The organism is Nonomuraea sp. NPDC050153 (assembly GCF_044460125.1).
Classification (GTDB): Bacteria; Actinomycetota; Actinomycetes; order Streptosporangiales; family Streptosporangiaceae; genus Nonomuraea.
Genome location: NZ_JBITJQ010000007.1, coordinates 1 through 54986, shown reverse-complemented (window position 1 = coordinate 54986; position 54986 = coordinate 1). Strand labels below are relative to the sequence as shown.

Genomic DNA, 54986 nt, shown 5'->3' with positions numbered 1-54986 from the left:
GGCGGTCTTCCCGGTGCCCGTCGCCGCCTGCCCGAGCAGATCACGCCCTTCCACCAACGGCGGGATCGCCTCTCTCTGGATCGGCGTGGGCTCCTCATAACCCAGAGCGGACAGCACATCCAGGATCTCGGCTCGGAGCCCAAGATCGGCGAAGGTGGCCTCGCCGCCGGTTGCATTCATGGTCATAGCCGACTCCTCACGAACTCCCACACCCTGCTGCCGGTCATCTCCTGGGGGAGGCTCCGGTGCACTCAATCCTTGCCCCTGTGAACGCTGTGCGGCGACCGGGTGGCGGGGCGCATCAGGATGCGGACTCGTCTCCCCGACACGGCGGTCGTCGCCGTCCCGCCACACGTAACAGCGCAGCTACCCTTGCCAAGGACCGGGGAACGTCTCCAGCCAGCCTTCGAAGGCGGTCGCCGCGCGATGAGTGCGAGGCTCAATCGCCCCGACCGGCAGGCGACAACCTTCTCACAAACCCACGATCAGCCGCTACTTCACGGTCGCCCGATGGCCGCTCGCGCACGACTCGGAAGCCGCGCAGGCCGGAGATCACGTTCTGGTCCTGGTCAGGATTTGCGCAGTCGATCGCCTCGCGATCCTGGTGACGGGTCTGAGCTGGTCATTTCTCGGAAAGGCGAGCCTCTTCACGAGGGTGCGGGCCGAGGTGCCGCGTTAGCGTCGGCGGCGTGGAGATCGACGTGGTGCTGCCCTGCCTGAACGAGGCGGCGGCCCTTCCGTGGGTGCTGGGGCGGATGCCGGACGGCTTCCGCCCGATCGTGGTCGACAACGGTTCCACCGACGGATCCGCGAAGATCGCGGCCGAGCTCGGCGCGACGGTGGTGTGCGAGCTCCAGCGCGGGTTCGGCGCCGCCTGCCATGCCGGGCTGTTGGCCGCCGCCTCGGACATCGTGTGTTTCATGGACGCCGACGCGTCGCTCGATCCTGCGCAACTGCCCCGGGTGAGCAGGCCCGTCGTGGCCGGCGCCGCCGACCTCGTCCTCGGCCGTCGTGTGCTGCGACCGGGCGCGTCATGGCCGGTGCACGCCCGGCTCGGCAACGCCGTACTGGCCCGGAGGCTGCGCCGCCGTATCGGCGCCTCGCTGCACGACCTGGGACCGATGCGGGCGTGCGGGCGGGTCGAGCTGATCCGGCTCGGGCTCATCGACCGGCGTTTCGGCTATCCGCTGGAGATGGTGCTGCGCGCCGGGGCGGCGGGCTGGCGTATCCACGAGACACGGGTGGACTACCTGCCCCGCGAGGGCAGGTCGAAGGTGACCGGCACCTTGCGCGGCACGCTTCGGGCGATCGGGGACATGCGCCGGGTCTTGGCCGACCAGGACGGGGTCGCGTGAGTCCGGCGGACGAGCGGGATGCCGACCTGCGCCCGCAGATCGTCGTGATCGCGAAGGAGCCCGTGCCCGGAAGGGTGAAGACGCGGCTCGTCCCTCCTCTCACCCCTGGTGAGGCCGCCGCGCTGGCTGCCGCCGCGCTGGAGGACACGCTGCTCACCGTCGCCCGGGTTCCCGGCGTCCATCGCGTGCTCGCCCTCGACGGCGTCCCCGGAGTCTGGCTTCCCGGCGGCTTCACGGTGCTCCCGCAGCGCGGAGGCGGCCTGGACGAACGGCTGGCCGCGGCCTTCGAGGACACCCACCGGTTGCGCCCCACCCCCATCGTGCTCATCGGCATGGACACCCCGCAGGTGTCCGTCGGCCTGCTGGCCCAGGCCGTGTCACTGCTCGCCGGCCACGACGCGGTGTTCGGCCCGGCGGCGGACGGCGGTTTCTGGCTGCTCGGGCTGCGTGCCCCCGACACCGCGCCGCTGCTCGGCGTGCCGATGTCGGAGCCGGCCACCGGCGAGATCCAGCTGCGAAGACTGAAGGAGGCGGGAATGAGCGTCGCCCTGATGCCGTGCCTGACCGATGTGGACACCATCACGGACGCGATCGAGGTGGCGGCGCTGGTTCCGGGGTCGCGCTACGCCGCCGCGCTCGCCGGGATCGAAGTGCCGCGATGACGCGGGTACTGGTGACCGGTGCGGCGGGGTTCATCGGGAGTCATGTGGTCGAGGCGCTGGAGGCGGCCGGCCACGAGGTGACCGGCCTCGATCTCAGGTCCGGCGATGACGTCCGGGACCCGGCCGTGCTCGACCGGCTGCTGCCGGGGGCCGATGCGGTCGTGCACCAGGCGGCCAAGGTCGGGCTCGGCGTGAACGTGGCGGACCTGCCCGGCTACGCCTCGGTCAACGTGTACGGCACGGCCGTGCTGCTGGCGGCGATGGCGCAGCACGGCGTCGGGCGGCTGGTGCTGGCCTCCTCGATGGTGGTCTACGGCGAGGGCGCCTACGACTGTGACCGGCACGGTCGGGTACGGCCCGGCCCGCGCTCCCCCGCGGACCTGGCGCAAGGGTCCTTCGAACCCCGCTGTCCCCGCTGCGGTGAAGCCGTGGCCTTGGCCGCCATCGGCGAGGACGCGCCGACGGACCCGCGCAACGCCTACGCCACCACCAAGCTGGCGCAGGAGCATCTCGCCGCCAACTGGGCGCGGGAGACGGGCGGCACGGCGACCGCCCTTCGCTACCACAACGTCTACGGCCCCAGGATGCCGAGGAACACGCCGTACTCGGGCGTCGCGGCGATCTTCCGGTCCGCGTTGGAAGCCGGTCGTGCCCCGCGCGTGTTCGAGGACGGCGGGCAGACGCGCGACTTCGTCCATGTGCGCGACGTCGCCGACGCCAACGTCGCCGCCCTCACCGCCGGCGAGCCCGGAACGCTGGCCGTCTGCAACATCGCCAGCGGCGAGCCCCACACCGTCGGCGAGATGGCCTCCGCCCTGGCGGCGCAGCGAGGCGGCCCGGAGCCGGTCACCACCGGGGAGTACCGGCTGGGCGACGTGCGCCACATCGTGGCCTCGCCGCACCGGGCAGCCGTCGAGCTCGGCTTCCATGCGCGGATCGGCTTCGCCGAGGGGATGAAGGAGTTCGCCACCGCTCCGCCGGCCTGACCACCCGTCTCGAGGATCGGTTCCAGCACGGCGAGGGAAGATGCACAACCTGATCCGCGGCCGTCTCGCCTGCGTGGCTGTGCTCCTCCTCGCCCTGGTCTGCGTGCTCGCGACGACGATCGGCGCGGGATCCTTGCACGCCGATCGCGCCGGGCTGCTCTGGCGGTACGCGCTCGCGTGGGCGCTCTTCGCCGCGGCGGCGTGGGCCCTGCGCAAGGTGCCAGGACGTCAGGCGGCGTTCCTGGTGATCGCCGGAGGCATCGCGGTGACCGCCACGGGGCTCCTCGCGCCGCCGACCACCAGCACCGATTCCTATCGCTACGCCTGGGACGGCCGCGTGCAGGCGGCGGGTGTCTCGCCCTATGACCATGCCCCGGCCGACCCCGCGCTCGCGCCGCTGCGCGACCGCTGGCTCTTCCCGGAGGGCGCCGGCTGTGAGGGCCCGGACCGCTACCCGATAGGCTTCCACGACGGCGCCCGATCGTGCACGCGGATCAACCGCCCCGCTGTCCGCACGATCTATCCGCCGCTGGCGGAGGCGTACTTCCTGGCCGTGCACCGGCTCTCGCCCGAGGGGTCACGGCACAAGCCGCTCCAGATCGGCGGAGCGCTGCTGGCCTTGGGGACGTCCCTCGTCCTCCTGATCGCCCTCCGTCCCACGGCTCCGGCGCAGGCGGCCTGGTGGGCGTGGTGCCCCGCCGTTCCGATCGAGGCGGTGAACAACGCCCATGTCGACGCGCTCGGCGTCCTGCTCACCGTTTTCGCCCTGACCACCGTGAACAGGCACGAAGTCCGCGGCGGCCTGCTGCTCGGCGCGGCGACCGCCGTCAAGCTCCTGCCCGCCGCGGCCGCTCCCGGGATGCTCTCCGGGCTTCTGGCCAGGGGCGGGCCTTCCGGGTGGCGGCGGGCGCTGGATGCCTTGAAGGTCCTCGGGCCTGCCCTCCTCGTCGTGGCGCTCGCCTATCTGCCGTACGTGCTGGCGTCCCGCGAGTCCGTCCTCGGCTACTTCTTCGGTTACCTGAACGAGGAAGGCTACGGCGACAGCGGCACTGACCGCCGCTACGCGGTGCTGCGCCTGATCCTGCCCGACTCGTGGGCCCTGCCCGCCGCCCTCGCCGTTCTCGCGGCCACGGCCCTGTTCGTGCTGCGCCGGGGCGATGCTCACCGGCCGTGGCGTGGAGCTCTGGTGGTGACCGGCACGGCCTTCCTCGTCTTCACGCCGGGATACTCCTGGTACGCCCTGCTGGTCGTCGCACTCGCCGCTCTTGACGGCCGCTGGGAATGGCTGGGCATCCCGCTGGCCGGTGCGATCGCCTATCTGAGCCCCGGGGCGGCCGTCTACGGTGTCGCAGCGCTGGCGGTCATCATGGGTTTCGTCGCCCGCGTCCCCTTCCCGGCGCACGGCGCCGCATCGCGTACAGCAGCCCTGAGACGCCGAAGAGCACCAAAGTGATCAGCGACCACCGCGCGAGGTAGGGAGAGATGCTCAATCCGACCGCCCAGCGGTAGTTGCGCTCGGCGCCGCGGAGGATGAGCGGGAACCACACCAGCAGCAACAAGCCCGACAGCATGGCCGGCACTCTCAGATGATTGACCGCACCGGCCCGGCGTGGGCGCGCCAGCCGCCTGGTCAGGGCCTGCGTGGCGACGTCGGCCGCGGAGTACAAGGGCAACAGCACCAGATCGTGCAAGATGATCGCACCGGCGAACCACACGGCGAACCCCAGCCAGATGCCGGCGGCGACCACCCGCGTGGCGACATAGCCGGCGACCACGAAGCAGGCCACCAGCGCGAGAAGGTGCCACAGGGGCGCGCCGTACCGCTTCATGACGTCTCCACACGGAAGTCGAGTTCGCGCACCCATTTGGTGTTGTGCACACCCGGGGCGTTCGGCACGATGATCCGCGCCGGATATCCGTGATCGAGTGACAGGTCGGCGCCGTTCACCCGCAGCGCGAGCAGCGAGCGCGGGTCGGCCACCTGCCCGGCGCTGAGCGAGGCCTGGCCGAAGTAGCCCACGCGCTGCAGGGACCTGGCCGTGACTCCCGCCGAGCCGGGGTCCACCCCGGCCAGTCGGGCCAGGTCCGCGAGCCGTACGCCGGTCCAGGTCTGCTCGGTCGACCACCCCTCCACGCAGGCGATCGGCAGCGCGTAGGTGTGCAGCGGCATCGCCAGCAGGTCCGCACGCGACAGGTGAAGCAGGCTCGAACCGACCACCGCCAGCCGCCACTGCGGGCCCGTCTCGGCCGCGGTGATGCCGAGGCTGGCCGCTGTCTTGTTGACCTGGAAGTCGTTGGGCCCGGTGCCGTACTCGCGTCCATGCGGTGCCAGCAACGCCGTACGGCGCAGCGGCCCGTCCACCGTCTGCCCCGCGGACAGGGCGAACATCATCGCCGAACCACCGCCGACGAACGCCAGCAGCCCGCGCCGGGACATGGTGGGCGGCGCCGGATCCGCGGCCACCAGGCCGTCGGGGTCGGGAGGCTCCGGCCGGGTCTCGGCCACACCCGTGCGCAGCTCACGGCGCAGGTCCCGCGACCGCACGGCGCGGATCGCCTTCGGCATCCGTACGACGACGTGGACGACGAGCGCGGCCAGGAAGATCCACGCGCCGTACAGATGCGCCGGGTAGAAGGAGAACGGGAAGACGTAGAAGAGCTGGATGTTGAAGATCCCGGTGACGAACTGGAACACCGCGCCGCCCACCAGGAGCACCAGGCTGGCCCGCTCGGCGGCTTCGGCGATCGAGCGCGCGGGCGGCCAGGCGAACAGCTTGGGGATCACCGACCACAGCTTGGCCAGCAGCACCGGCACCAGCGTCAGCCCGACGATGACGTGAGCGCCCTGGGTGAGCCGATACATCCAGACCGGGTTCGTCGGCCAGTCGAAGAGATAGAAGCCCAGCAGGCCCTTGGTGGGGGTGGTGTCGTTCCCCGGCAGTCGCGGCGCGTAGGCGGCGTACGACAACAGCCCGGTGACCGCGACGACGACCAGCCCGACCAGCAGGACCAGGCCGAGCACCGACGTGAGCCACGGGCCGCGCAGCGGGCTCCGCCAGAACCCGGGCCGGAACGGCCCGGGAGGCCCGCCACGCGACCACGTCTTCATGCGATCTCTGGCCCTGGTCGCACCCCGCTCACGAGCGCGTTTGGGCGGTCTATCCGGCATTGATCCCCCCGAAGCCGATGTCGGATGCTGCTGTCCTTACCGGTCACGCCGCCTTCTAAGCCCCTATGCTTCGCGATGGTTCATCCCAGTTCAGCCATGACGCGCCGCATGTCGGCGACGGCCCGCAGCGTGCCGCGTACGGTTCCGGTCACCTTGGAGCGTCCCGCCCGGGGCAGGTAGTCCACGTCCACCTCGGCGATCCGCCAGCCGCCGGCGGCGGCGCGCAGGACCATCTCCAGCGGGTAGCCGAACCGGCGGTCGGTCAGCCCGAGGTCCAGCAGTCGGCCGCGCTCGGCCGCCCGCATCGGCCCGAGGTCGTGCAGCCGCACCCCGGCGCGGCGGCGCAGGGTGCGCGCGAGGGCGGCGTTGCCGAGCCGGGCATGCCAGGGCCACACGCCCGCCGCTCGCGGCCGGCGGGCACCGAGGACCAGATCGGCCTGGCCGGCGATGACGGGCGTGGCCACGGCGGGCAGCCGCCTGGGGTCGAGCGAGGCGTCGGCGTCCATGAAGCAGACGACGTCGGCGGTCGAGGCCAGCAGCCCGGCGTGGCAGGCGGCGCCGAAGCCGCGCCGGGGTTCGTGGACGACGCGGGCGCCGAGCTCGCGGGCGATCTCGGCCGAGCGGTCGGTGGAGCCGTTGTCGACCACGACCGGGCGGTAGCCGTCCGGCATGCGCCCGAGCACCCAGCCGAGCGCGGCCTCCTCGTTCAGGCAGGGCAGGATCACGTCGATCGTCATGACCGGGCGAACTCCTTCATGCCGTCCTCGAAGCCGATCTCGGCGCGGAAGCCGAGGCCGAGCGCGGCCCGTTCGGGGGAGGCGACGATGTGGCGGACGTCCCCCAGCCGGTAGCCGCCGGTGACGCGCGGCGTCGGCCCGCCCCGCTCGGCGGCCAGCGCGGACGCCATGTCGCCCACGGTGTGCGGGGTGCCGCTGGCGATGTTGTAGGCCGTCAGCTCGCCGGGGCGAGCGGGCGCCAGGACGGCGGCCAGGTTCGCGCGGGCGACGTCGCGCACGTGCACGAAGTCGCGCAGTTGGCGGCCGTCCTCGAACACCTTCGGCGCCCGCCCCGCCTCCAGTTCGGAACGGAAGATCGCGGCCACTCCCGCGTAGGGGGTGTCGCGGGGCATGCGCGGCCCGTACACGTTGTGGTACCTGAGCGCCACGGCGCTCCCGCCGGTCTCCCTGGCCCAGTTGGCGGCCAGGTGTTCCTGAGCGAGCTTGCTGGTGGCGTAGGCGTTGCGCGGATCGGGCGGCGCTTCCTCTCCGACGGCGGTCCAGCGCACCGGCCGGCCGCACTGCGGGCAGAGCGGGTCGAACCGGCCCTGCTCCAGATCCGGTACGGCACGCGGGCCCGGCCGGACCCGGCCGTGCTCGGCGCACTCGTAGCCGCCCTCGCCGTAGATCACCATCGAGGAGGCGAGCACCAGCCGTCCCACCCGGTGCCGCGCCATCGCCGCCAGCAGCACGGCCGTGCCGTACATGTTGACCGAGGCGTAATCCGGCAGGTCCGAGACGTCCACCCCCAGGCCGACCTTGGCCGCCTGGTGCGCCACCAGGTCCACGCCCGGCAGCAGCCGGTCCAGCGCGGCGGCGTCGCGCACGTCCGCGCCGGAGCGCAGGTCGAGGCCGGCGGCCTCGTGCCCCGCGGCCTCCAGGACCTCGACCACATGACTTCCGATGAAACCGGCCGCGCCGGTGACCAGCACTCTCACCCGGCCGACGCTAACGCGCAACGGGATCGCGCCGAACCCCACGTTCGCACTCCGTAAGAACTCGCCGGCCGAGGTTCTTACGGAGTGCGTACGACCGGCGCCGCAGCAGCCCCGGACCGGGCTCCGGGTGCGACGCTGCCCGGTGTGAGCCGTGAGATGGTGTTCGTGGGCGGGGCGCTGCTGGCGCTGACCGCCGTCGTGGTCAAGATGGTGTCCGGGCCGCCCGGCCTGGGCTGGTACCTCCTGGCGTGGGCGCTGTTCGCCGCAGCGCTGTGGCTGGCCCGGCGGGTGCCGGAAAGGCGGCTGACCGTCCTGGTCGTCGCGGGCGGCGTCGTGCTGGCCGCGATCGGGCTGGTGGCGCCGCCGAGCAGCAGCACCGACTCCTACCGGTACGCGTGGGACGGCCGCGTGCAGGCGGCGGGCATCTCGCCCTACGACCACCCGCCGGCCGATCCCGCGCTCGTCCCGCTGCGCGACGAGTGGCTGTTCCCCTCCCAGTGTGCGGCCCCGGAGTTGTGGCCGCTGCCCGGCGGCGGCTGCACCCGGATCAACCGCCCCACGGTGCCCACGATCTACCCGCCGGTCGCGCAGGGCTACTTCCTGCTGGTCCACTGGCTCTCGCCGGACGGTGTCCGGCACAAGGTCCTCCAACTCGGCGGCTGGCTGATGGCCGCCCTGGTGCTGCTCGCCCTGCGCCGCCGCTCCGGCGCCCGGACGGCCGCGTACTGGGCGTGGTGCCCCGCCGTGCCCGTCGAGGCCGTGAACAACGCGCACGTGGACATGCTGGCCGTGCTGATGGTGGTGCTCGCCTTCGGCCCTGGCCGACGGCACGTGCGCGCTCGCGGCGTGCTGCTGGGCGCGGCCGTGGCGGCCAAGCTGCTACCCGTCACGGCGCTGCTCGGCGCGCTGTCGGGGACGTTGGCGAACGGGGTGGCGTGGCGGCGCCTCCTCGGGCTCTGCGTGCCCGCCGCGCTCGCCGTAGGTCTGGCGTACCTGCCGTACGTGCTGGCGTCGCGCGCTCCGGTGGTGGGCTACCTGCTGGGTTACGTCCAGGAGGAGCGGTACGAATCACCCGCCGACGGGAACCGCTATGCGGTGCTGCGGCTGGTGATGCCCGACTCGTGGGCTCCGTACGCCGCGATCCTGCTGCTCGCCCTGGTCGTCCTCCACGTCCTGCGCCGCGGCGACCCGGAACGGCCCTGGCACGGGGCGCTGGTGGTCAGCGGCTCCCTCCTGCTGCTGTTCACGCCGGGATACTCCTGGTACGCGCTCCTGGTCGTCGCGCTGGCCGCCATGGACGGCCGATGGGAATGGCTGGGCGTGGCCCTGGCCGGCGCGGTCGCCTACGTCGCCGGCCCGGCGGCGCACCCCAGCCCGGCCATGGCCTGCTACGCCGCGGCCACGCTGGCCGTGCTGATCGGCTGGGCCGTCCGCCGATCCCACGAAGCGGGTGCCACCTCGGCCGGACGGCTGTCGTCGCGGACTCGGCGACATCAAGAGTCGTCGCGGACTCGGCGACATCAGGATTCGTCGCGGACTCGGCAACATTGGGAGTCGTCAGCAGGTCGTAAGGATTGAGCACGTTGCGTCGCCCTAATGTCGATCACATGGCCCAGATCATGATCATCGCCAAGGAGCCGGTAGCCGGGAGGGTCAAGACCCGGCTGACCCCGCCCTTCCGCCCGGAGCAGGCCGCCGCCCTCGCCGGGGCCGCCCTCCGCGACAGCCTGCTCGCCGTCTCCGCGACGCCCGCCACCCAGCGGGTGCTCGCCCTGGACGGGCTGCCGGGCAGCTGGCTGCCGCCGGGATTCGTGGTGATCCCGCAGCGCGGGGCGGGCCTGGACGAGCGTCTGGCGGCGGCGTTCTCGGACGCCTACCGCCTGCGGCCCGAGCCCGTCGTACTGATCGGCATGGACACCCCGCAGGTGACGCCCGCGCTGCTCGGCGCGGCGGCGGAGGCCCTGACGGGTCACGACGCCGTGTTCGGCCCGGCCGCGGACGGCGGCTTCTGGCTGCTCGGCCTGCGGCGGCCGGATTCTTCGCTGTTCCTGGGGGTGCCGATGTCGCACCCGGAGACGGGCAAGCTCCAACTCGACCGGCTGGACCGGGCCGGGCTGTCCGTCCATCTGCTGCCCGAGCTGACCGATGTCGACACCGCGGCGGACGCCCTCGCGGTGGCCGCGCAGGTGCCCGATTCCCACTTCGCCACCACGCTGCGGGAGCTGGGCGAATGATCGGGGAGATCTACGCCGACGCGCTCGCCGGAGCGACCGCCGAGATCGAGTACGTCGACGGCACCCGCGCCGCGCTGGAGACCGCGCACTGGTTCGAGCCGGTGGACGGCGACGAGGCGTTCCTGAGCAGGTGCGCCGGCCCGACCCTGGACATCGGGTCGGGCCCGGGCCGGCTCACCGTGGCACTGACCCGCCGTGGCATTCAGACGCTCGGCATCGACATCACACCTCGCGCCGTCGCCCTCACCCGCAGGGCCGGAGGCTTCGCCCTGCTCCGCGACGTCTTCGACGAGGTCCCGGGCAGCGGCCGGTGGGCGACGGCGCTGCTGGCCGACGGCAACATCGGCATCGGCGGCAACCCCGAACTGCTGCTCCGCCGGGTCAGGCAGTTGGTCCGGCCTGGCGGCGAGGTCCTGGTGGAGCTCGCGTCGCCCGAGGCGAGGAGCCGCGTCGACCGGGTACGGCTGCGCCGGGGCCCGCTCATCGGGGACTGGTTCGGCTGGGCGACCGTGTCGGTGAGCGACATCCAGCGCGTGGCCCGCGCCGGCGGCTTCCCGTCCGTGGACCGCTGGACGACCCACGGCCGCTGGATGGCCCGTCTGAGCTAGACGGCGCGGTGGACGAGTGCGACCGGCTGCCGCGACACGGCGAGCCTGCTGGCCGAGGGCAGGTGATGGCCCGAAGCTTGCCTGGGGAGGCGCCTGGAACGCGTCGAAGGGAGCCGTCACGATGACAGTCAACGGAGCACCTGCCCGGTACGACGATCTGCGGGCGCTGTTCATCAACTGCACCCTCAAGAGGAGTCCCGAACGCAGCCACACCCAGGGCCTGATCGATCTCAGCGCGCGCATCATGGACAGGCAGGGCGTACACGTCGAGCAGTTGCGGGCGATCGACCACGACATCGCCACCGGCGTGTGGCCGGACATGACCGAGCACGGCTGGGAGAGCGACGAGTGGCCCGCCCTCTACCGGCGGGTGCTGGTCGCCGACATCCTGGTCATCGCCGGGCCGATCTGGCTCGGCGACAACAGCTCGGTGACCAAGAAGGTCATCGAGCGGCTGTACGCCTGCTCCAGCCTGCTCAACCCGGCCGACCAGTACGCCTACTACGGACGAGTGGGCGGCTGCCTGATCACCGGCAACGAGGACGGCATCAAGCACTGCGCCATGAACGTGCTCTACAGCCTCCAGCACCTGGGCTACACCATCCCGCCCCAGGCCGACGCCGGCTGGATCGGCGAGGCCGGGCCCGGTCCCTCCTACCTCGACCCGGGCTCGGGCGGGCCGGAGAACGACTTCACCAACCGCAACACCACCTTCATGACCTGGAACTTGCTGCACCTGGCACGCATGCTCAAGGACGCCGGCGGCATCCCGGCCCACGGCAACCAGCGATCGGAATGGGACGCGGGATGCCGGTTCGACTTCGACAACCCCGAGCACCGGTAGAGGCATGGGGAGCGGCTGCCCGAAGAGGTTCCGCCATGCGCGACCAGGTCGTCATCGGGGAAGAACCGTTTCGGCGATCTTGACGGGCTTTGATACGTTGTCTACAGGTGAGCCGGGAAGTCTGGTCGGCACGATCTGTCGCCTTTGAGAGAAGGATGTGCCGGTGCGCGCCCGAGATCTGCTTGCCGACGTCCCCACGGTCCGGCTCGACTCCCCCGTGATCGACGCGGCCAGGCTGCTGGCCGAACAGGATCTGCCCGGTCTCGTCGTGGTCGACGACACCGGCTCGCCGTTCACGATCCTGCCCGGCACGCAGGTGCTGCGCCTGGCCGTGCCCGGCTACTGCCAGGACGACCCGGCGCTGGCCCGGGTCGTGGACGAGGCGCACGCCGACGCCTTCCTGCGCGAGTTGCACGGCCGTACGGTGCGTGAGGCCCTGCCGCGGCAGCCGCGCGAGCTGCCGGTCACCGACCCCGAGGCGACCGTGCTCGAACTGGCCGCGCTGATGGCCCGCACCCACAGCCCGCTGGTCGCCGTCGTCGACGACGATCGGCGGCTGGCCGGGGCGGTGACGCTGCAGGCGCTGCTGGACCGGGTGGTGCCGGCATGAGCGTGCTCGCCTGGGTGAGCGTTGCGGTCTTCCTGGCCGCCTACACGCTGATCGCCACGGAGAAGATCCACCGGGTCGCGGCGGCGCTGGGCGGTGCCGGGATCATGCTGCTCATTCACGCCACCGGCGCGGAGGCGGCGTTCTTCTCCCCGCATGCCGGGATCGACTGGAACGTCATCTTCCTGCTGCTCGGCATGATGGTCATCGTCGGCGTGCTGAAGAAGACCGGGGTCTTCGAGTATCTGGCGATCTGGGCCGCCAAGCGGGCCCGTGGCCGGCCGTTCCGGCTGATGGTGCTGCTGGTGCTGATCACCGCGATGGCCTCGGCGCTGCTGGACAACGTCACCACCGTGCTGCTGATCGCGCCGGTGACCTTCCTGGTGTGCGAACGGCTCGCCGTGAGCGCGGCGCCGTTCCTGATCGCCGAGGCGCTGGCCTCCAACATCGGCGGCGCCGCCACCCTGGTCGGCGACCCGCCCAACATCATCATCGCCAGCCGGGCCGGGCTGACCTTCAACGACTTCCTCGTCCACATGGCGCCGATGATCGTCGTGCTGATGGCGGTGTTCGTCGGGCTGTGCTGGCTGATGTTCGGCCGCTCGATGCGCTACGACCCCGAACGCGCCGCTTCGGTCATGGCCCTGAACGAGCGGGAGGCCATCGCCGACCGGCGGCTGCTGTGGCAGTCACTGGCCGTGCTCGCCCTGGTGATGACGGCGTTCGTGCTGCACCCGGTGCTGCACTACGCCCCGTCGGTGGTGGCGCTGCTGGGCGCGGGCGTGCTGGTGGCGGCCACCTCGGTGCGCACCGAGGAGGCCATCGCCGAGGTGGAGTGGCCCACGCTGGTGTTCTTCGCCGGGCTGTTCGTCATGGTCGGCGCTCTCGTCGAGACCGGCGTCATCGGCGAGTTGTCGAAGGCCGCCGTCGCCGCGACCAGCGGGCGACCGGAGCTGACCACCATGGGGCTGCTGGGCGCCTCGGCCGGGCTGTCGGCCATCGTCGACAACATCCCCTACGTCGCCACGATGAGCCCGATCGTCGAGCAACTCGTCCAGGCCGGCGATGGCTCCGGGCAAGTGCTGTGGTGGGCGCTCGCCTTCGGCGCCGACCTCGGCGGCAACGCCACCGCCGTCGGCGCCGCCGCCAACGTCGTCACACTCGGCATCGCCGCCCGCAACGGCACCCCGATCAGCTTCTGGCAGTTCACCCGGTACGGCCTGATCGTCGCGGCCGTCACCGTGGTTCTCGTCGCCCCCTACCTGTGGCTGCGCTACCTCCTCTGACAAGGCCGCATGAGCCACGAGGTCCATCCGGGCCGGCAGCTTCATCGGCCTGATCTTGCACCACAACCGGCAAGCGCGAACGCGATGCCTCTGGACTTGGCGGCCCGGCTCCATCATTATTTGTTTACGATACCGTTCCGTTAATAAAAAGGAGGGCCCATGATGGAGACCGACGTTCTCGTGGTCGGTGCCGGGCCGGTCGGCCTGGCGCTGGCGTGTGCGTTGCTGCAGCACGGCGTCTCCGCCCGCGTGATCGACAAGGCCCCCGGCCCGGCCACCACGTCCCGGGCGAACTTCGTGCACGCCCGCGGCTCGGAGGTGCTCGACCGGCTGGGCGCCCTCGATGGGCTGCCGGAGGAGTCGGTACGGGCGATGACCATCACCACGTACGCAGGAGAGCGCCCGATGATGCGGATCCGGTTCGGCGATCCCGGACTGGGCACCGCGGCCCCGCCGATGGTGATCTCCCAGGCCAGGGTCGAGGAGAGGCTGCGGGATCGGCTGGCCGAGCTGGGCGGGCGGCCGGAATGGGGCGCGGGCCTGTCGGGGTTCCAGCAGGACGCGGCGGGGGTCACCGCGGTGCTGGGCGACGGCCGTACCGTCAGGGCGGGCTGGCTGGTGGGCTGCGACGGGAGCTCCAGCACGGTGCGCAAGCTGTCGGGGATCGGATTTCCCGGCGTCAAGGTCAGCGAGCGGTTCCTGCTGGTCGACGCCCACCTCGACGGCGTCCTCGACCGGGAAGGCACCAGTGGCTGGACCCACCCCGACGGCGTGCTGGGCGCCATGCCGATGCCGGGAGATCAGTGGCGGCTGCTCGCCTACGACGCCGACTTCCGCGACGAAAAGCCCGGCGAGGAACAGATCGTCGAACGCATGCGGCGCATCCTGCCCGTGCGCACCGGTCTGACCGGCCTCCGCCTGCGCGACGTCACCTGGGCGTCGCTGTTCAGCGTGCACCGGCGCCTGGCCGACGCCTACCGCGACGGGCGCGTCCTGCTGGCCGGCGATGCCGCCCACGTGCATGCCCCGTTCGGCGGGCAGGGCATGCTCACCGGCCTCGGCGACGCCGAGAACCTCGCCTGGAAGCTCGCCCTGGTCGCGCGGGGGCTCGCTGCCGATCGGCTGCTCGACACGTACCAGGCCGAACGCCGCCCGCTGGCCTCCCAGGTCCTGCGCGGCAGCACCGCCGCCACCAAGGTGAACATCGCCGGCAGCCCGCTCGGCCGGCTGCTGCGCGACCGGGTGCTGGTGCCGGTGTTCAACCTGGCGTGGATCCAGCGCTGGACCACGTACACGACCTCGCAGTTGTGGGTGAGCTACCGGCGCGGCCCGCTCGGCGGAGGCGGCCGCAAGCCCCGCCCCGGCGACCGGATCCCCGACCTGGCCTGCCTGCGCCTCGACGGCACCCGCACCAGACTGCACGCCGAGCTGCGCGGCCGCTGGGCCGCGCTCGGCCCCTTTGAGGACGAGGCGTTCGAGGCGGTACGGCGGCGGCTGGGCGATCAGGTGATCAGGCTCCGCGCCGCCGGGCCCGCTATGCTCGTACGCCCGGACGCCCACCTGGCCTGCAAGGGCGGCCCCACCGAGCTTGCCCGCTGGCTGGACGGAGCCCTGCGATGAATGCCACCCGAGGTCGCGGGCGGCCCCGTGCCCCTGAGACCGACACCGCCATCCTGCGCGCCGCTCTGGAGCTGTTCGTCGAACGCGGCGTGGAGGCCGCCAGCATCGAGCAGATCGCCAAACGGGCCGGAGTCGGCAAACTGACCGTCTACCGCCGCTGGAGCACCAAGGAAGACCTGATCGCCCAGGCCATCGAGCAGTCGGTCAGCACCGAGGTCACCCCCTCCCCCGACGACCTCCACGCCCTCACCCCGCGCGAGATCATCGACCGCACTCTCCCCGCCGCCGCGCAGATGGCCGCCAGCCCCGGCTTCCGCGCCCTGGTGGCCAGGATCATGGGCTCGGCCGTCAGCCATCCCTCACTGATGGCCGCCTACTGGACGCACTACATCCTGCCCCGCCGCAAGCTGGCCGCGCTGCTGCTCGAACGCGCCCAGCAGGAGGGCACCGTGGCTCCGGACGCCGACCTGGACGTGCTCATCGACATGATGGCCGGCGCCGTGACCTACCGCGTGCTCCAGCCCGACCCGCCGGACGCCGACGGCATGCTCCGCTACCTCACATCCGTCTACCGCCAGGTCGGCCTGTACCCCCGTTGATCGCGGCCCCAGGCCGGCGGAAGCCTCCGGCACATCCCAGGCCGAGAACCGCCGAGAGTCCTCAGAGGCCGTGGATGCGGCGGCCGGTGATCCGGTGCGGCACGATGCGGATGTAGAGGTGACGCTCCCCGCCTGCCCATGGAGTGACGCCGGCCTGGGTGACCTTCTCCGCCTCGTCCTCGGACACGTGGTGAGCGGGACCCTGGATGAGGACGCTCCAGCCCTCCCGCTGGGCTTCGTCGATCCGGTCGACCTGGAAGCCGATCTTGATTTCCACCCCGGCCACGCCGGTGCGCAGGTCCTGGTCCATGGGGCCGCCGTGACTGGTGCGGAAAACGATGGCGCCGTCGTGGAGCTTGTAGTTCACGGGCAGCACCGTGGGTCCGTCCGGCCCGTTGAACGCCACCCGGCCGATGCCGCCGGGGGCGAGCAGCCGCAGGCACTCCCCGGGCTCGAGGACCTCCAAGGTCGGGCCGGCCGCGGCGGGGCCGGGGCCGGGGCCGGGCGGTTTCGCCCGGTCGGCGACCTGCTCAAGGCTGAGGCCGAGCCGGCCGCGATGGTAGCTGATGCGACGTCCGAAGTCGCCGTTGCCTGTCATGAGCGTGCCCTCCCTGGTCATGGGCATGAAGCTAGCCATCGGTCACGTCGGCCGACAGGGTCCTTCGGTCCTTGGCCGACCGACCTCCGGCCCTGCTGCGGACGAGGACGAGCGAGGTCCGATGGAATTGACGAAGGAGGCACATCATGATCGTCGTAGGAGTGGACGGCTCCGTGACCTCGCGGGCCGCGGTCGAATGGGCGGCCGACGACGCGTTCCGCATGCGGATGCCGCTGCGGATCGTGCACGCGGTGGACCGCTCGCCGTACCAGATCGGGAGGTACCCCGACGCCGCCGTGCCGGACATGCTGCTGCGTGCGGGACGCCGGATCCTGCGCGAGGCCGAGGCGCTCGTCCACGAGCGCCGGCCCACGGTCGAGGTCACGAGCCAGGACGTGGAGGGTTCGCCCGCCGCGGTTCTGCGCGAGCAGGCCGAGGGCGCCGTCGAGATCGTGGTCGGCACCCGCGGGCTGGGCGGGTTCGCCGGCGCCCTGCTCGGCTCCGTCAGCATGCACGTGGCGGGCCACGTGCACTGCCCCGTCGTGGTGGTGCCCGGGGAACACCGGCCGGTGCGCGGCGAGGTCGTGGTCGGGGTCGACGACTCGGCGGAATGCGAGCCCGCGCTGGCCTACGCCTTCGAACAGGCGAAGCTCCGCGCCGGCACGCTGCGGGTGGTGCATGCCTGGCAGCTGCCGGTGCACGCCTTCGCCCCGGAGATCAGCAGCTACGACATGGACGAGGTCCGTACGGCGCAGCACCAGGTCGTCCGCGATCGGGTGGCGATCTTCAGCGAGGACTACCCCGAGGTGAAGGTCCTGGAGGACGTCCAGTCCGCGCATCCTGTCAACGCCCTCACCGACGCCTCCGAACGCGCGGACCTGCTCGTGGTGGGTTCGCATGGGCGAGGAGCCCTGGGCTCGATGCTGCTCGGCTCGGTCAGCCGGGCCGTCCTGCACCACACCCGCTGCCCGGTGGCCGTCGTCCGGGCCTGAACGCCAGGACCTTGGGCCCAGGTGCACGGTGGACCTGCCGGATCAGGCGGGGATCCGGCGGCCGGACACCTGCTCGGCGTCGATCACGATGTAGTGGTCCCGGCTGCCCGGTGCCCAGATGGGCAGAGGTAACGCCGCCAGCCGGTCCATCTCGTCCGGGTCGGTCACGGCCCGCGCGTGCCCCACCGCGGTGACGGACCAGCCGGTACGCAGCTCTGGATCGAACTCGTCGGCCTCGAAGGCCACCACGGCACGGCGGGTGGCGGCGGCCAGCTTGGACCCGGTCGAGGTCCGGATCACGATGGAATGGCCGTCGAGGTGGAAGTTGACCGGCTGCACGGCCGGCAGAGCGTGATCGGTGAACACGATCCGACCGATCGGAGTGGTGGACAACAAGCCGAGACACTCCTCGCGGGAGAGCACCTGAAGTCCGGACGAGTCGAGCTGCATCCCCTCAACATCGCCGCGGGTGGCGGCTCCGCGTTAGAGGCGAAAGTCCTTCATCTTCGCCGATCCGCCTGTGGCGGCGCAGGGCGAGGTCCGGCGCGCGAACTCGGCGGGCATGACGTCATGGGTGCTCCGCCGCAGGTCGTTGGGCCCGTCCGCGAGGGACCTACGGCCCTTGGGCGGTACGGGCGCGCGGGGTGCGATGGGAGGAGAGGAGGCTTGAGGTGGAAACATGCGGCAGCTCAGCGCGCTGGACGCGCAGTTCCTCAACTTCGAGACCGCCACCAACGTGGCCAACGTCGGCGGGCTCAGCGTGCTGGCCAGGGACCTGCCGAAGGAGAAGGTCCTGGACAGGCTGGCGGAGCGGATGGCAGGGGTGCCGCAGCTACGGCAACGGCTGGTCTGCGTGCCTTTCGGTCTCGACCATCCGTACTGGGCCGACAGCGACGAGGTCGACCTGGACCAGCACGTCCGGGAGCTCACGCTCACGCCTCCCGGCGACGACAGGCAGCTGGCCGGGCGGGTGGCCCGGCTGCACGAGCGGCGGCTGGACCGGACCCGCCCGCTGTGGGAGATGTACGTGATCCACGGCCTGGCCGGCGGCCGGTGCGCCCTTTACACCAAGGTCCACCACGCCGCCGTCGACGGGCTGACCGGGGCAGAGGTGCTGGCCGCGCTCATGGACCCCACCCCCGGGACGGTCACGGGCGAGCCGGAGGCCGCTCCAGGGCTGTGGCGCATGCTGGCCAGGAGCGCCTGGCACCTCGCCGCCAACCCCGCGCACCTGCTGAGGTTCGCGGGTGAGGCACTGCCGGTGCTGGACCAGCTCCCCTTCTTCTCACGGCTGCCCGGCGCGAGAGGCCTGTCGCGGCTGATGCGCCGCGAGCCCCTGCCCGAGCTGCCGGACTTCTCCGCTCCGCATACCCCGCTGAGCGGTCCGGTCTCGTCCCGTCGCCGCTATGCCTTCGTCGAGCTGTCGTTGACGGACGTCAAGCGTGTGAAGAACGCCTTCGGCGTCACGGTGAACGACGTCGTGATGGCGCTGGCGGCCTCCGCGTTGCGGCGCTGGCTGATGGAGCACAAGGCGTTGCCGGAGGTTCCCCTTGTCGCGGGTGTGCCGTTCTCCGTGCGCAGACAGGTGGGCACGGATGAGGGCAACCAGGTCAGCATCATGATCACGCAGCTGCCCACGCACGTGGCGGATGCCCGTCAGCGGCTCGAAGCCGTGAGCGAGGCGATGCGGCAGATCAAGGAACGGTTCGCCCTGACGCCGGCCCGCTTGCTGCGGGACCTGAGCGAGAGCCTGCCCGCCGCGCTGAACGGCCTGGCCGACCGCGCCGCGCTCGATCTGGTGGGCCGGACCGCGCCACCCATCAACGTGATCGTTTCCAACGTTCCCGGGCCGCAGTTCCCGTTGCGGATCGCCGGGGTCAGGCTGCTGTCGCACTACCCGGTGTCCGGGGTCACCGATGTGAGCGGCGGCCTGAACATCACGGCCTTCTCCTACAACGGCCGCCTCGACGTCGGGATCACCGCATGCCGGGAGCTGGTGCCCGATGCAGGGGCGTTCTCCGGCTACCTTCGCGAGGCCCTCGACGAGCTCAAACGCCGAAGGCGGGACACGGCCGGAAGCCGCGGCCACGCCGCCGGGTAGCCGCGCCGTCCCGGCATCAGAGCGGTGGCACCGGCGCGGGAAGTCGCCGGTGCCGGTCCCGGCCTCACGACGCGAACGCTTCCAGCGCCAGGCAGGCGCCCGGCGGGCTTCGGCCCGCCGGGCGCGACCGTCCGAGCTGCGGGCCGGGTCGCCCGTGGCCGGCACGCGGTGGAGCGCTAGACGCTGGGTACCTGGCCGGCCGCGGTCCGGAGAAGCTTCTCCACGGCCAGTACGAGCGCCAGGTTCGCCGCGGTCAGAGAGCAGACCTGCTCTTCCAGATCAGAGACTCGCTTCTTCAAGGCCACCAGCTCGGCGTCGAGCGCCGACGACTCCATGAGCCTCCGCCCACCCATCATGATGCCTTCCCCTCCTTGAGAACGGACGCGCTCATCGTGGCCGCCGGTGCGCGTCGCCGTGCAGCGGCGAACGTCCCCGGACGGCGGGACCAATGTCACTGCCCGCCTCCGGTGACCGGAGGCGGGCGTGTGACGGTCGGCGCTACTTCAGCCAGGGGGTGCGCTGGACGATCGGCAGGTTGCCGAGTCCGAACGTGGTGCCCGTGCCGGCGAGGGCGAGCCCGATGAGCACGATCGAGTAGACGATGTGCTCGTCCATGAACGGGTTGTTGGCCGGCGGCAGCTCGGCCGCCCACATGAGGACCAGCGTCAGCGTGCCGGCGCCGGCGGCGACGCGGGTGCCGATGCCCAGGACCAGCGCCAGGCCGATGCCCAGCAGGCCGGCCATGAACAGCCAGTCCACCCAGGCCTGTCCGGCGAGGGAGCCGAAGAAGCCGCCGAGCGCGTTCTCGCCGGTGCCCTTGAGGAAGCCGGTCGTGGGGCTGCCGCCCTCGATCCAGGCGCGGTCGGCGGGAGTGGCGAAGCCCCAGCCGAAGGCCTTGTCCAGGAACGCCCACAGGAAGATCCAGCCGATCGAGATCCGGGCGACCGCCCAGACGTGGTCGACCGGATGCTTGCCGGCGGGGGCGGCGGCGGTCTGCCTGGCGGGCGTGTTGACGGTGGCGGCCATGACGGCCCCTTTCGCTGCGGATGCGTCGTCCCTTTCGCACCTCAAGCACACCGTCTGCGGCTGTTGAGAAGCAGTGCCGTACGGCCCTTCAGCGTCAGGACCTTCGTCCCGTCCGGGCGCGGGGAGGCGGTCGTCGGTCTGCTCGGTGGCGGCGTTCCAGGCCCGGATGGTGGTGTCGAAGGCGGCCTGCAGCCCGTCGCCACGGACAGGTGCCGGGCCCGATCTCACAGCGGGATCTGCCAGCGCAGCCGTGTGCCCCCCTTGTCGGGCGTCTCCAGCTTCGCGGCCCCGCCCAGCCGGGTGGCACGTTCCTCGATGTTGCGCAGGCCGCTGCGGCGTCCCGTCTCTCCCAGGCCGATGCCGTTGTCCGTGACCACCAGCACGAGCTCGCGGCCCGCGACCTCGACCAGGACGTCGGCGCGGGTCGAGCGGGAGTGGCGGACCACGTTGGACAGGGCCTCGCGTAACACGGCCAGCAGGTGCTCGGCGAGCGGTTCGGGCACCAGGGTGTCGATCTGCCCTTCCATGCGCAGGCCCGGCATGAAGCCCAGATGGCCGCCGGCGCCCTCCACCAGCTCCACGATCTGCCCACGCAGACTGGGCGCGGCCTGCCCGCTCGAACCTTGCAGCGCGAAGATGGACGAGCGGATCTGCCGGATCGTCTCGTCCAGCTCGTCGATCGCGTACTGGACCCGTTTGGCCGCCTCCGGCCGCTCGACCAGCCGCATCGTGCTCATCAACGTCATCGCCGTCGCGAACAGCCGCTGGATGACCACATCATGCAGATCCTTGGCGATGCGGTCCCGGTCCTCCAGCAGGCCCAGCCGCTCGGCGTCTTTGCGTGCCTCGGCCAGCTCCAGCGCGATCGCCGCCTGACCCGCGAACGCCTGCAGCATCTGCTGATCCGCCCCGCTGAACGGCAGCCGCCCGCTCCGCTTGGCCAGCACCAGCACCCCGCGTACCTCCGGAGCCGTCCCCAGGGGCACCATCATCCCGGACCCGTACTCCGGCCGGCGCAGCGGCGAGTCAGGGTACGGTGCGCTCTGCATGTCCACATCGGAAAGCGGATCACCCTTGGCGAACACGTCTCCCGCGAGCGTGGCCGACACCTCGAAAGCCGTGCCCAGCAGTTCGTGGGCCCCCTCCCCCTCCACGACCTCGGCGATCAGCAGCTGTCCCGACGGGTTCGGCAGCAGCACTTGGACCAGGTCCGCGTCGCTCATCTCGCGGGCGCGAGCCGCCACCACGCTCAGCACCTGCTGCGGGTCGGCACCCGAGAGCAGGTTCGTGGTGACCTCCGAGGAGGCTTGCAGCCAGGTCTCACGCCGCCGCGACATCTCATACAGCCGGGCGTTCTCCACGGCGACGCCGGCTGCGGTGGCCAGCGCTATCACGACGGCCTCGTCCTCCTCGTCGAACTCGCCGCCGCCACGTTTCTCGGTCAGGTAGAGGTTGCCGAAAACCTCGTCCCGCACCCGTACCGGGACGCCGAGAAACGTCCCCATCGGCGGGTGGCCCGGCGGGAAGCCGTACGACTCGGGATGGTCGGAGATGCGGCCCAGCCTGAGCGGCCGCGCGTCCTTGATCAGCAGGCCGAGCAGGCCCAGGCCGTGCGGCCAGTGCTCGATCCTGGCGATCTCCTCCTCGGTCAGTCCCACCGGGATGAACTGGAGAAGCGTGTCCTCGTGGCCCACCACGCCCAGTGCGCCGTAGCTGGCGTCCACCAGCTTGGTCGCGGTCTCCACGATGCGGCGCAGCACCGTCTCCAGGTCGAGGTCACTGCCCACCGACACCACGGCTTCGAGCAGCGCGTGCACCCGGTCCCGGGTGGCCAGCACGGCGCTGAGCCGTACCTGCAGCTCGGCCAGCAGATCATCGAGCCGCATCTGCGGTATCAACGGGCGGTGCTCGCTTTCCATATCGATCAGTCTCGCACCGCGTGACAACGCCGCCTACCCTCCGTCGGCGAGTGCGGGCGGGCGCCTCCCGGAGAGTTGCCGCGTTCCAGAAGTCAGGGTCTCCGAGGCCTTTCGTCCCTGCGAATCCGCCTTCGGGAGAAGCGGGCAGCTTGGGACTTTGGCCTCTTTGTGCTCCTGGATCGTGTGGCTAACGTCGGGGCATGATTCGTGTGTTCCTCCTTGACGACCATGAGGTCGTACGGCGCGGGGTCGCCGCGCTGCTGGACTCCGAGGACGACTTAGAGGTCATCGGAGAGGCGGGAACCGCCGAGTCGGCCATCGCCCGCATCCCCGCGCTGAAGCCGGATGTGGCGGTGCTGGACGTGCGGCTGCAGGACGGCAGCGGCGTGGACGTCTGCCGGGAGGTGCGCTCGCGGCTGCCGGAGCTGGCGTGCCTGATGCTGACGTCGTTCGCCGATGACGACGCGCTGTTCGACGCGGTGATGGCGGGGGCCTCCGGCTACGTGCTCAAGCAGATCCACGGCTCCGACCTGGTCGGCGCGGTCCGCACCGTCGCCTCCGGGCAGTCGCTGCTCGACCCGCGGACCACCGCCGCCATGCTGCAACGGCTGCGCGAGCAGGCCGCCCGCAAGGACCCCCTCGCCGCGCTGACGGAGCAGGAGCGGCACATCCTCGACCTGATCGGCGAGGGGCTGACCAACCGGCAGATCGGCGAACGGATGTTCCTGGCGGAGAAGACGGTCAAGAACTACGTCTCCAACCTGCTGGCCAAGCTCAGCATGCAGCGCCGCACCCAGGCCGCCGCCCTCTCCGCCCGGCTCCGTGACGACCGGCGCGGCTGACCCGGGCAGACGGGCCGCCGTGTGGAGTCAGTCTCCGTGCAGGCCGTCCGGTCCTCGGACCTGTCGGCCGGGCGACGGAGGGGCGCCGGGCACGCGGAACCCGAGCGGCCGAGGCGATCCTCGGCCTCGCGGGCTCTCAGTACGCGCCCAGGATGTCGATGACGAAGACCACGGTGTCGTCGTCCTTGACCCCCGCCGCCTCCGGGGCCTTCTTGCCGTACCCGTCCTTGGGCGGGATGACCAGCAGCACCCGGCTGCCGACCTTCTTGCCGGTGAGCCCTTCGAGGATGCCGGGAATCGTGCCGGTCAGTGACGACAGCGGCGCCACCTCTCCCCTGTTCCAGGAGGAGTCGAAGACCTTTCCGCCCCGCCAGATCTGCCCCTGATAGTGGGTGATCAGCATCTGGTCCGCGCGGATGGCCGGACCGTCTCCCTCGATCAAGGTCTCCGCCCGCAGTTCGCCAGGAGGATCCGACGCCGGGATCGCCACCGCCGGAGCCCCTCCCGCGGTCCCTGCCGTAACCTGCGGGAGGGACGGGTCCGCCGGGCGAGCACGGCCGGTCGCGGAGGCGGTCTTCGGGTAGGTGGCGAGCAGGTCGACGACATAGACGAGCGTGTCGGCGCCGGTCACCCCGGTCTCCGCGTTACCGGCGGCACCGTAGCCGTCCTTGGGGGGAATCGTCATCACCACCCGGCTGCCGATCTTCTTGCCGAGGAGGCTCCTGTCCAGGCCGGGGATGAGCTCTCCGATCCGCATCACCGCGGGCTTGCCTCGATCATGGCTGTTGTCGAGCTCTTTGTGAGAGGCGCCGGCCCAGGTGTAGCTTGCGAACTGGACGACGGCCAGGTCTCCCTGGCCCACGGCCGCGCCGTTGCCCGCGATCACGGTCACGGCTTTGAGGTCCTCGCCCGGCTGGCCTCCTTCGGCGAAGGTCACCTGCGGCCGCTCGCCGAAAGCCCCGGTGACCGTCAAAGGGTCCTTTCCGGGGAGCAGGTAGAGCGTGGCCCCTGCGACGAGCGCCAGAAGGGCCACCACCCCGCCCGCCAGGACGATCAGTCTTCTCGAACGCCTGCCTTCCGGGTGGCCGACCACCGCCCTCGGCCGCCCGGCGCTCCCCCGCACGCCGGAGGAAGATGTGACTTCAGCGAGGTGCCCCATCAGGCCCGATCCCCTCCCACGGTTGGCCGATCATCGAGAGCTACGCATCGTCGCCACCGGTGGTTCAACCAGGCACCCTCGGCTCTGGAGGCCAGGCGCCCTCGGCGCTGGAGGATCGCCCGAGCGCGACCGGGTCTCAGGCACCGGACGGAGTGGCGCTGCTGCCTATCTGCAGTTCGCCGCCCAAGGTCTTGCGCAACGTCTCCAGGACGGCGGGCGCGGCCGAGACGACCCAGCGGCGTCCGACGAGGTGGGAGCCGCCGTACATCTGCGCGTAATCCAGCCAGTCGCGCCTGCCCTGTTCCGTCGTGAAGCTCGTGACCACGTAGTTGCCGTCAGCCGTCCTGCACACCCCCTCGCGCAGCTCGGCCGCCTTGGTCCGCATGGCGGGCTTGCACCCGACCTTCGCGGCGAGTTCCTCGGCGCTCAGGACGGCCTCCTGGTAGCGGCCGGCCGCAGGGCTTGCCATGGCCACGGGCCGGGCCTCCGAACCGCACCCGGCGACCAGGACGAGCGCGGCCAGAGCGCCGATGACACCTTGCGATGGACCTGACATGGCGAACCCTCCCACAAGCGATCGATGGGAGGTACGCCCGGCACCATGCCCGCAGTTCAGTCAGGAACGAGGATTGTCTACACGGCATAGAAGCTCCTTCCGGTTTTCGCGAAATCCTCTTCCTCCGGGGCCTTCCTCGCCGACCGGCGATCCGGCATAGGTAAAGGTCAACGGCGATTCTTTTGCGAATCCTCGCTCCGGGTAGGTGTCACGGAGAGTGACACGGGGGATCGAATGGCGGCACGGCTGTTTCCGCGCTCGATCCGAGCGCGCGTGACCACGCTCGCGATCTTGATAGCAGCGTTGGTCTTCACCGTCACGTCCACCATCGCTCTGGCCACTGTGCCGGCCAACCTGCGCGGACTCGTGCATACCAGGGTGGAACTGGCCGTACACAAGGTCGCCGACCAATCCCATGTCAGCCGCCTTCCGGCGAAGCTGGAAACGCCGTCGCACGTGCATCTGCTGCAGGTGGTCTCCGAGAACGGCAAGGTGCTTGCCGCCTCCCCCGATCCGCACGGGGCCTCGCCCGTGATGACCCTCCAGGCGGACGAGCGCGAGAGAATCCACATCGCCGAGCGCCGGCTGCCGCCCGTCCGGGGGGAGAACGGGGGCGAGTACCTCGTGATGGCCAGGCCTGTGCACACGCCGCAGGGCCGTGCCACGGTGTACGGTGTGGCCTCGCTCGCCGAGGTCAACCGGGCGCTGGCGTGGCTCCACGTGCTGGTGTTCCTCGGCGGCCCGCTGATGCTGGTGATGGTCGGCGCGACGACGCGGGCGGTGGTCGGGCTCGCCCTGCGCCCGGTCGAGCGCATCCGCGCGGAGCTGGCCGAGATCACCGGCCAGGACTTCGGCAGGCGCGTACGCGTACCCGACACCGGCGACGAGATCGCCGACCTGGCTGCCACCACGAACCAAACGCTCGACCGTCTCGAACGCTCCGCCGAGTCCCAGCGCCGCTTCGTCGCCGACGCCTCCCACGAGCTGCGCAGCCCCCTCTCAGCCCTGCACGCCCAGCTGGAGGTCGCCAACGCCTACCCGGACGAAACAGACTGGCGGGCCACGGGCGCGCAGGCGCTGGCCGCCGCCGACCGCCTCACCGGCATCATCGACGAGCTCATGATGCTGGCCCGGCTGGACGCCGGCGCGGTCGTGCAGCGCCGCGTGGTGGACATGTGCCGGGTGGCCCAGGAGCAGGTGCGTCGCCGAGAAGGCTCCAGGGCCCGCATCGTCATCAAGCCGTGCACGCCTGCCCCGGTGTACGGCTCGCCGATCCAGCTCGACCGCATGCTGACGAACCTCCTCGACAACGCCACCCGACACGCCGCCACCAGGATCGACCTCTCGGTCGAGGTGGCGGGCGACAAGGTGATCGTGACCGTGGCGGACGACGGTGACGGCATCCCGCCACAGGACAGGGAACGAATCTTCGAACGCTTCACCCGCCTGGACGACGCACGGACCAAGGACAAGGAGGGCAGCGGTCTCGGCCTGTCCCTGTCGCGCGAGATCGCCACCGCCCATGGCGGCACCCTCACCGTCGCCGGCCACCGGCCCGGCACCCAGTTCGTCGCCGTCCTGCCGCTGTACGAGGGAGAGCCGTAGCCTCCCTCGCGGCACCGGCCCACCGCGACAAGGCGTGTCCCCTCTTCGCGGTGCCCGCATACCCGAGTGGCGGGTTCTCACAGCAGGGCTGTTTTACCTCTACAGATGAACATCTGGTCAGATGTTTGAACTCTATGCAATCAGTCAACTACTCTCAGTGTCAATTCTTGATGGTCAGAAAGGGGCTGTCCATGAGAACCGTCCACGCACAAGCATCGCCTCTGCTACGACCCCGACCATGGGATGACGTCTCATGAGCGTCTCACCCCGTCCCCGCCGGCACCGTTCGGCCGGAGACGGCACCCCCGATGCGCCTCCTTGGCGGCACCCGCGGCCGGCCCGCGCGTGGTGGCGGCCCGCCGCGGCAGCCGTGCTCACCGTGTTCACGTTGATCCCCGTCACGGCCGTCCCCGCCGGCGCCGTCCGGGCGGGCGGCCGGTGCCGCACGCCCGGCCTGATCGCCCATCGCGGCTATCCCCTCCCGGGGTCGGAGAACACGCTCACCTCGCTGCGCCGGGCGCTGGCCGCGGGTGCCCGGCAGGTGGAGATCGACATCCGGTTCACCAAAGATCATCAACCGGTGCTCATGCATGACGCCACGCTGAATCGCTCCACGAACGGCAGCGGCCTGGTGGCCACCTCGACCCTGGCCCGGATGCGCACGTTGCGTGGCGGTGACGGACTCGCGCCGCCCACCTTGGCGCAGGCGCTGGGCGTGCTGCGCGGCCGCGCCGACCTGGTGCTGATCGAGCTGAAAAGCGTCCCGGACGAGGCCGACAGCCAAGCTCTCGCCGCCGTCTATCACCGTTATCGCCCCTATCGCTGGACGGCGCTGACCTCGTTTCTCCCCGCTGCGCTGGCGCGAGTGTCCTTCCTGCCGGTCGCCCGGGGGCTGGTGGCCCGCACCCCGCCCTCCCCCGCCCAGGCCCGGCGCTACGCCTTCGTCGCCGTCCGCCACGACCGGCTCTCCCGCTCACAAGTGCGCCGGTACCACTCCGCCGGAGTGCCCGTCTACGCCTGGACCCCCAACACGCCCGCGACCTGGCGGCGCCTGGCCGGATATGGCGTCGACCGCATCATCACCGATCGAAGCGCCCAGTATTCGAGCTGGGCAAGCAGCAAATGCCCCAAAACCCGGCAACCCTCCGCCACCCCGCCCGGCGAAAACGTAGCGCACGGCCACGCGGCGGCCGTCGGCGACCCCGTCCCGCTTCCGGGCCGAACGTCCGGCCGCGGCCGGACGTTCGGCCTGCTGACGGCCGCCATCAGCGCTGTCCCCGCACCGCCGGGCCCGCACCGATGGCCGCCGCGGCGAGGTCAATCCGCCAGTTCCTCAAGGAGCCGGTCCATCTCCTCCTCGGTGTTGTAGTAGTGGACGGAAGCCCTCACCACCGAGGCCAGCCCGCGATCGGTCATGTCCAGGAGCGTCGAAGGCGCGCGTGAGACGCTGACGTTGATCGATCGACCGGCCAACCGGTCTTTGACCTCATCGGCGGGTATTCCGTCGAAAGTGAAGGTGACGATGCCGCACTGCTCAATCCCTTGATCACGGATCCGGCAGCCGGGGATCGCCGCCAGCCGTGCGCGCAGCAGGCCGGCAAGGGCGTAGACGCGATCACGGATATGGGCCAGGCCCCAGCCGAGAGCCTCGTCGATGGCCGCGCCGAGGCCGAGCCGGGCGGCCACGCCGTACTCCCAGTTCTCGAACCTGCGCGCCCCCGGCCGCACCTCATAGCGACCCGAGGCGACCCAGCGAGCCCCGTGCAGGTCGAGGAAGGGCGGGTCGAGCCGGTCCAGCGCGGATTGCCGTACGTAGAGCAGGCCCGTGCCGCGCGGGGCCCGCAGATACTTGCGGCCGGTGGTGGACAGCAGGTCGCAGCCGAGCTCGGCGACGTCGACCGGGAACTGGCCCACCGACTGGCAGGCGTCCAGCAGGAACAGCGCCCCGGACTCCGCCGCGACCTTGCCCACCTCGGCGGCGGGGTTGACCAGGCCGCCGTTGGTCGGGACGTGCGTGATCGAGATGAGCCGGACACGATCGTCGATCATCTCGCGCAGGGCCTCGACGGAGATCTGGCCGAGCCCGTCGTTGGGCACCACGTCCACCTGAACCCCGAAGCGCTCGGCGACCTGGAGGTAGGCGATGAAGTTGCTGGCGTACTCCGCCTTGCTGGTGAGGATGCGGTCGCCGGCCCGCCACGGCAGGGCGTAGAAGGCCAGGTCCCACGCCCGAGTGGCACTGTCGACCAGCGCGATCTCGTGCGGCGCGCAGTTGAGCAGCCGTGCCGCGGAGTCATGGACGGCGGCGAGCCGGTCCGCCGCCCGCGCCGCCGCCTCGTAGCCGCCCATCTCGCCTTCCAGGCGCAGATGGCCGACGACGGTGTCGAGCACTCCGCTGGACGGCAGGGCGGAGCCGGCGTTGTTGAAGTGAGCGACATGCCCGGTTCCAGGGGTCTGGGCGCGGGCGAGCGCGACGTCGATCACGAGGCCACCAGCCGCAGGAACGCCCTCACCCGGGGATGATCCGGCGCGGTGAAGAAGCTCGTCGGCGGCCCCTGCTCGATCACCGTCCCGCCGTCCACGAACACGACCCGGTCGGCCACCTCCCGGGCGAAGGCGGTCTCGTGCGTCACCACCACCATCGTCATCCCCTCCCGCGCGAGCTCGCGCATCACCTGGAGCACCTCCGCGTGCAGTTCGGGATCGAGCGCCGAGGTGGGCTCGTCGAACAGGATCACCTCGGGCTCCATCGCCAGCGCCCTGGCGATGGCGACCCGCTGTTTCTGCCCGCCCGACAGCTTGGCCGGGTAGCAGTCGCACTTGTCCGCCAGCCCCACCCGGGCCAGCAGCTCCCGCCCGCGAGCCGCCGCCTCACCCCGCGGGACCCGTCGTACGGAGACCGGGCCCTCCATGACGTTCTGCAGGGCAGTCAGGTGCGGGAACAGGTTGAACTGCTGGAAGACCATCGCGGTGCGGCGGCGCAGCTCCCTGACCTGCCTGGCCGGAAGACGGGCCCCGCAGCTCACCTCGGTGCCGCACACGCCGATCGTGCCCCGCTCCGGCTCCTCCAGCAGGTTCAGGCAGCGGATCAGGGTGGTCTTGCCCGAGCCCGACGGGCCCATGATCACCACCACCTCGCCCCGCTCGACGTCCAGATCGACGCCCTTGAGCACTTCCAGGTCGCCGAATCGTTTGTGCAGTCCGCGAACGCTGATCATGCGTAGGCCCTTCGCATCCGCCGCTCCAGTGCCTGCTGCCCGATCTGCAGCAGGGTGTTGACCATCCAGTACAGGGCTCCGACCAGCAGCAGGGCCTCCATGTAGCGGAAGGTCGAGGTGCCGATCCCCTCGGCCACCCGGGTCAGCTCGACCACGGTCACCGCGGACGCGAGCGAGGTGTCCTTCATCAGCGCCACGAACCTGCCGCCGACGGCCGGAGTGGCGATCCTGATCGCCTGCGGGAAGATGATCCTGCGCAGGGTCCTCCAGTACGGCATGGCCATCGAGGCCGCCGCCTCCCACTGCCCCTTGTCGACGCCGAGCACCCCTGCGCGGAAGTTCTCGCTCAGGTAGGCAGCACTGAACAGGGTGAACGCCACGATCGCCGACGGGATGGGCGGGATCTCCAACCCGATCTGCGGCAACCCGAAGTAGATGATCATGATCTGGATGAGCAGCGGCGTGCCCCTGAAGACCGACACGTAGGCCGCGGCGAGGGCGCGCAGCAGGCGGCTGTCGGAGATGCGGGCGAGCATCACGAGTGCGCCCAGCGCGCTGCCGAGGACGAACGAGACCACACCCAGCACGATCGTGAGCGCGAGCCCGGTGAGGAGGTCGGGCAGGAAGTCGACGAGGAGGTCCATCAGATCTTCCCCAGCTCGGCCGCCATGTCCAGGCCGCCGAGCCACTTCTTCGAGATCGCGCTCAGCGTCCCGTCGGAGATCATGTCACTCAGGGCCTTGTCCACGGCCTGCTTGAAGCCGGTCGCCCCCTTGGCGAAGGAGATCCCGTTGACCTCCGACTCCAGCAACGGGCCCGCCGGCCTGACCGCCAGACCGTTCTTCTGCGCCAGGAACGCGCCCTGGAAGCGGGAGACCAGGACGGCGTCCGCCCGGCCCCTGCCGACCTCGGTCAGGCCCAGCGTGGCGTTGTCGTACGTCTTGACGTCGGCGTCCGGGATCGACTTCTTCGCGAACGCGGCCTGGGTGGTGCCCGCGGTGACCGCGAGCTTCTTGCCCTTGAGGTCCGCCACGCCGTTGATGGACGTGTCGGCATTGGCCACGAAGATCGAGATCCCGTTCACCTGGTACGGGCGGGAGAAGTCGACCTGCTTCTTGCGCTCGTCGGTGATGGTCTGACCGGCGATCACCGCGTCGAACCTGCCGGCCTGAACCCCGGCGATGAAACTCTGGAAGTTCGACGCGACGAACTCCACCTTGGCGATCCCGAGCCGCTTGGCCAGCTCGTTGGCCACGTCCACGTCGTAGCCGGCGGGCTTGCCGTTCTCCAGGAAGTTCCACGGCGGGTTCGCCTGGGTCTGCGCCACCCGGATGACACCCGCGGCCTTGACTCTCTCCAGGAGATCGCCGCTCTTGGCCTGCGCGCCGCAGGCGGTCAGGGCTGTCGCCGTGGCGGCGATCACCACCAGCCGAAGGATCGAATTACAGTCAGCCACCGCCGGTGCCTCCTTCTCGCGCATGATGCGCGGCTTGCCGGTCGGTCGTGAGCCCCCGATGCCCAAAAGGACACCTCAAGACCTACATAGTCACATCTGTTCATATGACTAGTTGTTAGCAAGAGAGTGCATCGGCGGAACCGTATCCGTCAAGAGGCATTTTGACAGTAACAGCGCAGGATTCGCCACCGTGCGGCCGCTCCTCCTCCACCCGATCAGGCGGCCCGCAACAGCGCGGCCAGATCCTCGGGGATGGGCATGGGCTGGGTGAGGCCGACGGTGGCGCGGCCGGTGTTGCCCTCGGGGTAGCGGCCCAGGGCGGAGCCGGGTGCGGCCACGATGATCCGTACGACCTGGCCGAGCGCCTCGCGCCGGTCGCGCTGGGCGACGGCCAGGGCGAACATGGCGATGTGGTTGCGAGTGTGCGGCCACGGCCAGGGCTGGGAGATGATGTGCGCCCGCTCCAGGTGCCGCCAGCGGGCATCGTCGCTGCCGGCGGTACGGGCGGCGCGCATCTCAGCGCGGTAGGCGGCCCGCACGCGGACGGGCATCCGACGGCCGATCATCGAGGGTCCTCCTTGGCGGTCGAGCAGCAGCCGTCCGCGCAGCCGCCGGGCTCGGCGGTCGAGGCGGTGGGGACGGTCGAGGCGGTGGGTACGGCGCAGCAGGCGTCTCCGCGCCAGGCCTCGCGGCCCTCCTTGACCGCGACGGCGGCGATGACCAGGGCGGCGATCGGGTCGGCCCAGGACCAGCCGAACAGGCTGTTGAGCGCCAGCCCGACGAGCAGGACCGCCGACAGGTAGGTGCACAGCAGCGTCTGCTTGGAGTCGGCGACCGCGCTGGCGGAGCCGAGTTCGCGGCCCGCGCGGCGCTGGGCCCGCGACAGGAACGGCATGACCACCAGCGACAGCGCGGCCAGGATCAGGCCGGGCGTGGAGTGCTCGGCCCCGCCCACGCCGAGCAGGGCGCGTACGGCGTCGAAGGTGACGTAGGCGGCCAGGGCGAAGAAGGAGATCGCGATGACGCGCAGCGCGGCCTGCTCGCGGCGTTCGTGGTCGGCGGTGGAGAACTGCCAGGCCACCGCGGCGGCCGAGGCGACCTCGACGATCGAGTCGAGACCGAAGCCGATCAGCGCCGCGGAGGAGGCGACTGTGCCGGCGGTGATGGCGACGGCGGCCTCGATCACGTTGTAGGTGATGGTCGCGGCGACCAGCAGCCGGACCCGGCGCTGGAGCACGGCGCGACGGGCCGGTGCCGGGACCAGGTTCAGCGCTGTCACGACATCGCCTCCTCCACCTGGCCGGGGGCGGGGCAGAGGGTGACCGCGTGGCCGGTGGCGGCCAGCAGCTGCTCGGCCGAGGCGAGCAGGTCCATCAGCTCGGGCCGGGTCAGGGAGTAGAAGGACTGGCGGCCTTCGGCCCGATAGTCGATCAGGTGACAGTCCCGCAGGCAGGCCAGGTGCTTGGACACGGTGGACTGGGCCAGCCCCAGCTCGGCGGTCAGGTCCACCACCCGCGCCTCACCACGCGCGAGCCGCTGCACGATGCGCAGCCGCGTCTCATCCGCCAGGGAGTGGAACAACGCCGCCGCCGGGGGGATCCCGGCGGCGATGTCGGCGCTCACACAGCGCCCGCCGCCATCATCACTATTGATTGCCATACGGCGATGATAGCTCGATTTCGGCATAATGAAAGCTTCTACGTGATGTCGAACTTGTTGGGTCAGGCTCGCGTACCTCCGAAGGAACCGCAAGCGTCAAGTGGAGGTACGCCGACGATGACGAACATCACTACCCTCGTGGGAGCCTGAACATGGCCCGAGAAACCGGCATGCCGAAGACCATGAAGAGGCTGCTCCGCGGTGAGCTGTTCATGCTCGCCGGCTTCGTCGTGGCCGCCGCGGCGACGATCGTGCTGGTCATGCCGCCCTCGATCGATCCGGCCGCCATCGCGGCGACGCAGACGTCATCAGGCCCCCTCACGGCGGCCGACCGTGACCTGCTCATCAAGGTGCGGCAGGCGGGCCTGTGGGAGATGCCCGTAGGCGAGTACGCCGCGACCCGCGCCGAGTCCCAGCGCGTCAAGGAGGTCGGCAGGCAGATCATGAACGAACACGCGAGGCTGGACCTGATGACCCGCCAGACCGCGAAGAAGCTGGGCGTCGCGCTGCCCGACGAACCCAATGCCGACCAGCAGAGCTGGATGGCCCAATTGGCGGCGGAGAGAGGCCCCGCCTTCGACAGGGACTACGCGAACCTGCTGCGCGCCGCCCACGGCAAGGTCTTCAGCACCTTGGCCGCGGTACGAGCCGGTACGCGTAACTCCGAGATCAGGAAGTTCGCCGGAGAAGGCATGAACTTCGTCATGCGCCACATGTCTTACCTGGAATCCACCGGCCTGGTCGACCATGAACAACTGCCGGAACCCCCGACGCCCTCACCCGCCACGTCGGCCAGGCCCGCGGCGGGGTCGCCCAGCTGATTTCCCGCCACAGGGCCCGGCCGACCCGCTGACATCAGTCGTCTCCACAGAGGCGATCCGGGACAGCGTCGCCCATCGTCAGGGCTGGTGGACGGTCGTGAAGTCCTTGCCGCCGTTCGTTGACTCGTAGACCGTGCCGTCCATGGCGGCGGCCAGGAGCCGCTCGGCGGATACGGCGGTGAAGGCGACGGCCTGCATGGGCAGGCGCCCGGCCGGCTGCCAGGTCGCTCCCCGGTCGGCGCTGGCCTGCACCTGGCCGTCCGGGGCAACACCGACCAGCCGATCCTTGCCGACCACGTCCAGGAACGACAGCAGCGGGGCTCCCTTCAGCGGTTCGAAGGACTTGCCGGAGTCGGTGCTGACCTGCACGCCGTCGGGCGTCGTGGCGTAGAGGCGGTCGGGCGCGTCGGCGCCGGCGGCGAGGTCGAGCAGGTCAAGCCGGGCGGCCGGCTCAAGGTCGGCCCCCTGCCCGCGCCAGATCTGGCCGGTCTGGCTGTCGTACCCGTAGGCCGTCTTCCCCGCGATCTGAAGGGCGTGGAAGTCGGCCTTGCCCGCCAGCGCCACCTGCTCCCAGGTGAGGCCGGAGTCGGTGGAGCGGATCAGCCCGAGGTGCGGCGGCTCGCCGGCGCTGACGTCATCGGCGGCGGGGTGCCCGCTGGCGTAGAAGGTCTTCGGGCCGGCGACCGTGAACCCCATGTGGTCGGCGTCCCGGTCCCCCACCCTGACCAGCTTCCCGTTCTCCAGGGTGAACAGGCCGAAGTGGCCCGCGACGTAGGTCTTGCCGGTCGCGGGGTCCACCCCCAGGCCGTGAACGTGCCCGACCCCCACGCCGGAGGGCCGGGCGGAAGGAGTGGCGGCCGGTTCGCCGGCGCCGCACGCCGTCAGGCCGATGGCCAGGGCAAGCGCCGGTCCCAGTTTCTTGATCATCGCGCGTGTCCTTTCAGGCCTGGTAGCCGAGCAGGCTCATCATCCCGGCCTCGGCGTGGTAGACGTTGTGGCAGTGGATCATCCACAGGCCGGGGTTGTCGGCGTCGAAGTCGACGTCGAGGGTCGCGCCCGGGAGCACGATCGCGGTGTCCTTCCTGAGGCCGGTCCGCGCCAGGGCGAAGGTGTGGCCGTGCAGGTGCATGGGGTGCCACATCAGGCTCTGGTTGACGAACGACAGCCTGACCCGCTCCCCGGACCTGATCGGCTCGATGACCTTCGGGTCGTATTTCCTGCCGTTGATGGCCCAGTCGTACTTGGCCATGGTTCCGGTGAGGTTCAGGGTGATCGTCCGGTCTGCGGCCCGCTGCGGCAGCCGTACGTCCTGCGCGGGTTTCAGCTGGTCGTAGCCGACGATGCGGCTGTTCAGCTCGTCGGGCCGAGCATCGGCCCGCGGGGTTGCGGCGCTCTTGGCGGTGCGGACCAGCGCACGGGCCAGCCCCCGCTTGCCTTCCGCCAGCGCGACCAGGGGAAAGGCGCCGTCCTTGAGGGTGACCAGCACGTCGTAGCGTTCGCCCATGCCGAGCAGCAGCGCGTCGGTCTCCACCGGCTCCACCGGGAAGCCGTCAGTGTGGGTGACGGTCAGCCGGTGGCCGCCCAGCGCCACCCGGAACGCGGTGTCGCCACCGGCGTTGATCAGCCTGATGCGCACCCGGGCACCCGGCTTGGCGGTGAACGTCTCCGGCGCGGCGGCCACCCGCCCATTGATCAGGAAATGCGGGTAGTAGACGTCGCCGGCGTCTCCGCCGAGCAGGTCGCTCTCGGCGTTCATCATCATGTGCGGCCACTTCGCCGACGCGGTCGGCGTGGGCGTGGGCATTTGCGTGGGCATTTGCGTGGGCATTTGCGTGGACATGGTCATGCCGCCGTGGCCGTCGTGTCCGCCGCCACCGGCCGTCATGCCCGCCATCGCGGTCAGCTCCGCCAGCACGTCGTCAGGGGTGCCGGTCACGCCGTCCATCCAGTCGTCCAGGACGACGACCCATTCCTCGTCGTAGCCGAGCGGCTCGGCCGGGTCCTCGACGATCAGCGGCGCGTAGAGGCCGCGGTCGAGCTGCGTGCCATGGTGCGGATGGAACCAGTAGGTCCCCGGATGCGCGGCGGTGAACTCGTAGAGGTGCTCGCCACCGGACGGAACGGGCTGCTGGGTCACGCCCGGCACGCCGTCGGCGTCGTTGCGCAGCGCCAGGCCGTGCCAGTGCACGGTCGTCTCCTTCGGCAGCCGGTTGACGAGCCTGGCCCGGACCACCTCCCCCTTGGCGACGCGGATCGCCTGGCCAGGCAGGCGATCGCCGTACAGCCAGGTCCGCACGGTCGGCCCGCCGAGGTCGGCCCGCCCCTCATGGGCGAGAAGCCGGAACTCCCGTACGGGGCCAGGGCGCCGGGCGGCTTCGGCGGCCCGGACCTGCGCCCCACCGGGTTGGACGAAAGCGGTGCTCTCGCTAGTCGAGCACGCTGACAACACGGCTCCTCCTACCGCGGCCACGCCGGCACGCAGGAAGAACCGTCGATCGATGGATGTCATGAATCACTCACGGTTCGAAACGGACGGGAATCCTTGGCGCCGGGCTCAGCCCGGCGCGCAGGACTCCTATGTCCGCAGAACCGCCACACGTTGGAGGGAGAGCGCGTACGGCAGGGGCGACCCGCGCACCGCGGGCAGCTTTCCCGGGCGATGCGTGCCCGAACCGCTGACGGCATTCGGCCGGCCGAGGCCGAACAGGGCCAGTACGAACACGGCGACCACCGCGACCAGCGCGGCCAGGCACAACACAGCAGGACCGTGATCGGCGCCGACGGACGATTCGTGACCCGCGCTCATGCCAGGGTGATCGTCACTCCCCATGGAGGCGCAGGCGCCGACCGCGGTGTGGGAGGCCGCGCAGAAATGCGCGGTGGCGTAACTGAGCCCGACGCCCAGCAGGACGGCGGCCATGAGCACGAGCTTCGGCAGCACCGCGGCGAACGCGTTCCTCCGGCTCATGACTCATCCCCCCAGACAGGCACGGCTTCACCTTACCGGCACGGGGTATCGCCCTACGTCCGGCCTCAGGTGGAGAGGCGACCCGCGCCAAGTGGACCGGGCTTGGCCCGGTGCCGCGCCCGGTCAACGGCTACCCGGATCGTGGCCGGGTGACGAGGTGGCGGGCCAGGGTGTGCGCGCCGTGGGGAAGAGTGGCGCCAGAGGGGCGACCGCGGCCACCAGCCCGAGACCGATCGGTTCTCCTGGCGTGAACCCTTCATGTGCGCGCGGCCGTACGGGGTTACGGGAACCCGGTACGGCACAGGCCGGACCCTGACCGCCCAGCCCGCAACTTCTACGCAATGCGGTTGACTCATTACAGTCTGCTTAAACATCTGATCAGATATTCATGAGTTGAGGCAGTGGGTCTTGACCCGGCCCGCCACAACAGAGAGCATCTGTATATATGAACATCCCATCAGGTGTTGAGGCCGATGACGGTCCGGCCGCCGATCATCTCGAGGCGACCCGCCGCGAGACGCGGGGCACCTGCTGGGACTGCCGGCTTGCTACCGGCTGACCGACACCCACGTACGCGACCTGCCGCAAGTGGCCATCACCCACGTCACCCACGTCACCCACCCCCGAGGAGCTCTGCAGATGTCTGAACATCACTCTCACGACCACGGTCATGGGCACGGTCATGGCCACGGGCATGGGCATGGGGTCAGCGCGGATGCCGATCGCCGGTATCTGGGCGGCGCGCTGGCACTGATCGTCGGCTTCATGGCCGTCGAAGTGGTGATCGGGGTGATCGCCCAATCGCTGGCACTGATCTCCGACGCCGGCCACATGCTCACCGACGCGATGGCGATCGTCCTCGCGCTCATCGCCATGCGCATCGCGGCCCGCCCGCCCCGCGGCGGCTACACCTACGGCCTCAAACGCGCCGAGATCATCTCCGCCCAGGTCAACGGCATCACCCTGCTCCTGCTCGCCGTCTACTTCACCTACGAGGGCATCCACCGCCTGATCAACCCACCCCAGGTCGAAGGCCTGTACGTGGTCATCACCGGACTGGCCGGCATCGCCATCAACCTCGTCGCCACCTGGTTGCTGTCCAAGGCCAACCGCTCCAGCCTCAACGTCGAAGGCGCCTTCCAGCACGTCCTCAACGACCTGTACGCCTTCATCGCCACCACCCTGGCCGGCGTGGTCGTCTGGCTCACCGGCTGGGGCCGCGCCGACGCCATCGCCGCACTGATCGTCGCCGCCCTCATGCTCAAAGCCGGATGGGGCCTGGTCCGCGACGCCGGACGAGTGTTCATGGAAGCCGCCCCGGCCGAGGTCAACCCCGCCGAAGTCGGCCGCCAGATCGCCACCCTGAACACCGTCGTCGAAGTTCACGACCTGCACATCTGGGAAGTCACCTCCGGATACGCCGCCCTGTCGGCACACGTCCTGGTCACCCCCGGCGCCGACTGCCATGCCGCCCGCCTGGCCATCGAAGAGCTCCTCCGCGACAGCCACAACATCATCCACACCACCCTGCAGGTCGACCACGCCACACCCGACAGCCACACCCTGGACAACAACGGCACCCCGCAACACTGCGCCGACCCCCACGGCCCCACCCACCACGCCCGCCGCCCTGAAGAGATGGCGGCCAGCGACGGCCACACCGGCCACTGAAGGCCGGGCGAAGTGCCCTGCTGCGAGAACTCTCCAGAGGGAGGTGGCGAAGTCCTTGCGCGCGGCGATTCTCCTGCGAGGACTTCGGCGCCGTCGGGCCGGTAGGCGAGCAAGGGCTCAGGTGTGGCCGGGCTTCGCCTCGGAGGCCGGAAAGTGATCGCAGTGGCGGATCTCGCCCGCGGCCACCGCCGCACTCCACGACATCAGCCAACAAAACGGGCGCTTGACACGACCTCCAGGCAACGCCCTATCTTCATTATATGAATGAGTCTTCAGATGAGCGCGTGTTGATGCTGGACGGGTGCGCGGTCAAGGTGGTGGACGCGGAGCGGGTGGCCGCCGTGTGCGAGCGCATGCCCGCCGCCGAGGACCTGACCGACACGGCCGACGTCTTCGGCCTGCTGTCCGACCCGAACCGGCTGCGGCTGCTGGTCGCCCTCCTGGACGGCGAGCTGTGCGTGTGCGACCTGGCCGCGGTGACCGGCCAGAGCGAATCGGCGGTCTCCCACGCGCTGCGGCTGCTGCGCGCCCACCGCATCGTCGCCGCACGCCGCGCCGGCCGGATGGCCTACTACCGCCTGGAAGACCCGCACGTACGGATGCTCCTCGACCTGGCGCTCGCCCACACCGAGCACACCGACGCCATCCACCCCGAACGAGACGGAAACACCTGATGGGCGCCGGGCACGGACACGGACACGCGGGCAGCCGCCACCGCCGGCGCCTGGCGGTCTCCTTCGCGCTCATCGGCTCCTTCTTCGTCGTCGAACTCGCCTACGGCCTGATCTCCGGCTCGCTGGCGCTCATGTCGGACGCCGGGCACATGGCCGCCGACGTCGTCACCCTCGGTGCCGCGCTGGTCGCCACCAGGATCGCCACCCGTCCGGACACCACGGGAAAGCGCAGCTACGGCTCGTACCGGGCCGAGGTGTTCGCGTCCCTGCTGGCCGTCGTGCTGATGCTGGGCGTCGCCCTGTACGTGGTCGCCGAGGCCGTCGGGCGCATCGGCGAACCCGCCGAGGTCTCCTCCGGCCCCATGCTCGTCGTCGGCGCCATCGGCCTGGCCATCAACGTCGTGGCCCTGTTGCTGCTGCGCTCGGGCGCGAGCGAGAGTCTCAACGTCAAGGGCGCCTACCTGGAGGTCGTCGCCGACACGGCCGGGTCCGTCGGCGTCATCGTCGCGGGCTGGCTGGTCTCCGCCACCGGGCAGACGTTCTGGGACACCGTCGTCGCCCTGGCCATCGGCGTCTTCGTCGCCGTACGCGCGATCTCGCTCGGCCGCCAGGTCTTCTCCGTGCTCGGCCAGCACGTGCCCGAAGGCATGGACGCGACCACGGTCGCGCGGGACCTGGCCGCGATCGAGGGCGTGCGTGACGTGCACGACCTGCACCTGTGGACCCTCACCTCCGGCATGAACGTCGCCACCGCCCACCTCGTCACCGCCGACCAGAACGACAACCACGCCGTGCTGGACCAGGCCCGCGACGTGCTGCTGCGCCGCCACGGCGTGGCCCACGCCACCCTGCAGGTCGAGCCCGCCAACCACGAAGGCTGCGACGAACTCGGCTGGTAACCGGCCGCCCGTGGATGGTTTTCCCGTGGAGCCCTGTCCCCACCTCGATCGATAAGGCCGCCATCAGGCTTGGCCGCTCATCCGGATCATCGGCTTAGCCGCCCCTTACGCGACTCCTGACACCCTTCGAGAGCATCGGCACTTCAGGGAGATGACGGATGAACGCGAGCGAGCCCCCTCAGCGGGGACCCGGCGGGTGGAGTCAGCTCAGCAGCGCACCGCCGGTGACCGAGGGCTTTCCTCGATATGACACGATCGCCATGGAGCCACCGCCGCCGCCACCGCCTCCCGCCAATGGCCGAAGGGCTCTCGCCGTGCTGGCCTTGGCCGCCATGGCCATCGGCGGCGGCGTCGTGGGCGCCGTCGTCGCCAACACGTTCCGGCCCGAGCCGGTGGCCACCGCAAGCGCGCCGAGGCCCGTCTCCCGGTCGGCCACCGGCCAGCTCTCCGTGGCCGAGGTCGCGGCCAAGGTCCAGCCGACCGTCGTGATGATCCAGGGCCAGAGCGGCGAGGGCTCCGGCGTGGTGCTGTCGCCGGACGGGCTCATCCTCACCAACAACCACGTGGTCGAGGGGGCCGGCCAGGGCGGCGGCCAGATGACCGTCAAGTTCAACGACGGCAAGACCGCCAAGGCCGGCGTCGTCGGGACCGACCCGGCCACCGACCTGGCCGTCATCCGGGCGGAAGGCGTCTCCGGGCTGGCCGAGGCCACCCTCGGCGACAGCGACGCGCTCAAGGTCGGCGACTCCGTACTGGCCATCGGAAGCCCGCTCGGGCTGGACGGATCGGTTACGGCGGGCATCGTCAGCGCGCTCGACCGTACCCTCACCACCGGGCCTGACCAGCGGCAGCAGATCCCGCCAGGCTTGGGCCAGGAGCAGCAGCAGCAGAGCGCCGGGACCACGATCGGCGGCGCCATCCAGACCGACGCCGCCATCAATCCCGGCAACTCCGGCGGCGCGCTGGTGAACGCCGCCGGCGAGCTGATCGGCATCAACACCGCCATCGCCTCGAACGCCGCGGGCGGCGGCGTCGGCTTCGCCATCCCGGTCAACACCGCCAAGCAGGTCTCCGAGCAGCTCATCAGCAACGGCAAGGTCACCCATGCCTTCCTCGGCGTCAGCGTCACCGACGCGACAGGCGACGTTCCCGGCGCGCTGATCGGGCAGATCACCGCGGGGAGCCCGGCGGACAAGGCGGGCCTGAAGCAGGGGGACCTGATCACCAAGATCGGCGACACGGCGGTTGACGCGGGAGACACGGTGGTGGGGCAGGTCAGAGGCTTCAAGCCGGGCCAACAGGTCACGATCACGTACATGAGGGACGGCAAGCTCAACGAGGTCACCGTCACCCTCCAAGAGAAGAAGTAACAGGACACCTCAGGGCTCGGCGGCACACCACCGCCCATCGGGACAGGCGCCGCCCCCGTCGCGGCGAGCCGACGCCTGCCGCGCACGCCACCATTCGACGCCGAATCGACAGCCGCTCCGGCATGGGGACAAACCATCGCGGTCGCGTGACTTATGCCGAGAGTATCCCCGCATCTTCTACACTGCGTAGAAATTCGGCCGCCCCGGCCGATCAGATGTGGTTGGGAGGAGTCGCGGGTGTCGCGAGAGCAAGAGCGGACCGAGAGCCGGCGCGCCAAGGTGGAGGCGGCCCGGGAGGAGGGTAGACGGCAGGACGCCCGCCGCCGCAATCTCAAGGTATCGCTGACGGTGATCGGGGTGTTCGTCCTGGTCGCGGCCGCGTTCGTGTTGATCAACCGGCTGGACGCCGCCGGCGAGCGGGCGGGTCAACTGGCGGCGGGCGAGACGCAGTTCGTCCGCAAGGACAGCCACAGGCTGCAGACCGCTCCCGATGGCAAGGTCACCCTCGTCGAGTTCCTCGATTTCGAGTGCGAGGCGTGCAAGGCGTACTTCCCGACCGTTGAGGAGATCCGGAAGCAGTACGCCGGGAAGGTCACCTTCGTGGCGCGGTACTTCCCGATCGCCAGCCACTTCAACGCCGAACGGGCCGCCCGCGCGGTCGAGGCGGCCGCTCAGCAGGGCAAGTTCGAGCCGATGTACCAGCAGATGTACCAGACCCAGAGCCAGTGGGCCGAGAAGAAGGTGGCGGCCGATCCGTTCTTCCGTCAGCTCGCCCAGGGCCTGGGACTGGACATGGCAGCGTGGGACAAGGCCTACGACGACCCCGCCACCCTGGCCCGGGTGAAGAAGGACGCAGCCGACGGGCAGGCTCTGGGAGTCCAGGGCACCCCCACGTTCTTCCTGAACGAGCAGAAGATCGAACCGCGCTCATCCGACGAGTTCAAGGCGGCCATCGATGCTGCGCTCGCCAAGTAAGCTCGACGAGCCGCAGGCGGCCACCGATCCGTTCCCCCGGCTCCTGCCCCGGCTCCTGCTGGTCGGCGGCTTGATCGGGCTCGTGGCGTCGTTCGTGCTGACGGTCGAGAAGATCGCGCTGTTGAAGAACCCGGCCTACGTGCCCAGCTGCAGCATCAACCCGGTCCTGTCCTGCGGCTCGATCATGCGCACGCCGCAGGCGGAGCTGTTCGGCTTTCCCAACCCGCTGCTGGGCATAGCCGGGTTCGCCATTGTCACCACTGTTGGGGCGGCGCTGCTGGCGGGTGCGCGTCCACGCCGCTGGTTCTGGCTCGGGTTGCAGGCGGGCGTGACCGCCGGGGCGGTTCTCATCCACTGGTTGATCTTCCAGAGCCTCTACGTCATCGGCGCGCTCTGCCCGTACTGCATGGTTGTCTGGGCGGTGACCATGCCGATCTTCTGGTACGTCAGCCTGCACAACCTCAGTGGCACGTCGAGCGGGCCGAAGCGCAGGCTGACGGAGTACCACACGGTGACGCTCACGGTCTGGTACCTGGTCGTCCTCACGTTGATCGGGATCCGGTTCTGGTCGTACTGGAGCAGTCTGCTGTAGTCATCCCGGGCGACGGCACAAGGTCGCGGCAGCGGCCGAGCCGCGGTGGCCGGAGAGATCCGGCCACCGCGGACGGGTGGCGGGCGAGGAGCTCCAGGGCGACGGTGTGACCCCCGCCCAGCCTTGCACTCCTCACGCGATTCGCATTTTGCGAGACATAGTGTATATATCAAATACAGTTTGATTGCCTGGGGCATCGGGCCGGCGTCGTCCGGGGCCGGGTGCTCGACGTCGGCTGCGGCACAACGGTCATCCGCGAAGGCGTCCTGGCCCGGCTCGCCGCAGTCACCAGAACCTGACCCCGCGCGAAACCCCCGAAAGGAATGCGATGCCAACCGCCGAAGCCCACGTCACGACCGACCGCGCCGGCCGCTACCTCGTCCAGCTCTGCCGGCACGCCACCCAGATGGGCCACGGGTTGCCCGCCCATCCCGGTCGCCGTCCCCACCCGGGCGGCGAAAGACCCAAGGACATCAAGGCCGAGTATTCGGAGACCGAGGGGACCATCACCGTCGACGGGGCGACCTGCTTCCTGCGGGCCACCCCCACTGCGCTGACCGTGCGCGTCGAGGCCGGGGACCAGGACGGGTTGCAGCGTGTCCAGACGCTCGTCACCAGGAACATCACCAGAATGGGCAGGCGCGACAACCTGACCGTGGACTGGAGCGGACCCGGCGCGACCGTCGGCGCGGCCATCGTGAACCCCGCGCCGCGTCGGCGACGGCACGCCGTGCTCGGCCTCACGCTGGCCGCGGTCCTGGCCGTGGCCGTACACGTTGGCCTGGCCGCGGGCCTACTGGCGATCCCGCGATGGGCGGGCCTGGGCGCGGACGTCGTCCTGGTGGCCGTCCTGGTGAAGGCCGCCCTCGTGGCGACCCACCTCTGGCGCCGCCGCCGCTCGGCCGCCAAGGCCGGCTGAGACCGGAAGGCCAGGCCGCCGCGACCGGCTCAGCGAGCCCGCAAGCCGTCCACGGTGACGGCGACGAGCCGCCGGACGGCGGCCTTCGAGGGGAGGGCGGTGGCCGCCTGCAGCGCGTGCAGGCAGAACGCGGCGAGCTCCGCCGCCGCCACATCGTCACGTACGGCACCGGCCCGCACGGCTTCGGCCAGCGCGTCGCGCAGCAAGGCGTGCAGCTGGTGCTGGGCGTGACCGACGTCCCGCGACCGGTGCAGGAGCGCGACCAGGTCTGGGCCGAACCCGTGGCCGGCCATCTGCTGATGCATGAGCGCGTACGTCTCCAGGATGGCCTCGAGCCGCTTCCCGGCGTCGCCCTCACGCTCCCCCGCTCGGGAGAGGTGCTCCAGATGCCCCGCGACCTGGCGGCTGTGCCAGGCCACCAGGATCGTCTCGACGTCGGGGAAGTACTTGTAGAGCGTCGCCCGGCCGATGCCGGCCTTCTCGGCGATCTGCGACATCGTCACCGCCAGCAGCCCCCGCTCGGCCACCAGCTCGACGGCGGCGTCCAGGATCGCGTCATGCACGGTACGGCGATGCGCCTCGATCGTCTCGTTCCACAGTTTCGGCACCCGGCCAGTGTACGAGGCGACATAAGGCATACATATTGTCGGAATCCGCACACTCTGTCTTAGGCCATGTGGCGCCGGGGACGCGATGCCGGTCGCTCCCCGACCCAACGTTCATCACCCAGGCGACGACACATGCCGCCACGCCGCCCACGTAACCCGCATGCCCGGCAGCGCCTCGGCGATTCAGACGGCGACCACTTCGTAACCGACCTCTTCCACAACGTTCATGATCTCGGCGTCGTCGAGCGGGCCGTCCGAGGTGACGGTGACCTGCCCGGTCGCCAGCTCGACGGACACCGAGGAGACGCCGGCGACCTTGCCGATCTCCGTCTTCACCTTGCCGGCGCACCCGTTGCAGGTCATCCCCGACACCTTGTACGTGCTCGTGCTCATCGCCACATCTCCTTCTTCATACCCCCATTGGGTATTCGCAGGAGACGGTACGCTGCGATCACCTTCAACGCAAGACATACGGGTCAGGGGTATATGAGACTCAAGTCACATTGCCACACCAATACCCCCTATAGGTATGGTCGACGGCATGAGCAGACTCAACAGGATCGTCGTTGTCGGTGCTTCGCTGGCGGGGTTGCGGGCCGTGCAGGCGCTGCGCCGGGAGGGCTTCGACGGCGAGGTGACGCTGGTCGGGGCCGAGACGCACGTGCCGTACAACCGCCCGCCGCTCTCGAAGAGCGTGCTGCACGGCGACGACGACGTCACGCTCCCCGGCGCGGAGGAGCTCGGCGACCAGTGGCTGCGGGGCCGGCAGGCCGTACGCCTCGACGCACGGGACCGGACGGTCACCCTCGACGACGGCACCGGGATCGGCTATGACGGCCTCGTCATAGCCAGCGGTGCGCGCCCGCGGCGGCTCGACGGCGTGCACGCCCTGCGCACCCTTGAGGACGCGCTGGCACTGCGCGCGGAGCTCGAATCGGGACACGAGCACGTGCTGGTCATCGGCGGCGGCTTCATCGGGGGCGAGGTGGCCTCCACGGCACGGCAGCTCGGCAGGAAGGTCACCCTGGTCGACTCGGCGCCGTACCCCATGTACTCCGGGCTGGGCGAGGAGGCGTCCCGCTGGCTGGCCGGGCACCACGAGCGCAACGGCGTCGAGCTCATCACGAACGTCCGGGTCACCGCCGTGGACGGCGGCCAGGTACGGCTCGGCGACGGCCGGACCATCGCCGCGGACCTGGTCGTCGGCGGCATGGGCGTGCTGCCGAACACCGAATGGCTGGACGGCAGCGGTCTGGCCGTGGACGACGGCGTGCTGTGCGAGCCGACGCTGTTCGCGGCGAAGTCGGCCGACATCGTGGCCGCGGGAGATGTCGCGCGCTGGCCGCACGGCCTCTTCGGCGGGGAGATGGTCCGCGTCGAGCACTGGTCCAACGCCAACGAGCAGGGCGCGGTCGCCGCCCGTAACCTGCTGGCCGGACCGGAGGACGCTCAGCCATTCGTGGACGTGCCGAACTTCGCCACCCATGTGCACGGCGCCCGCGTCCAGACGGCCGGGCTGCCGCACCTCGCGGACGCGGCGAGCATCGCCACCGGCTCCCCGGAAGAAGATCGCTTCGCCGTGGCCTTCAGCCGGCACGGTGTGCTGGTGGGCGCCGTCGTGGTCAACTCCCCCAAGGACCTGATCAAGCTCAAGCGGGCGATCACGGCACGCGAAAGCGTCTGACCACGATCGCCGGCACGATGCGCGGCACCGGGTCCTGGCTCCCGGTGAGCGTGAGGAAGGTCGAGATGGCCGCCAGCGGGTCGAGATGCCACGCCGCTGCCGGTTCATGCCCGCGTGAACCGGCAGCGGCGTGCGCTATTCCTCCGGTCGCGACGCGGAGGCCACGAAGATGGGCAGCGCCAGGAACATGCGCCCCGCCTGGGCCCGCTCCGTCTGCTCGGTCGCCCAGGCCGTTTCCTGTTCGGCGGTGATGGCGCCGGCGACGCGGGCACCCTCCGCGATGCCGGTCAGCATGGGCAGCATGGCGGCGTCGGTGAAAACGCCGGCATGCGCCTCCGCCCGGACGTCCTGGAAGCCCATGTCGAGCAGCAGGTTGCGGTAGCGGCGAGCCGCACGTGGATTCGCGATCATATCGGCGCGCGCGTGCACGATGGTCCGCGTGAGCGCGGGGTCGTCGGAGTCGATGACGAAGGTGTCCCAATCCTGCCCGATGAGCACGATGCGCCCGCCGGGAGCGAGCACCCGCCTGGCCTCCCCCAGCGCCTTGGCCGCGTCGGCGAGCTCGTGGTAGACCTTGTCGGCCCGGTATCCGGCGACCTCCCCGTCCTCGAGCGGCAGGTCGAAGGCGTCGCCGATCCTGAAGTCGAGCTGCGGCCGGCGATGGCGGGCCACCGCGATCATCTTCTCGCTGACGTCCACGCCGATCGCTCGCATCCCGCGCTCGCCGAGCTCGTCGACCGCCCGCCCGGCGCCGCAGCCCACGTCCACCACTGCCGCGCCGTCGGCAAGGGTGAGCAGGTCGTACGACCGAGCGCGCAACGCGACGGCCCCGGGCAAGGCGTCGGCGACGTCGAGCATCCGGATGAGCGATTCCATGTTGTTTTTGGACATGCAAGCCAGCATGCGACTTAATGTCGACATGAAGTCAAATGCGACCATGAGCATCGGGGCGATCGCGCAACGCCGCCGAGGTTCAGGCCTCGCTCGAACTCATCGACTGCGCGCTGGACTGCGATCACGAGGACTTCACCAGCTGCCCCCATTTCCAGTCCATGGTCGCGGAGCGGATCTCTCTGTGCCCCGCGCCACACGTACGCGTGTGAATCGGACCCTTCAAGGTCGGCATGCCCGATTACTACTATGACCAGTGGTAGATCTACGCTTCCTGCGAGCACGCCACCGGCGGGTGTGGAGGACGACCATGACGACCGGGGATAGCAGTACAGCGGTTCTCGACGTGAGCGGGCTGCAGTGGGCCTCGGAGCAGAACGTCGTGCGCACCGTCCTGAGCCGCCGCCCTGGCGTGATCGAGGTCGAGGTGAACCCGGTCGGGCAGACCGCCACGGTGGTCTTCGACCCCGCGGTGACGTCGCTGGCCGAGCTGCGTCGCTGGGTACAGGAGTGCGGCTATCACTGCGCGGGCCAATCCGTGCCGTCGCACGTCTGCGACCCCATGGCGGAGCCCGACCCACCAGGCGGCGAGCACACCCATACCATTTCGGCCGTTCTGCACGCAGAACCCGGGGGCCACGAGGCCGGTCCGTCGCCTCACGAGACGATGGGCCACGGAGGCCACGGGGGCCATGGCGCCGGGCCGATGGAGGCCATGGTGGCCGACATGCGCAACCGGTTCCTGGTGGCGGCCGTGATGTCGGTCCCGATCCTGATCTGGTCGCCGATCGGGCGCGAGGTGCTGGGGCTGGACGTGCCGGTGCCGTTCGGGCTGCGCGAGGATGTGTGGGCGCTGCTGCTCAGCCTGCCGGTGATCTTCTACTCGTCGTGGATCTTCTTCGACGGGGCCGTACGGGCTCTGCGGGCCCGCACGCTGGACATGATGGTGCTGGTCGCGGTGGCGATCGGGGCGGGCTGGCTGTACTCGCTGTACATCACGCTGACCGGCGGCGGCGAGGTGTTCTACGAGGCGGCGACCGTGCTGGCGGCGTTCGTCCTGCTGGGGCACTGGTTCGAGATGCGGGCCAGGGGCGGGGCCAACGACGCGATCCGCGCGCTGCTCGACCTGGCCCCGCCCAGGGCCGTGGTGATCCGCGACGGCGAGGAGGTGGAGATCCCCACCGCCGAGGTCGTGGCCGGGGACATCCTGCTGGTCCGTCCCGGATCGAAGATCGCCGTGGACGGCGCGGTCCTGGAGGGCGAGAGCGAGGTCGACGAGTCGATGGTCACCGGCGAGAGCCTGCCGGTGCACAAGTCCCCCGGCTCCGCGGTCGTCGGCGCCACCATCAACAAGAACGGCACGCTGCGGGTACGGGCCACCAAGGTCGGCGCCGACACCGCGCTGGCCCAGATCGTCAAGCTCGTCCAGCAGGCCCAGAACTCCAAGGCCCCCGGGCAGCGCCTGGCCGACCGGGCGGCGTTCTGGCTGGTCTTCGTCGCGCTCATCGGCGGCGGGCTGACGCTGGCGCTCTGGCTGCTGGCGGGCGCGGCGGCGGGCACGGCGATGCTGTTCGCCATCACGGTGGTCGTGATCACCTGTCCCGACGCGCTGGGCCTGGCCACTCCCACCGCGATCATGGTGGGCACCGGCCTGGGCGCCAAGCGTGGCGTGCTGTTCAAGAACGCGATGGCGCTGGAGACCTCCGCCCGCGTCCAGACCGTGGTGATGGACAAGACCGGCACCCTGACCAAGGGCGAACCCGAGGTCACCGACGTGATCGCCGAGGGGCTGGAGCGGGCCGAGCTGCTGCGGCTGGCCGCCGCCGTCGAGCGCGAGTCCGAGCACCCGCTGGCCGAGGCCGTGGTCCGGTACGCCGGCCCGGACGTCCCGCGGGCCGTCGCGTTCGAGAACGTCCCTGGCCACGGCGCCACGGCCCAGGTGGACGGGCACCGGGTCGCGGTGGGCAACACGAAACTCATGCGGGCGGAAGGCGTCGACCTGGGCCCGCTGGCGGCCCGGCGCGAGGAGCTCGCCGCGGGCGGGCGTACCGCGGTCGTCGTCGCGGTGGACGGGCGCGCGGCCGGGGTGATCGGCCTGGCCGACGCGCCCCGCGACAGCTCCGCGGCCGCGGTCGCGGAGCTGCGCGCGGCCGGTGTCGAGGTGGTCATGCTGACCGGTGACAACGAGGCCACCGCCCGGCGGATCGCCGACCGGCTCGGCATCGACACGGTGATCGCCGAGGTGCTGCCGGGCGACAAAGCCGCCACGATCGCCGAGCTGCAGCGCGGCGGGCGCCGGGTCGCGATGGTCGGCGACGGCGTCAACGACGCCCCCGCGCTCGCCCGGGCCGACCTCGGCATCGCGATCGGCGCCGGGACCGACGTCGCCATCGAGACCGCCGACGTGGTGCTCATGCGCTCCGACCCGCTCGACGTGCCGACCGCGCTGGCCATCGGCCGCGGCACGCTGCGCAAGATGCGGCAGAACCTGGGCTGGGCGATCGGCTACAACACGATCGCGCTGCCGATCGCGGCCGGCGTCTTCGAACCCGCCCTCGGCCTGGTGCTGCGACCGGAGATCGCCGCGCTGTCGATGTCCGGATCGAGCCTCATCGTCGCGGTCAACGCCCTCGCCCTCAAACGGCTCCGCCTCCCCCGCCCTGCCGCCGCCGGAGACTGAGCGCCGGCTTACGCCGGTGACAAGAGCATGTTCCCGGCGGTGTCGAGCCGCTGCGTCAGTGCCACCATCGCGAGGCGGCCCGGTCGTTCAGCCAGGCGCGCGCAAACCGTACAAACGCCCTGTGGCCGAAGGCGTTGATCGCCTTCGGCCACAGGGAGCGGATTCTTACTTGAAGCGGCGCAGCCGCAGGCTGTTGCTGACCACGAACACGCTGGAGAACGCCATCGCGGCTCCGGCGATCATCGGGTTGAGCAGCCCGAGTGCGGCCAGCGGCAGGGCGGCCACGTTGTAGGCGAAGGCCCAGAACAGGTTGCCCTTGATGGTCGACAGCGTGCGGCGCGACAGCCGGAGCGCGTCGGCCGCGACCCTGAGGTCACCGCGGACCAGGGTGAGGTCGGAGGCCTCGATGGCCGCGTCGGTGCCGGTGCCCATCGCCAGGCCCAGGTCGGCCTGGGCCAGTGCGGCGGCGTCGTTGACCCCGTCGCCGACCATGGCCACGACCTTGCCCTCGGCCTGCAGCTTCTTGACCGCTTCGACCTTGTCGGCGGGCAGCACCTCGGCGATCACCTCGTCGATGCCCACCTCGGCCGCCACGGTCCTGGCGACGGCTTCGTTGTCGCCGGTCAGCAGGACCGGGGTCAGGCCGAGCGCCCGCAGCTCGGTGATCGCCCGCTTGCTGGTGGGCTTGACCACGTCGGAGACCACCAGCACCGCACGCGCCTGGCCGTCCCAGCCGACCGCCACCGCGGTGCGGCCCGCCGCCTGCTCCTCGGCCAGCGTGCGTTCGAGGTCGACGGGCAGGTGCTGGGACCACTCCGCCAGCAGCCGTGGCCGGCCGACCAGCACCGCGTGGCCGTCCACGATGCCCTGTACGCCGAGCCCTTCGACGTTGGCGAAGTCCTCCACGGTGGCGTCGGACCGGGCCTCACGGGCGATGGCCTGGGCGATGGGGTGCTCGGAGGCGTGCTCCAGCGCGCCCGCCAGCCTGAGCACCTGCTCGCGGCTCTCCCCTTCGGCCAGGTGCACGGCGACCAGGGTCATCCTGCCTTCAGTGACGGTGCCGGTCTTGTCCAGCACGATCGTGTCGACCTTGCGGGTGGACTCCAGCACCTCCGGGCCCTTGATCAGGATGCCCAGCTGGGCGCCGCGGCCGGTGCCGACCAGCAGGGCGGTCGGGGTGGCCAGGCCCAGTGCGCACGGGCAGGCGATGATCAGCACCGCCACCGCGGCGGTGAACGCGGCGCCCATGCCGTTTCCGGTGCCGAGCCAGAACCCGAGCGTACCGACGGCCAGCGCGATCACGATCGGCACGAACACCCCGGAGATGCGGTCGGCCAGTCGCTGCACCGCCGCCTTGCCGGTCTGCGCCTCTTCCACCAGTTTCGCCATCTGGGCGAGCTGGGTGTCGGCGCCGACCCGCGTGGCCTTGACGATGAGGCGGCCGCCCGCGTTCACCGTGGCCCCGGTCACCGCGTCGCCCGGTCGCACCTCGACCGGTACGGACTCGCCGGTCAGCATCGAGGCGTCCACCGCGGAGGAGCCCTCGGTGATCACGCCGTCCGTGGCGATCTTCTCTCCCGGCCGGACCACGAAGGTGTCACCGACCTGCAGCCGCTCGACCGGGACGCGGCGGCCGTCGGACAGCTCCACCTCCTTGGCGCCCAGCTCCAGCAGCGTCCGCAGCGCCGCTCCCGCCCGTCGCTTCGCGCGGGACTCGAAATAGCGCCCGGCCAGGATGAACGCGGTCACCGCCGCCGCGGTCTCCAGGTAGATGTTGCCCGAGCCGTCGGTGCGCTCGATGGAGAACTCGAACGGGTGCGTCATCCCGGGCGTGCCCGCGGTGCCGAAGAACAGCGCCCACAACGACCACCCGAGCGCGGCCAGCGTACCGACCGAGATCAGCGTGTCCATCGTGGCGGCGCCGTGCCGCAGGTTCGTCCAGGCCGCCTTGTGGAACGGCCACCCCGCGTACACCACCACCGGCGCCGCCAGCGCCAGCGACAACCACTGCCAGTTCGTGAACTGCAGCGCCGGAACCATCGCCATCGCGACCACCGGCACGCTCAGCACGACGGCGGTGGTCAACCGCTGGCGCAGCGGCCGCAGCTCGTCAGCCGGCTCCTGCTCGGCCTCGGTCCCCGGCTCGGGGGGCGGGGCGGGCAGCGCGGCGGTGTAGCCGGCCTTCTCCACCTCGGCGATCAACTGCTGCGGATCGACGCCTTCGGGGAAGGTGACCTTCGCCTTCTCCGTCGCGTAGTTGACGGTCGCGCTCACGCCTTCGAGCTTGTTCAGCTTGCGTTCGATCCGGTTGGCGCAGGACGCGCAGGTCATGCCGCCGATCGACAGCTCGACAGCCCTGCCTTCAGTCAGGGACGACATCACGTCTCCTTTCTTTCGTGTCCTGCGATCAGTGCGGGTGTTCGCCGTGAGACGGGCCGGCGCTCGGCTCCGACGTGGGCTTGGGCTGTCCGAGCCCGGCCTGTGCGGTGAAGTCCGCGGTGCGGACCTTGCCGTCGTGCTGGAAGTCCAGGAACAGACGATAGTCGCCGCCGCTGGGCACTTCGGCGTAGAAGGTGATCTCGGGTCCGGCCGCCGTCTTGCCGTCGCCCGGCTCGCCGTCCGGGTGCACGTGCAGGTAGGCGAGGTCACTGGCCCGCAAGGCGACCAGATGCCCGTACGCCCCCAGGTACGGCTGCAGATCCGTGACCGGCTTGCCGTCCTTGCTGACGCTCAGCGTCAGCTTGCTGGCCTGGCCGGGCACGAGATCACCCGTCAGGGAGACCGTGTAGCCGTCCACCTCTGCCGTACGAGCCACCTGGGACAGGGGCTTCGGCTTGTAGTCACCCGCGACCAGCAGATCCGCGCCGAGGGTCAGGCCGCTCCCGCCGGTGGGGGCGAAGTCGGCGAAGGCCCGGTAGGCGCCGGGGTCGTCCAGCGTCAGCTTCACCGACCACACGCCGTCGGCGGCCATGTCCGGATGTACGTGCTGGAATGTCGCCAGATCCCGCGAGACCACGATGAAGTGGAGCTTCTTGTCGTGCTGGACCTGGTAGTCGGTTACCGGCTTGCCGTCGGACCCGGTCACGGTGAAGCGGAAGTCCGTGGACTCGCCGGCCTTGATCGTGGTTAACGGGTTGAGGGTGTAGCCGTTCTGGGACACTTGGAGCCCCCCAGGGGTATTGTCCTGCGCTGTCGCGGTGGTCTCCTCATGGCCGCCATGACTTTCGGCGGCGGGGGTCGCATGGGTCGCGCCATGCTCCGGTTTGGCCGGGGCCGGGCCGACCTCTCCCACCGCGTTCCCGACGCCCAGAGCGCCGCCGAAGACGACGGCCAGCCCCAGCGCGTAGGCACCCAGTTTCGTTGCCGCGTTCATGCCGGATTCGCCACCTCGTAGCCCGCTTCCTCCACGGCCGAAACGATCTTCGCCGTGTCCACGGGGCTGTCGCTCTCGACGGTCAGCAAGCCGCTGGCCAGATCCACCTCGACCGAGGTGATCCCGGCAACCTCACCGACCTCTTCCTTCACCGAGCTCACACAGTGGCCACAGGTCATGCCCTTGACGGTGTAGGTAGCAGTAGCCATATCGATCAACCTTCCAATGTGTTGGTGTTGTCAGGAGCGGACGAGCCGCGCGATGGCGTCGGAAGCCTCTTTGACCTTGGCCTGCGCCTCGGGCCCGCCCTTGGCGGCCGCCTCGGCGACACAGTGGGCCAGGTGATCCTCGAGCAGGGAGATGGCGACCGACTGCAGGGCACTGGTGGCCGCCGACACCTGCGTCAGGATGTCGATGCAGTACTTCTCGTCCTCGACCATCCGCTGCAGCCCCCGCACCTGACCCTCGATCCGGCGCAGCCGACGCAGCTGGTCCTGCTTGTTGCCGCTGTATCCGACCATGTCTCCTCCTTCCGACTTCTCCAAAGTACTATACCCCCCTACCGTATTTCAACTCGCGAATATTCCCAGTTGACGGACGGGTGGGGCCGTCGCGGGGATCGTCGTCTCGCGCGGCGCGCGCCAGGCCAAGGTCGCGGCCGAGGTCAGCCAGGTGACGCCGGTCGATCCGGCGCGCACCACGCAAAGGTTTCACCAAGCCGGCCACCGGCGGCGCGCAGGCCGTGATCTCAGATGGCGCAACGCCCAGGCGAGCGCTCACAGCAGCCACGCCGAGCACGACCGACTGCCTGATCTATGGAGTCACCTGCAACGCACGCCCTTCCAATGGGGCATTTGCACCTCATATACCCCCCGGAGGTTTTGTTGTACCACCGGCCCGCCGCTGCGCTGCTCCCCCTCGCGCTCCTCCCGGCATACGGATCCAGCACCGGCACGACAGGCCCCCCACCGAGGCCGAAGAACCGGCGGCCCTCGACCTGGGCACGGTCGACCAAGTGCGAAAACACCAGCCATGGTCACATGGTTCCCCGGCTTGTGATTCCATGATCACCCATGAACGCAGCAGCAACGGTCCCGCGGAGAAGATGGCTCAAGCTTCTCGCGGCCCTTCTCGCCATCCTCCTCCTCGGAGCGATAGGCCTGTATCAGCTGATGAACTCGCGGACCTTCCAACTGGCGGGAGAGCTGATCGACCGCGTCGAGACCGACGAGAAGGTCGTGGCCCTCACCTTCGATGACGGCCCTGACGAGCACTCCCCCGAGATCATGGACGTTCTCGCCCAGCAGCGCGTCCGCGCGACGTTCTTCGTCATCGGATCCCAGGTCGAAGCCCGGCCGCAGGCCGCGCAGGCGCTGGTCGCCGCAGGCCATCAGCTGGCCAACCACACCTACACCCATCGGCGGATGGTCTTCGTTTCACCCGCCACCGTGGCGAGCGAGGTTGAGCGCACCGACGCGGCCATCAGGAAGGCGGGACAGCGCGGCGAGATCCCCTTCCGCCCGCCGACGGGCAAGAAACTGCTGGCGCTGCCGCTTTATCTGGCCGACAACCAGAGGCGTACGGTCATGTGGGACGTGGAGCCGGACTCCGGCAAGGCTCCAACCGCCGCCGAGATCGTCTCGGCTGTGCGCGAGGAGACCAGGCCAGGATCGATCATCTTGCTCCACCCGTGGTACGCCGGCGGCCAGAACACCCGTGAGGCCATCAAAGGCCTGATCACCGGCCTGCGCGACCAGGGATACCGATTCGTCACGGTCTCAGAGCTGCTCGCCATGCGACGCCGCTGACGCCTGACGGTCCGGCCAGCGCCCATGCCGATCCCGACCTGGGCGACCTCGGCCAGAGGCACCACCTCCGGCCGGCAGATCGACGCCCTCAGGCATCATGAAACATCGCCACAGAAGCCCAGAAACGCGACCAAAGATCGCTTAGTGGTGCCGCCTGGAAGTCTCTCCGGGGTTGACGGACCGAGACTGATCATGCCTCAGCGTCAGGAGTCGATGCTGGTGACGTAGAGATCGCAGA

Annotated in this window: 57 protein-coding genes (1 of these 57 running past the window's edge); 28 read left to right on the top strand and 29 right to left on the bottom strand. The window is 70.5% G+C overall.

Annotated elements, in window-relative coordinates; genetic code table 11:
• A protein-coding gene (locus tag ACIBQ1_RS19505) for a DEAD/DEAH box helicase (RefSeq protein ID WP_397279208.1) crosses the window boundary here: on the bottom strand, window positions 1–186 show its beginning. Its footprint begins 1509 nt before the window's first position; 186 of the gene's 1695 nt are visible here — the first part of the coding sequence; its start codon is at window positions 184–186; its stop codon lies beyond the left edge, outside the window.
• A gap of 503 nt (window positions 187–689) precedes the next feature.
• Here ACIBQ1_RS19505 and ACIBQ1_RS19500 point away from each other — a divergent pair.
• Genes ACIBQ1_RS19500 through ACIBQ1_RS19485 form a run of 4 tightly spaced genes read left to right on the top strand, consistent with a single transcriptional unit; the run spans window position 690 to window position 4456 of the window.
• Window positions 690–1355, top strand: coding sequence for a glycosyltransferase family 2 protein (locus tag ACIBQ1_RS19500; protein ID WP_397279206.1), 666 nt, complete (start codon window positions 690–692; stop codon window positions 1353–1355).
• The gene (locus ACIBQ1_RS19495) at window positions 1352–2017 is read left to right on the top strand and encodes a TIGR04282 family arsenosugar biosynthesis glycosyltransferase (RefSeq protein WP_397279205.1); all 666 of its coding nucleotides are present in this window, start codon (window positions 1352–1354) and stop codon (window positions 2015–2017) included. The genes ACIBQ1_RS19500 and ACIBQ1_RS19495 overlap by 4 nt, the downstream gene beginning before the upstream one ends.
• Entirely contained in the window at window positions 2014–3003 is a 990-nt protein-coding gene (locus tag ACIBQ1_RS19490; protein WP_397279204.1) for an NAD-dependent epimerase/dehydratase family protein, read from the top strand. The genes ACIBQ1_RS19495 and ACIBQ1_RS19490 overlap by 4 nt, the downstream gene beginning before the upstream one ends.
• Window positions 3004–3043: 40 nt before the next feature.
• A complete protein-coding gene (locus ACIBQ1_RS19485) occupies window positions 3044–4456 on the top strand; it encodes a glycosyltransferase 87 family protein (protein ID WP_397279202.1) in 1413 nt (470 codons plus the stop codon).
• Here ACIBQ1_RS19485 and ACIBQ1_RS19480 read toward each other — a convergent pair.
• From ACIBQ1_RS19480 to ACIBQ1_RS19465, 4 genes are all read right to left on the bottom strand, one after another.
• Window positions 4368–4832, bottom strand: coding sequence for a hypothetical protein (locus ACIBQ1_RS19480; protein WP_397279200.1), 465 nt, complete (start codon window positions 4830–4832; stop codon window positions 4368–4370). The genes ACIBQ1_RS19485 and ACIBQ1_RS19480 overlap by 89 nt on opposite strands.
• On the bottom strand, window positions 4829–6112 hold the full coding sequence (locus tag ACIBQ1_RS19475) for a molybdopterin-dependent oxidoreductase (RefSeq protein ID WP_397279198.1): 1284 nt from the start codon (window positions 6110–6112) through the stop codon (window positions 4829–4831). The genes ACIBQ1_RS19480 and ACIBQ1_RS19475 overlap by 4 nt, the downstream gene beginning before the upstream one ends.
• A 140-nt stretch (window positions 6113–6252) precedes the next feature.
• Entirely contained in the window at window positions 6253–6909 is a 657-nt protein-coding gene (locus tag ACIBQ1_RS19470; RefSeq protein ID WP_397279197.1) for a glycosyltransferase family 2 protein, read from the bottom strand.
• The gene (locus ACIBQ1_RS19465) at window positions 6906–7886 is read right to left on the bottom strand and encodes an NAD-dependent epimerase/dehydratase family protein (protein ID WP_397279195.1); all 981 of its coding nucleotides are present in this window, start codon (window positions 7884–7886) and stop codon (window positions 6906–6908) included. Before ACIBQ1_RS19465 ends, ACIBQ1_RS19470 begins: the two co-directional genes overlap by 4 nt.
• Before the next feature lie 144 nt (window positions 7887–8030).
• On the opposite strand from ACIBQ1_RS19465, the gene ACIBQ1_RS19460 reads away from it, so the two are divergent.
• The 8 genes from ACIBQ1_RS19460 (at window position 8031) to ACIBQ1_RS19425 (ending at window position 15684) form a co-directional block, all read left to right on the top strand.
• Window positions 8031–9464: a glycosyltransferase 87 family protein gene (locus tag ACIBQ1_RS19460; RefSeq protein WP_397279194.1), complete on the top strand. Its 1434-nt coding sequence runs from the start codon at window positions 8031–8033 to the stop codon at window positions 9462–9464.
• A 29-nt stretch (window positions 9465–9493) separates the two neighbouring features.
• Complete coding sequence (locus ACIBQ1_RS19455) at window positions 9494–10120, top strand: TIGR04282 family arsenosugar biosynthesis glycosyltransferase (protein WP_397279193.1); 627 nt, start codon at window positions 9494–9496, stop codon at window positions 10118–10120.
• The gene (locus tag ACIBQ1_RS19450; RefSeq protein ID WP_397279192.1) at window positions 10117–10728 is read left to right on the top strand and encodes a class I SAM-dependent methyltransferase; all 612 of its coding nucleotides are present in this window, start codon (window positions 10117–10119) and stop codon (window positions 10726–10728) included. The genes ACIBQ1_RS19455 and ACIBQ1_RS19450 overlap by 4 nt, the downstream gene beginning before the upstream one ends.
• A 121-nt stretch (window positions 10729–10849) precedes the next feature.
• On the top strand, window positions 10850–11572 hold the full coding sequence (locus tag ACIBQ1_RS19445) for a flavodoxin family protein (protein WP_397279190.1): 723 nt from the start codon (window positions 10850–10852) through the stop codon (window positions 11570–11572).
• A 163-nt stretch (window positions 11573–11735) separates the two neighbouring features.
• Window positions 11736–12182 (top strand): CBS domain-containing protein, encoded by a 447-nt coding sequence (locus ACIBQ1_RS19440; protein ID WP_397279188.1) that lies wholly within the window; start codon window positions 11736–11738, stop codon window positions 12180–12182.
• Complete coding sequence (locus ACIBQ1_RS19435) at window positions 12179–13465, top strand: ArsB/NhaD family transporter (protein ID WP_397279187.1); 1287 nt, start codon at window positions 12179–12181, stop codon at window positions 13463–13465. The genes ACIBQ1_RS19440 and ACIBQ1_RS19435 overlap by 4 nt, the downstream gene beginning before the upstream one ends.
• 159 nt (window positions 13466–13624) lie before the next feature.
• A complete protein-coding gene (locus ACIBQ1_RS19430; RefSeq protein WP_397279185.1) occupies window positions 13625–15085 on the top strand; it encodes an FAD-dependent monooxygenase in 1461 nt (486 codons plus the stop codon).
• Window positions 15082–15684 (top strand): TetR/AcrR family transcriptional regulator, encoded by a 603-nt coding sequence (locus ACIBQ1_RS19425; RefSeq protein ID WP_397279183.1) that lies wholly within the window; start codon window positions 15082–15084, stop codon window positions 15682–15684. The genes ACIBQ1_RS19430 and ACIBQ1_RS19425 overlap by 4 nt, the downstream gene beginning before the upstream one ends.
• A 61-nt stretch (window positions 15685–15745) precedes the next feature.
• Here the strand turns inward: ACIBQ1_RS19425 and ACIBQ1_RS19420 are convergent, their stop codons facing one another.
• The gene (locus ACIBQ1_RS19420; protein WP_397279182.1) at window positions 15746–16303 is read right to left on the bottom strand and encodes a pyridoxamine 5'-phosphate oxidase family protein; all 558 of its coding nucleotides are present in this window, start codon (window positions 16301–16303) and stop codon (window positions 15746–15748) included.
• Window positions 16304–16428: 125 nt separating this feature from the next.
• Between ACIBQ1_RS19420 and ACIBQ1_RS19415 the strand changes: the two genes are divergently transcribed.
• Window positions 16429–17274 carry a universal stress protein gene (locus tag ACIBQ1_RS19415; RefSeq protein WP_397279181.1) on the top strand — a complete coding sequence of 282 codons (846 nt, stop codon included), beginning with the start codon at window positions 16429–16431 and terminating at the stop codon, window positions 17272–17274.
• A 42-nt stretch (window positions 17275–17316) separates the two neighbouring features.
• Here ACIBQ1_RS19415 and ACIBQ1_RS19410 read toward each other — a convergent pair whose 3' ends face one another.
• On the bottom strand, window positions 17317–17724 hold the full coding sequence (locus ACIBQ1_RS19410) for a pyridoxamine 5'-phosphate oxidase family protein (RefSeq protein ID WP_397279179.1): 408 nt from the start codon (window positions 17722–17724) through the stop codon (window positions 17317–17319).
• Window positions 17725–17953: 229 nt separating this feature from the next.
• On the opposite strand from ACIBQ1_RS19410, the gene ACIBQ1_RS19405 reads away from it, so the two are divergent.
• Window positions 17954–19375, top strand: coding sequence for a wax ester/triacylglycerol synthase family O-acyltransferase (locus tag ACIBQ1_RS19405; RefSeq protein WP_397279178.1), 1422 nt, complete (start codon window positions 17954–17956; stop codon window positions 19373–19375).
• A gap of 176 nt (window positions 19376–19551) precedes the next feature.
• Here the strand turns inward: ACIBQ1_RS19405 and ACIBQ1_RS19400 are convergent, their stop codons facing one another.
• From ACIBQ1_RS19400 to ACIBQ1_RS19390, 3 genes are all read right to left on the bottom strand, one after another.
• Window positions 19552–19731 carry a hypothetical protein gene (locus ACIBQ1_RS19400; RefSeq protein ID WP_397279176.1) on the bottom strand — a complete coding sequence of 60 codons (180 nt, stop codon included), beginning with the start codon at window positions 19729–19731 and terminating at the stop codon, window positions 19552–19554.
• Window positions 19732–19873: 142 nt separating this feature from the next.
• Window positions 19874–20401 carry a hypothetical protein gene (locus ACIBQ1_RS19395; RefSeq protein ID WP_397279174.1) on the bottom strand — a complete coding sequence of 176 codons (528 nt, stop codon included), beginning with the start codon at window positions 20399–20401 and terminating at the stop codon, window positions 19874–19876.
• 224 nt (window positions 20402–20625) lie between these two features.
• Window positions 20626–22320, bottom strand: coding sequence for a GAF domain-containing protein (locus ACIBQ1_RS19390; protein WP_397279172.1), 1695 nt, complete (start codon window positions 22318–22320; stop codon window positions 20626–20628).
• Window positions 22321–22520: 200 nt separating this feature from the next.
• On the opposite strand from ACIBQ1_RS19390, the gene ACIBQ1_RS19385 reads away from it, so the two are divergent.
• Window positions 22521–23162 carry a response regulator gene (locus ACIBQ1_RS19385; protein ID WP_397279170.1) on the top strand — a complete coding sequence of 214 codons (642 nt, stop codon included), beginning with the start codon at window positions 22521–22523 and terminating at the stop codon, window positions 23160–23162.
• Between the two features lie 136 nt (window positions 23163–23298).
• On the opposite strand, the gene ACIBQ1_RS19380 is transcribed toward ACIBQ1_RS19385, so the two are convergent.
• On the bottom strand, window positions 23299–24285 hold the full coding sequence (locus ACIBQ1_RS19380) for an FKBP-type peptidyl-prolyl cis-trans isomerase (RefSeq protein WP_397279168.1): 987 nt from the start codon (window positions 24283–24285) through the stop codon (window positions 23299–23301).
• 172 nt (window positions 24286–24457) lie between these two features.
• Window positions 24458–24877: a hypothetical protein gene (locus tag ACIBQ1_RS19375; protein ID WP_397279166.1), complete on the bottom strand. Its 420-nt coding sequence runs from the start codon at window positions 24875–24877 to the stop codon at window positions 24458–24460.
• A gap of 291 nt (window positions 24878–25168) precedes the next feature.
• Here ACIBQ1_RS19375 and ACIBQ1_RS19370 point away from each other — a divergent pair, with 291 nt between their 5' ends.
• Both ACIBQ1_RS19370 and ACIBQ1_RS19365 read left to right on the top strand, forming a co-directional pair.
• On the top strand, window positions 25169–26482 hold the full coding sequence (locus ACIBQ1_RS19370) for an ATP-binding protein (RefSeq protein ID WP_397279164.1): 1314 nt from the start codon (window positions 25169–25171) through the stop codon (window positions 26480–26482).
• Window positions 26483–26735: 253 nt separating this feature from the next.
• Window positions 26736–27851 carry a glycerophosphodiester phosphodiesterase gene (locus tag ACIBQ1_RS19365; RefSeq protein ID WP_397279162.1) on the top strand — a complete coding sequence of 372 codons (1116 nt, stop codon included), beginning with the start codon at window positions 26736–26738 and terminating at the stop codon, window positions 27849–27851.
• Here the strand turns inward: ACIBQ1_RS19365 and ACIBQ1_RS19360 are convergent.
• The 7 genes from ACIBQ1_RS19360 to ACIBQ1_RS19330 form a co-directional block, all read right to left on the bottom strand.
• Window positions 27800–28966 (bottom strand): aminotransferase class V-fold PLP-dependent enzyme, encoded by a 1167-nt coding sequence (locus ACIBQ1_RS19360; protein ID WP_397279161.1) that lies wholly within the window; start codon window positions 28964–28966, stop codon window positions 27800–27802. The two genes, ACIBQ1_RS19365 and ACIBQ1_RS19360, sit on opposite strands and share 52 nt — an antisense overlap.
• Window positions 28963–29700: an amino acid ABC transporter ATP-binding protein gene (locus tag ACIBQ1_RS19355; RefSeq protein WP_397279159.1), complete on the bottom strand. Its 738-nt coding sequence runs from the start codon at window positions 29698–29700 to the stop codon at window positions 28963–28965. The genes ACIBQ1_RS19360 and ACIBQ1_RS19355 overlap by 4 nt, the downstream gene beginning before the upstream one ends.
• A complete protein-coding gene (locus ACIBQ1_RS19350; protein ID WP_397279158.1) occupies window positions 29697–30344 on the bottom strand; it encodes an amino acid ABC transporter permease in 648 nt (215 codons plus the stop codon). The genes ACIBQ1_RS19355 and ACIBQ1_RS19350 overlap by 4 nt, the downstream gene beginning before the upstream one ends.
• Window positions 30344–31156, bottom strand: a complete 813-nt coding sequence (locus ACIBQ1_RS19345) for a transporter substrate-binding domain-containing protein (RefSeq protein WP_397279156.1) — start codon at window positions 31154–31156, stop codon at window positions 30344–30346. Before ACIBQ1_RS19345 ends, ACIBQ1_RS19350 begins: the two co-directional genes overlap by 1 nt.
• 215 nt (window positions 31157–31371) lie before the next feature.
• Entirely contained in the window at window positions 31372–31722 is a 351-nt protein-coding gene (locus ACIBQ1_RS19340) for a DUF3703 domain-containing protein (RefSeq protein WP_397279155.1), read from the bottom strand.
• On the bottom strand, window positions 31719–32435 hold the full coding sequence (locus ACIBQ1_RS19335; RefSeq protein WP_397279153.1) for a cation transporter: 717 nt from the start codon (window positions 32433–32435) through the stop codon (window positions 31719–31721). Before ACIBQ1_RS19335 ends, ACIBQ1_RS19340 begins: the two co-directional genes overlap by 4 nt.
• Window positions 32432–32815, bottom strand: coding sequence for an ArsR/SmtB family transcription factor (locus tag ACIBQ1_RS19330; protein ID WP_397279151.1), 384 nt, complete (start codon window positions 32813–32815; stop codon window positions 32432–32434). Before ACIBQ1_RS19330 ends, ACIBQ1_RS19335 begins: the two co-directional genes overlap by 4 nt.
• 152 nt (window positions 32816–32967) lie before the next feature.
• On the opposite strand from ACIBQ1_RS19330, the gene ACIBQ1_RS19325 reads away from it, so the two are divergent.
• On the top strand, window positions 32968–33636 hold the full coding sequence (locus ACIBQ1_RS19325) for a DUF4142 domain-containing protein (RefSeq protein ID WP_397279150.1): 669 nt from the start codon (window positions 32968–32970) through the stop codon (window positions 33634–33636).
• A gap of 78 nt (window positions 33637–33714) precedes the next feature.
• Here the strand turns inward: ACIBQ1_RS19325 and ACIBQ1_RS19320 are convergent, their stop codons facing one another.
• From ACIBQ1_RS19320 to ACIBQ1_RS19310, 3 genes are all read right to left on the bottom strand, one after another.
• On the bottom strand, window positions 33715–34563 hold the full coding sequence (locus ACIBQ1_RS19320; protein ID WP_397279149.1) for a F510_1955 family glycosylhydrolase: 849 nt from the start codon (window positions 34561–34563) through the stop codon (window positions 33715–33717).
• 13 nt (window positions 34564–34576) lie between these two features.
• On the bottom strand, window positions 34577–36145 hold the full coding sequence (locus ACIBQ1_RS19315; RefSeq protein ID WP_397279148.1) for a multicopper oxidase family protein: 1569 nt from the start codon (window positions 36143–36145) through the stop codon (window positions 34577–34579).
• A 66-nt stretch (window positions 36146–36211) separates the two neighbouring features.
• Window positions 36212–36604, bottom strand: coding sequence for a hypothetical protein (locus ACIBQ1_RS19310; protein WP_397279146.1), 393 nt, complete (start codon window positions 36602–36604; stop codon window positions 36212–36214).
• Window positions 36605–37243: 639 nt separating this feature from the next.
• Between ACIBQ1_RS19310 and ACIBQ1_RS19305 the strand changes: the two genes are divergently transcribed.
• The 7 genes from ACIBQ1_RS19305 (at window position 37244) to ACIBQ1_RS19275 (ending at window position 43704) form a co-directional block, all read left to right on the top strand.
• Window positions 37244–38275 (top strand): cation diffusion facilitator family transporter, encoded by a 1032-nt coding sequence (locus ACIBQ1_RS19305; RefSeq protein ID WP_397279144.1) that lies wholly within the window; start codon window positions 37244–37246, stop codon window positions 38273–38275.
• Between the two features lie 260 nt (window positions 38276–38535).
• A complete protein-coding gene (locus tag ACIBQ1_RS19300; RefSeq protein WP_397279143.1) occupies window positions 38536–38949 on the top strand; it encodes an ArsR/SmtB family transcription factor in 414 nt (137 codons plus the stop codon).
• On the top strand, window positions 38949–39848 hold the full coding sequence (locus ACIBQ1_RS19295) for a cation diffusion facilitator family transporter (RefSeq protein WP_397279141.1): 900 nt from the start codon (window positions 38949–38951) through the stop codon (window positions 39846–39848). The genes ACIBQ1_RS19300 and ACIBQ1_RS19295 overlap by 1 nt, the downstream gene beginning before the upstream one ends.
• Window positions 39849–40162: 314 nt before the next feature.
• Window positions 40163–41218: a S1C family serine protease gene (locus ACIBQ1_RS19290; RefSeq protein WP_397279140.1), complete on the top strand. Its 1056-nt coding sequence runs from the start codon at window positions 40163–40165 to the stop codon at window positions 41216–41218.
• Window positions 41219–41455: 237 nt separating this feature from the next.
• A complete protein-coding gene (locus ACIBQ1_RS19285) occupies window positions 41456–42193 on the top strand; it encodes a DsbA family protein (protein WP_397279138.1) in 738 nt (245 codons plus the stop codon).
• Entirely contained in the window at window positions 42174–42785 is a 612-nt protein-coding gene (locus tag ACIBQ1_RS19280; protein ID WP_397279136.1) for a vitamin K epoxide reductase family protein, read from the top strand. Before ACIBQ1_RS19285 ends, ACIBQ1_RS19280 begins: the two co-directional genes overlap by 20 nt.
• A gap of 328 nt (window positions 42786–43113) precedes the next feature.
• Window positions 43114–43704: a DUF2218 domain-containing protein gene (locus ACIBQ1_RS19275; RefSeq protein WP_397279134.1), complete on the top strand. Its 591-nt coding sequence runs from the start codon at window positions 43114–43116 to the stop codon at window positions 43702–43704.
• Window positions 43705–43733: 29 nt separating this feature from the next.
• On the opposite strand, the gene ACIBQ1_RS19270 is transcribed toward ACIBQ1_RS19275, so the two are convergent.
• The gene (locus ACIBQ1_RS19270) at window positions 43734–44312 is read right to left on the bottom strand and encodes a TetR/AcrR family transcriptional regulator (protein ID WP_397279133.1); all 579 of its coding nucleotides are present in this window, start codon (window positions 44310–44312) and stop codon (window positions 43734–43736) included.
• A 183-nt stretch (window positions 44313–44495) separates the two neighbouring features.
• Window positions 44496–44705 (bottom strand): heavy-metal-associated domain-containing protein, encoded by a 210-nt coding sequence (locus ACIBQ1_RS19265; RefSeq protein ID WP_397279131.1) that lies wholly within the window; start codon window positions 44703–44705, stop codon window positions 44496–44498.
• Window positions 44706–44853: 148 nt separating this feature from the next.
• Between ACIBQ1_RS19265 and ACIBQ1_RS19260 the strand changes: the two genes are divergently transcribed.
• Window positions 44854–45996: an NAD(P)/FAD-dependent oxidoreductase gene (locus ACIBQ1_RS19260; RefSeq protein ID WP_397279129.1), complete on the top strand. Its 1143-nt coding sequence runs from the start codon at window positions 44854–44856 to the stop codon at window positions 45994–45996.
• 135 nt (window positions 45997–46131) lie between these two features.
• Here the strand turns inward: ACIBQ1_RS19260 and ACIBQ1_RS19255 are convergent, their stop codons facing one another.
• Window positions 46132–46887: a methyltransferase domain-containing protein gene (locus ACIBQ1_RS19255; protein ID WP_397279127.1), complete on the bottom strand. Its 756-nt coding sequence runs from the start codon at window positions 46885–46887 to the stop codon at window positions 46132–46134.
• 310 nt (window positions 46888–47197) lie between these two features.
• Between ACIBQ1_RS19255 and ACIBQ1_RS19250 the strand changes: the two genes are divergently transcribed.
• Window positions 47198–49567 (top strand): heavy metal translocating P-type ATPase, encoded by a 2370-nt coding sequence (locus ACIBQ1_RS19250; RefSeq protein ID WP_397279125.1) that lies wholly within the window; start codon window positions 47198–47200, stop codon window positions 49565–49567.
• A gap of 165 nt (window positions 49568–49732) precedes the next feature.
• Here ACIBQ1_RS19250 and ACIBQ1_RS19245 read toward each other — a convergent pair whose 3' ends face one another.
• The 4 genes from ACIBQ1_RS19245 to ACIBQ1_RS19230 are packed head-to-tail and all read right to left on the bottom strand — an operon-like array spanning window position 49733 to window position 53461.
• Window positions 49733–51946 (bottom strand): heavy metal translocating P-type ATPase, encoded by a 2214-nt coding sequence (locus ACIBQ1_RS19245; RefSeq protein ID WP_397279124.1) that lies wholly within the window; start codon window positions 51944–51946, stop codon window positions 49733–49735.
• A 28-nt stretch (window positions 51947–51974) separates the two neighbouring features.
• Window positions 51975–52940: a hypothetical protein gene (locus ACIBQ1_RS19240; protein WP_397279122.1), complete on the bottom strand. Its 966-nt coding sequence runs from the start codon at window positions 52938–52940 to the stop codon at window positions 51975–51977.
• Complete coding sequence (locus ACIBQ1_RS19235; RefSeq protein ID WP_397279753.1) at window positions 52937–53149, bottom strand: heavy-metal-associated domain-containing protein; 213 nt, start codon at window positions 53147–53149, stop codon at window positions 52937–52939. Before ACIBQ1_RS19235 ends, ACIBQ1_RS19240 begins: the two co-directional genes overlap by 4 nt.
• A 30-nt stretch (window positions 53150–53179) precedes the next feature.
• Window positions 53180–53461: a metal-sensitive transcriptional regulator gene (locus tag ACIBQ1_RS19230; RefSeq protein ID WP_397279121.1), complete on the bottom strand. Its 282-nt coding sequence runs from the start codon at window positions 53459–53461 to the stop codon at window positions 53180–53182.
• A gap of 651 nt (window positions 53462–54112) precedes the next feature.
• On the opposite strand from ACIBQ1_RS19230, the gene ACIBQ1_RS19225 reads away from it, so the two are divergent.
• Window positions 54113–54748, top strand: coding sequence for a polysaccharide deacetylase family protein (locus ACIBQ1_RS19225; protein WP_397279120.1), 636 nt, complete (start codon window positions 54113–54115; stop codon window positions 54746–54748).
• The last annotated feature ends 238 nt before the right edge of the window (window positions 54749–54986 follow it).

Coding starts and splice junctions, on each gene's coding strand:
- ACIBQ1_RS19490 (WP_397279204.1), top strand. CDS start 2,014: ATGACGCGGGTACTGGTGACCGGTGCGGCGGGGTTCATCGGGAGTCAT.
- ACIBQ1_RS19485 (WP_397279202.1), top strand. CDS start 3,044: ATGCACAACCTGATCCGCGGCCGTCTCGCCTGCGTGGCTGTGCTCCTC.
- ACIBQ1_RS19480 (WP_397279200.1), bottom strand. CDS start 4,832: ATGAAGCGGTACGGCGCGCCCCTGTGGCACCTTCTCGCGCTGGTGGCC.
- ACIBQ1_RS19475 (WP_397279198.1), bottom strand. CDS start 6,112: ATGAAGACGTGGTCGCGTGGCGGGCCTCCCGGGCCGTTCCGGCCCGGG.
- ACIBQ1_RS19470 (WP_397279197.1), bottom strand. CDS start 6,909: ATGACGATCGACGTGATCCTGCCCTGCCTGAACGAGGAGGCCGCGCTC.
- ACIBQ1_RS19455 (WP_397279193.1), top strand. CDS start 9,494: ATGGCCCAGATCATGATCATCGCCAAGGAGCCGGTAGCCGGGAGGGTC.
- ACIBQ1_RS19450 (WP_397279192.1), top strand. CDS start 10,117: ATGATCGGGGAGATCTACGCCGACGCGCTCGCCGGAGCGACCGCCGAG.
- ACIBQ1_RS19445 (WP_397279190.1), top strand. CDS start 10,850: ATGACAGTCAACGGAGCACCTGCCCGGTACGACGATCTGCGGGCGCTG.
- ACIBQ1_RS19435 (WP_397279187.1), top strand. CDS start 12,179: ATGAGCGTGCTCGCCTGGGTGAGCGTTGCGGTCTTCCTGGCCGCCTAC.
- ACIBQ1_RS19430 (WP_397279185.1), top strand. CDS start 13,625: ATGATGGAGACCGACGTTCTCGTGGTCGGTGCCGGGCCGGTCGGCCTG.
- ACIBQ1_RS19425 (WP_397279183.1), top strand. CDS start 15,082: ATGAATGCCACCCGAGGTCGCGGGCGGCCCCGTGCCCCTGAGACCGAC.
- ACIBQ1_RS19420 (WP_397279182.1), bottom strand. CDS start 16,303: ATGACCAGGGAGGGCACGCTCATGACAGGCAACGGCGACTTCGGACGT.
- ACIBQ1_RS19415 (WP_397279181.1), top strand. CDS start 16,429: ATGATCGTCGTAGGAGTGGACGGCTCCGTGACCTCGCGGGCCGCGGTC.
- ACIBQ1_RS19410 (WP_397279179.1), bottom strand. CDS start 17,724: ATGCAGCTCGACTCGTCCGGACTTCAGGTGCTCTCCCGCGAGGAGTGT.
- ACIBQ1_RS19405 (WP_397279178.1), top strand. CDS start 17,954: ATGCGGCAGCTCAGCGCGCTGGACGCGCAGTTCCTCAACTTCGAGACC.
- ACIBQ1_RS19400 (WP_397279176.1), bottom strand. CDS start 19,731: ATGATGGGTGGGCGGAGGCTCATGGAGTCGTCGGCGCTCGACGCCGAG.
- ACIBQ1_RS19395 (WP_397279174.1), bottom strand. CDS start 20,401: ATGGCCGCCACCGTCAACACGCCCGCCAGGCAGACCGCCGCCGCCCCC.
- ACIBQ1_RS19390 (WP_397279172.1), bottom strand. CDS start 22,320: ATGGAAAGCGAGCACCGCCCGTTGATACCGCAGATGCGGCTCGATGAT.
- ACIBQ1_RS19385 (WP_397279170.1), top strand. CDS start 22,521: ATGATTCGTGTGTTCCTCCTTGACGACCATGAGGTCGTACGGCGCGGG.
- ACIBQ1_RS19375 (WP_397279166.1), bottom strand. CDS start 24,877: ATGTCAGGTCCATCGCAAGGTGTCATCGGCGCTCTGGCCGCGCTCGTC.
- ACIBQ1_RS19365 (WP_397279162.1), top strand. CDS start 26,736: ATGAGCGTCTCACCCCGTCCCCGCCGGCACCGTTCGGCCGGAGACGGC.
- ACIBQ1_RS19355 (WP_397279159.1), bottom strand. CDS start 29,700: ATGATCAGCGTTCGCGGACTGCACAAACGATTCGGCGACCTGGAAGTG.
- ACIBQ1_RS19350 (WP_397279158.1), bottom strand. CDS start 30,344: ATGGACCTCCTCGTCGACTTCCTGCCCGACCTCCTCACCGGGCTCGCG.
- ACIBQ1_RS19340 (WP_397279155.1), bottom strand. CDS start 31,722: ATGATCGGCCGTCGGATGCCCGTCCGCGTGCGGGCCGCCTACCGCGCT.
- ACIBQ1_RS19330 (WP_397279151.1), bottom strand. CDS start 32,815: ATGGCAATCAATAGTGATGATGGCGGCGGGCGCTGTGTGAGCGCCGAC.
- ACIBQ1_RS19325 (WP_397279150.1), top strand. CDS start 32,968: ATGGCCCGAGAAACCGGCATGCCGAAGACCATGAAGAGGCTGCTCCGC.
- ACIBQ1_RS19320 (WP_397279149.1), bottom strand. CDS start 34,563: ATGATCAAGAAACTGGGACCGGCGCTTGCCCTGGCCATCGGCCTGACG.
- ACIBQ1_RS19315 (WP_397279148.1), bottom strand. CDS start 36,145: ATGACATCCATCGATCGACGGTTCTTCCTGCGTGCCGGCGTGGCCGCG.
- ACIBQ1_RS19310 (WP_397279146.1), bottom strand. CDS start 36,604: ATGAGCCGGAGGAACGCGTTCGCCGCGGTGCTGCCGAAGCTCGTGCTC.
- ACIBQ1_RS19305 (WP_397279144.1), top strand. CDS start 37,244: ATGTCTGAACATCACTCTCACGACCACGGTCATGGGCACGGTCATGGC.
- ACIBQ1_RS19300 (WP_397279143.1), top strand. CDS start 38,536: ATGAATGAGTCTTCAGATGAGCGCGTGTTGATGCTGGACGGGTGCGCG.
- ACIBQ1_RS19295 (WP_397279141.1), top strand. CDS start 38,949: ATGGGCGCCGGGCACGGACACGGACACGCGGGCAGCCGCCACCGCCGG.
- ACIBQ1_RS19280 (WP_397279136.1), top strand. CDS start 42,174: ATGCTGCGCTCGCCAAGTAAGCTCGACGAGCCGCAGGCGGCCACCGAT.
- ACIBQ1_RS19275 (WP_397279134.1), top strand. CDS start 43,114: ATGCCAACCGCCGAAGCCCACGTCACGACCGACCGCGCCGGCCGCTAC.
- ACIBQ1_RS19265 (WP_397279131.1), bottom strand. CDS start 44,705: ATGAGCACGAGCACGTACAAGGTGTCGGGGATGACCTGCAACGGGTGC.
- ACIBQ1_RS19260 (WP_397279129.1), top strand. CDS start 44,854: ATGAGCAGACTCAACAGGATCGTCGTTGTCGGTGCTTCGCTGGCGGGG.
- ACIBQ1_RS19255 (WP_397279127.1), bottom strand. CDS start 46,887: ATGTCCAAAAACAACATGGAATCGCTCATCCGGATGCTCGACGTCGCC.
- ACIBQ1_RS19250 (WP_397279125.1), top strand. CDS start 47,198: ATGACGACCGGGGATAGCAGTACAGCGGTTCTCGACGTGAGCGGGCTG.
- ACIBQ1_RS19245 (WP_397279124.1), bottom strand. CDS start 51,946: ATGTCGTCCCTGACTGAAGGCAGGGCTGTCGAGCTGTCGATCGGCGGC.
- ACIBQ1_RS19240 (WP_397279122.1), bottom strand. CDS start 52,940: ATGAACGCGGCAACGAAACTGGGTGCCTACGCGCTGGGGCTGGCCGTC.
- ACIBQ1_RS19235 (WP_397279753.1), bottom strand. CDS start 53,149: ATGGCTACTGCTACCTACACCGTCAAGGGCATGACCTGTGGCCACTGT.
- ACIBQ1_RS19230 (WP_397279121.1), bottom strand. CDS start 53,461: ATGGTCGGATACAGCGGCAACAAGCAGGACCAGCTGCGTCGGCTGCGC.
- ACIBQ1_RS19225 (WP_397279120.1), top strand. CDS start 54,113: ATGAACTCGCGGACCTTCCAACTGGCGGGAGAGCTGATCGACCGCGTC.